This window comes from Caballeronia udeis (assembly GCF_001544555.2).
Lineage (GTDB): Bacteria > Pseudomonadota > Gammaproteobacteria > Burkholderiales > Burkholderiaceae > Caballeronia > Caballeronia udeis.
In genome coordinates this window covers 1-50,301 of the sequence record NZ_FCOK02000076.1, presented here as the reverse complement: position 1 = coordinate 50,301, position 50,301 = coordinate 1, and the positions used below count along the sequence as shown (strand labels likewise).

General features: G+C 60.9%; 41 protein-coding genes, 1 tRNA gene and 1 pseudogene. 24 read left to right on the top strand and 19 right to left on the bottom strand.

The annotated features are described in order from the left end of the window. The 4 genes and pseudogenes from AWB69_RS46350 to AWB69_RS36120 form a co-directional block, all read right to left on the bottom strand. Window positions 1–182, bottom strand: a pseudogene (locus AWB69_RS46350) (IS110 family transposase); the annotation flags it as partial. A 16-nt stretch (window positions 183–198) separates the two neighbouring features. Next, entirely contained in the window at window positions 199–1,278 is a 1,080-nt protein-coding gene (locus tag AWB69_RS36130; protein ID WP_062091580.1) for a PepSY-associated TM helix domain-containing protein, read from the bottom strand. A 62-nt stretch (window positions 1,279–1,340) separates the two neighbouring features. Then, on the bottom strand, window positions 1,341–3,746 hold the full coding sequence (locus tag AWB69_RS36125; protein WP_082913743.1) for a TonB-dependent receptor: 2,406 nt from the start codon (window positions 3,744–3,746) through the stop codon (window positions 1,341–1,343). 101 nt (window positions 3,747–3,847) lie between these two features. Further along, the gene (locus AWB69_RS36120; RefSeq protein WP_062091579.1) at window positions 3,848–4,270 is read right to left on the bottom strand and encodes a DUF2946 domain-containing protein; all 423 of its coding nucleotides are present in this window, start codon (window positions 4,268–4,270) and stop codon (window positions 3,848–3,850) included. A 407-nt stretch (window positions 4,271–4,677) separates the two neighbouring features. Between AWB69_RS36120 and AWB69_RS36115 the strand changes: the two genes are divergently transcribed. Further along, window positions 4,678–4,764, top strand: a tRNA-Leu gene (locus AWB69_RS36115). A gap of 84 nt (window positions 4,765–4,848) precedes the next feature. Here AWB69_RS36115 and clpP read toward each other — a convergent pair. Next, the gene (gene clpP, locus AWB69_RS36110; protein WP_062091578.1) at window positions 4,849–5,463 is read right to left on the bottom strand and encodes an ATP-dependent Clp endopeptidase proteolytic subunit ClpP; all 615 of its coding nucleotides are present in this window, start codon (window positions 5,461–5,463) and stop codon (window positions 4,849–4,851) included. 199 nt (window positions 5,464–5,662) lie between these two features. Between clpP and AWB69_RS36105 the strand changes: the two genes are divergently transcribed. The 4 genes from AWB69_RS36105 (at window position 5,663) to AWB69_RS36090 (ending at window position 9,602) form a co-directional block, all read left to right on the top strand. Then, window positions 5,663–6,484 carry a sigma-70 family RNA polymerase sigma factor gene (locus AWB69_RS36105; protein WP_062091577.1) on the top strand — a complete coding sequence of 274 codons (822 nt, stop codon included), beginning with the start codon at window positions 5,663–5,665 and terminating at the stop codon, window positions 6,482–6,484. 252 nt (window positions 6,485–6,736) lie between these two features. Continuing rightward, window positions 6,737–7,633: a transglutaminase family protein gene (locus AWB69_RS36100; protein WP_062091576.1), complete on the top strand. Its 897-nt coding sequence runs from the start codon at window positions 6,737–6,739 to the stop codon at window positions 7,631–7,633. Between the two features lie 28 nt (window positions 7,634–7,661). Beyond that, window positions 7,662–8,465, top strand: coding sequence for a transglutaminase-like domain-containing protein (locus AWB69_RS36095; RefSeq protein ID WP_062091575.1), 804 nt, complete (start codon window positions 7,662–7,664; stop codon window positions 8,463–8,465). 243 nt (window positions 8,466–8,708) lie between these two features. Beyond that, window positions 8,709–9,602, top strand: a complete 894-nt coding sequence (locus AWB69_RS36090) for a squalene/phytoene synthase family protein (RefSeq protein ID WP_197500394.1) — start codon at window positions 8,709–8,711, stop codon at window positions 9,600–9,602. 47 nt (window positions 9,603–9,649) lie between these two features. Here the strand turns inward: AWB69_RS36090 and AWB69_RS36085 are convergent, their stop codons facing one another. From AWB69_RS36085 to AWB69_RS36075, 3 genes are all read right to left on the bottom strand, one after another. Further along, on the bottom strand, window positions 9,650–10,867 hold the full coding sequence (locus tag AWB69_RS36085) for a DUF1501 domain-containing protein (RefSeq protein ID WP_062091574.1): 1,218 nt from the start codon (window positions 10,865–10,867) through the stop codon (window positions 9,650–9,652). Between the two features lie 8 nt (window positions 10,868–10,875). After that, the gene (locus tag AWB69_RS36080) at window positions 10,876–12,381 is read right to left on the bottom strand and encodes a DUF1800 domain-containing protein (RefSeq protein WP_156529082.1); all 1,506 of its coding nucleotides are present in this window, start codon (window positions 12,379–12,381) and stop codon (window positions 10,876–10,878) included. A 326-nt stretch (window positions 12,382–12,707) separates the two neighbouring features. Continuing rightward, window positions 12,708–13,241, bottom strand: a complete 534-nt coding sequence (locus AWB69_RS36075) for a hypothetical protein (protein WP_231937343.1) — start codon at window positions 13,239–13,241, stop codon at window positions 12,708–12,710. 204 nt (window positions 13,242–13,445) lie between these two features. Between AWB69_RS36075 and ompR the strand changes: the two genes are divergently transcribed. The 4 genes from ompR to AWB69_RS36055 all read left to right on the top strand — a co-directional run bounded on the left by ompR (window position 13,446) and on the right by AWB69_RS36055 (window position 16,989). Beyond that, entirely contained in the window at window positions 13,446–14,171 is a 726-nt protein-coding gene (gene ompR / locus AWB69_RS36070) for an osmolarity response regulator transcription factor OmpR (protein WP_031359745.1), read from the top strand. Between the two features lie 67 nt (window positions 14,172–14,238). Then, window positions 14,239–15,597, top strand: coding sequence for an ATP-binding protein (locus AWB69_RS36065; RefSeq protein ID WP_062091572.1), 1,359 nt, complete (start codon window positions 14,239–14,241; stop codon window positions 15,595–15,597). Between the two features lie 214 nt (window positions 15,598–15,811). Further along, complete coding sequence (locus tag AWB69_RS36060) at window positions 15,812–16,360, top strand: peroxiredoxin (RefSeq protein WP_062091571.1); 549 nt, start codon at window positions 15,812–15,814, stop codon at window positions 16,358–16,360. 104 nt (window positions 16,361–16,464) lie between these two features. Then, complete coding sequence (locus AWB69_RS36055; RefSeq protein WP_062091570.1) at window positions 16,465–16,989, top strand: carboxymuconolactone decarboxylase family protein; 525 nt, start codon at window positions 16,465–16,467, stop codon at window positions 16,987–16,989. Between the two features lie 75 nt (window positions 16,990–17,064). On the opposite strand, the gene ispF is transcribed toward AWB69_RS36055, so the two are convergent. Together ispF and ispD are read right to left on the bottom strand one after the other, a co-directional pair. Next, window positions 17,065–17,556, bottom strand: a complete 492-nt coding sequence (ispF, locus tag AWB69_RS36050; RefSeq protein ID WP_062091569.1) for a 2-C-methyl-D-erythritol 2,4-cyclodiphosphate synthase — start codon at window positions 17,554–17,556, stop codon at window positions 17,065–17,067. A gap of 50 nt (window positions 17,557–17,606) precedes the next feature. Beyond that, entirely contained in the window at window positions 17,607–18,320 is a 714-nt protein-coding gene (ispD, locus tag AWB69_RS36045; protein WP_062091568.1) for a 2-C-methyl-D-erythritol 4-phosphate cytidylyltransferase, read from the bottom strand. Between the two features lie 109 nt (window positions 18,321–18,429). Between ispD and mfd the strand changes: the two genes are divergently transcribed. The 3 genes from mfd to AWB69_RS36030 all read left to right on the top strand — a co-directional run bounded on the left by mfd (window position 18,430) and on the right by AWB69_RS36030 (window position 24,304). Continuing rightward, window positions 18,430–21,921, top strand: coding sequence for a transcription-repair coupling factor (gene mfd, locus AWB69_RS36040; protein ID WP_062091567.1), 3,492 nt, complete (start codon window positions 18,430–18,432; stop codon window positions 21,919–21,921). 103 nt (window positions 21,922–22,024) lie between these two features. Next, entirely contained in the window at window positions 22,025–23,251 is a 1,227-nt protein-coding gene (gene argE / locus AWB69_RS36035) for an acetylornithine deacetylase (protein ID WP_062091566.1), read from the top strand. 39 nt (window positions 23,252–23,290) lie between these two features. Beyond that, window positions 23,291–24,304 carry a threonine/serine dehydratase gene (locus AWB69_RS36030; protein WP_062091565.1) on the top strand — a complete coding sequence of 338 codons (1,014 nt, stop codon included), beginning with the start codon at window positions 23,291–23,293 and terminating at the stop codon, window positions 24,302–24,304. A 24-nt stretch (window positions 24,305–24,328) separates the two neighbouring features. Here AWB69_RS36030 and AWB69_RS36025 read toward each other — a convergent pair whose 3' ends face one another. The 4 genes from AWB69_RS36025 to AWB69_RS36010 form a co-directional block, all read right to left on the bottom strand. Next, window positions 24,329–25,150 (bottom strand): ABC transporter permease subunit, encoded by an 822-nt coding sequence (locus tag AWB69_RS36025; protein ID WP_404605217.1) that lies wholly within the window; start codon window positions 25,148–25,150, stop codon window positions 24,329–24,331. Beyond that, the gene (locus AWB69_RS36020) at window positions 25,147–26,061 is read right to left on the bottom strand and encodes an ABC transporter permease subunit (RefSeq protein ID WP_062091564.1); all 915 of its coding nucleotides are present in this window, start codon (window positions 26,059–26,061) and stop codon (window positions 25,147–25,149) included. The genes AWB69_RS36025 and AWB69_RS36020 overlap by 4 nt, the downstream gene beginning before the upstream one ends. Further along, window positions 26,058–27,266: an ABC transporter ATP-binding protein gene (locus AWB69_RS36015; RefSeq protein ID WP_082913744.1), complete on the bottom strand. Its 1,209-nt coding sequence runs from the start codon at window positions 27,264–27,266 to the stop codon at window positions 26,058–26,060. The genes AWB69_RS36020 and AWB69_RS36015 overlap by 4 nt, the downstream gene beginning before the upstream one ends. A 181-nt stretch (window positions 27,267–27,447) precedes the next feature. Then, on the bottom strand, window positions 27,448–28,527 hold the full coding sequence (locus tag AWB69_RS36010; protein WP_062091583.1) for a polyamine ABC transporter substrate-binding protein: 1,080 nt from the start codon (window positions 28,525–28,527) through the stop codon (window positions 27,448–27,450). Window positions 28,528–29,374: 847 nt separating this feature from the next. On the opposite strand from AWB69_RS36010, the gene AWB69_RS36005 reads away from it, so the two are divergent. Both AWB69_RS36005 and AWB69_RS36000 read left to right on the top strand, forming a co-directional pair. Continuing rightward, entirely contained in the window at window positions 29,375–30,589 is a 1,215-nt protein-coding gene (locus tag AWB69_RS36005; protein ID WP_231937342.1) for a phospholipase A, read from the top strand. 65 nt (window positions 30,590–30,654) lie between these two features. Beyond that, complete coding sequence (locus AWB69_RS36000) at window positions 30,655–30,858, top strand: DUF1289 domain-containing protein (protein WP_062091562.1); 204 nt, start codon at window positions 30,655–30,657, stop codon at window positions 30,856–30,858. Between the two features lie 146 nt (window positions 30,859–31,004). Here AWB69_RS36000 and AWB69_RS35995 read toward each other — a convergent pair whose 3' ends face one another. The 5 genes from AWB69_RS35995 to AWB69_RS35975 form a co-directional block, all read right to left on the bottom strand. Then, entirely contained in the window at window positions 31,005–32,162 is a 1,158-nt protein-coding gene (locus AWB69_RS35995; protein ID WP_062091561.1) for an NAD(P)H-dependent flavin oxidoreductase, read from the bottom strand. A 222-nt stretch (window positions 32,163–32,384) separates the two neighbouring features. Continuing rightward, entirely contained in the window at window positions 32,385–33,977 is a 1,593-nt protein-coding gene (locus tag AWB69_RS35990) for an ABC-F family ATPase (RefSeq protein ID WP_062091560.1), read from the bottom strand. A 210-nt stretch (window positions 33,978–34,187) separates the two neighbouring features. Further along, on the bottom strand, window positions 34,188–35,633 hold the full coding sequence (gene thrC / locus AWB69_RS35985) for a threonine synthase (protein WP_062091559.1): 1,446 nt from the start codon (window positions 35,631–35,633) through the stop codon (window positions 34,188–34,190). Between the two features lie 9 nt (window positions 35,634–35,642). Continuing rightward, complete coding sequence (locus AWB69_RS35980) at window positions 35,643–36,959, bottom strand: homoserine dehydrogenase (protein ID WP_062091558.1); 1,317 nt, start codon at window positions 36,957–36,959, stop codon at window positions 35,643–35,645. 45 nt (window positions 36,960–37,004) lie between these two features. Next, window positions 37,005–38,243 (bottom strand): pyridoxal phosphate-dependent aminotransferase, encoded by a 1,239-nt coding sequence (locus AWB69_RS35975; protein ID WP_197500393.1) that lies wholly within the window; start codon window positions 38,241–38,243, stop codon window positions 37,005–37,007. Window positions 38,244–38,806: 563 nt separating this feature from the next. On the opposite strand from AWB69_RS35975, the gene AWB69_RS35970 reads away from it, so the two are divergent. The 10 genes from AWB69_RS35970 to AWB69_RS35925 all read left to right on the top strand — a co-directional run bounded on the left by AWB69_RS35970 (window position 38,807) and on the right by AWB69_RS35925 (window position 50,283). After that, window positions 38,807–39,181, top strand: a complete 375-nt coding sequence (locus AWB69_RS35970; protein ID WP_062091556.1) for an Mth938-like domain-containing protein — start codon at window positions 38,807–38,809, stop codon at window positions 39,179–39,181. Between the two features lie 406 nt (window positions 39,182–39,587). Then, on the top strand, window positions 39,588–41,261 hold the full coding sequence (locus AWB69_RS35965; RefSeq protein ID WP_062091582.1) for a glycosyltransferase family 39 protein: 1,674 nt from the start codon (window positions 39,588–39,590) through the stop codon (window positions 41,259–41,261). A 116-nt stretch (window positions 41,262–41,377) separates the two neighbouring features. Further along, on the top strand, window positions 41,378–41,749 hold the full coding sequence (locus AWB69_RS35960) for an SMR family transporter (RefSeq protein WP_062091555.1): 372 nt from the start codon (window positions 41,378–41,380) through the stop codon (window positions 41,747–41,749). Between the two features lie 120 nt (window positions 41,750–41,869). Continuing rightward, window positions 41,870–43,033 carry a DegT/DnrJ/EryC1/StrS family aminotransferase gene (locus AWB69_RS35955; protein ID WP_062091554.1) on the top strand — a complete coding sequence of 388 codons (1,164 nt, stop codon included), beginning with the start codon at window positions 41,870–41,872 and terminating at the stop codon, window positions 43,031–43,033. A gap of 133 nt (window positions 43,034–43,166) precedes the next feature. Next, window positions 43,167–44,195, top strand: coding sequence for a glycosyltransferase (locus tag AWB69_RS35950; RefSeq protein ID WP_062091553.1), 1,029 nt, complete (start codon window positions 43,167–43,169; stop codon window positions 44,193–44,195). Window positions 44,196–44,202: 7 nt separating this feature from the next. Then, window positions 44,203–45,261, top strand: a complete 1,059-nt coding sequence (locus AWB69_RS35945) for a formyltransferase (protein WP_082913742.1) — start codon at window positions 44,203–44,205, stop codon at window positions 45,259–45,261. After that, window positions 45,258–46,307: a bifunctional UDP-4-keto-pentose/UDP-xylose synthase gene (locus AWB69_RS35940; RefSeq protein WP_062091552.1), complete on the top strand. Its 1,050-nt coding sequence runs from the start codon at window positions 45,258–45,260 to the stop codon at window positions 46,305–46,307. The genes AWB69_RS35945 and AWB69_RS35940 overlap by 4 nt, the downstream gene beginning before the upstream one ends. A gap of 9 nt (window positions 46,308–46,316) precedes the next feature. After that, the gene (locus tag AWB69_RS35935) at window positions 46,317–47,213 is read left to right on the top strand and encodes a polysaccharide deacetylase family protein (RefSeq protein ID WP_062091551.1); all 897 of its coding nucleotides are present in this window, start codon (window positions 46,317–46,319) and stop codon (window positions 47,211–47,213) included. A gap of 263 nt (window positions 47,214–47,476) precedes the next feature. Then, entirely contained in the window at window positions 47,477–47,938 is a 462-nt protein-coding gene (locus tag AWB69_RS35930; protein WP_062091550.1) for a peroxiredoxin, read from the top strand. A gap of 473 nt (window positions 47,939–48,411) precedes the next feature. Beyond that, window positions 48,412–50,283, top strand: coding sequence for a PhoH family protein (locus tag AWB69_RS35925; protein WP_062091549.1), 1,872 nt, complete (start codon window positions 48,412–48,414; stop codon window positions 50,281–50,283). Window positions 50,284–50,301: the final 18 nt, after the last annotated feature.

Sequence of the window (50,301 nt, the reverse complement as noted above, 5' to 3'; positions counted from 1 at the left end):
GCCCACCAGTGAGCACTTCCGCAAGCTTCGAGGGCTACTCGACCAGCAGGACGTTGGGCAAGAAACGCAATTAAATCGTCGCGTCCGAACCGGCGGTTGGCTATCTCGCCAGTTAGCGCGTCGACCCAGTACATCTGGAACACCCGCTTTGCAACATCCAGTCCATATGTCGTAGCATTCATTTAGGGCCTCCGTTCCTCAAGTGGTTGTGTCGCAACTCCACTTTGGCACATTGATGCCGTTCGGTTCTGGAGGCCCTCCATCAAGCCCACTTCCCCGAAGGGAGGGCGGTGTCCATTCCATCTCGGCGGTGGTCGGCAACACGATGTCATAGCCATTCCTGACGCCCGCCTGCGCCGCCAGCGCAACGACCTTGTCGAGGGCCATCGTGGCGTCGGCGGTGTGCGCGGAGCTGTGCGGAACGTACGTAGCGCCCACTGCCCACGGTGTCTGCGGCAACGGCAGATCGTCCATCTTCATGCCGGCCATCGATGGATCGGCCATGTTCATCGCAGGCTTCGCGGAATGCACATGCGCCTTCCCCCACGCTCCTTGCGGATAGCCAAGCTGCGCGGACGTCGCCAACGCCTTGAATTGCTTGCCCCACGTGCTCGACCATGGCAGCCCGCTCAGCACAAAAAACAATGCGCCAAGCGCGAGCCATGCACCGCCGACCGCGTGCAATTCACGCCACCAGACACGGCCTTTCGACGACGACAACCGTGGCACGAACCGGCCACCCTTCTGACGCGCCTTCGGCCACCACAATGCAATGCCTGTTCCGATCATCACCAGCGTCCAGCAGCCCGCCAGTTCCATCAGGATCTCGCCGGTCTTGCCCAGCATCAAGCCGCGATGCAAATTGCGAATCTGCTTCATCAACCGGTTCTCGACGCTCAGCCTGCCCAGCACCTCACCGGTGTAGGGATCGAGATAGACGCTTTCACTCGATCCGGGTTTCAGGCGGAACACGAATTCGGCGCTGCGACGCGGGTCGGTGTTGATGACCGCCGTGGTCGCCACGGCGTCGTGCGGTTCAGCGGCGGTCGCTTTCGCCAGCAAGACTTGCTGGCTCAGACGCGGCTCGGTACGGGCATCGACGATCATGCGGTCGTGACACAGCAGCGGTTCGATCTGCGGCTGGAAACAGTACAGCGTGCCGGTGATCGCGAGGACCAGCAGCAGCGGCATGACAAACAAGCCGGCATAGAAATGCCAGCGCCATAACAACCGATGCCGCGCCGCCAGGCGGGCGTCAGAAAGAGATGCGGATTGCATATGAGGTGTCCTTCTATAAGTTGACTGCGGACCCGGAAGACCCAAGAGCCCCGAAACGACCGTCAGATCCCGATCCGGCCTTCGACATAAACCGTCCGGCCCGCGTAAGGATGGAACACGTAATAACGGTGATCGAAAAGGTTATCCACGCCGATGCCGAGCTCGGTTCGCTTCGTAGGACGGAAGGTGAATTTGGCGTCGACGACCATGTACGTGCTCGTGCCGCCGTAGGTGTTCGGATTGGTATCGGTATTGGTGAGCGTGTTGTATTCGCGGCCCGAATAACGCGCGGCGATCGTGACGGCGCTCTGGCTGGTCGCGCGCCAGGTCGCGGCCACATTCGCGCGCCACAACGGGATGCGATAGAAGTACTTGCCCACCGACGCCGGATTGCCGCTGTTCGCGATGATCTTCGATTGCGTGTAGGCCAGCCCCGCTGTGAGGTCCAGGCCGCAAATCAGCACGTCCTGCCCTTCGTAGCTTGTCTCGATGCCGCGCGAACGTACCTTGTCGATGTTCTGAAAGTTCGTGATGTTCGGAATCACGGTGGTGTTCGTCTGGCTAAACAACGTGTTTTTCACATCGTCCTGAAACAGCGTGAATCGATATACGCCGTTACCGTGTTGCCACTCGGCTGTCAGTTCCTTCGAGAGATCGTCTTCCGGCTTCAGGTTGGGGTTGTTATTGACGATCGACAAACCCGTGATCTGCCCTTGAAACAATTCGCCGACGGTTGGGAAGCGATACGCCCGTCCTATCGATGCACGCAGCAACAGGTCTTGCGTGACATCGAAGGACAGCGAGGCCTTCGGCGACCAGTGGCTCTGGCTGACTTCAGCGTAGTTCAGCGAGGTAGATCCAACCGCCCGCGTGCCGTCATACGCGTTCCAGTTCTCGTAGCGCGCGCCGTAGGTGAATTTCCAGCGCGGCAGGAACCGCCATGCGTCCTGCGCGTACACGGCTTGCGTCTCCGTGCGTCCGCCGAATGCGTTGGCAAATGTTGTCCCGCCGCCGTCGCGCCAGGTGGGCGTGTTGTAGGTTTCGTTGTCGAGGAAATAGTTGTCGTAGTGATAGCCGAACGACAGCCAGTGCGCGCCCAGACCGGCGGCGGGCGTGGCCGGTGTCCAGGACGTGCGCAGGTCGAGTGTTTTCCAGCCGGTGCCGTCGCCGAATGCGATCGTTCCCGCGCCATTGCCCGGCGCCCCTGAATTCGCGGTGCGTGCAATGCTCTGCGTGATATCGAAATACGACGCTACAGCTTCCGCGTTCCAGCCGGATGCGTGGCGCGTTTTCAGTGACAACCCGTACAGGAAGTTTTCGCTGGCTCCCTGGCTCGGCGCAAACGTTGCAGCAGGTACGTTGTATTCGTAGCCGCCCATATTCACGAGGCCGCTATAGACCGGGTTGCCGGCAGCATCGCGGAGAAATGACTGGGTGTCGCTGTTGTACTTCTGATGCCAGTAACCGAGCGTGAAGCCGGCTTGCAAAGTGGGCGTGAGGTCGTACGCGAGCGTCAGCTTGAACTGGTCCTGGAAGATGCGCTCAATGCCTTCCGATGTCACGCCCAGCACCGCAGTGCGGTTGTTGTTCTGGTCGTTGTAGAAATACGCGCCGGTCACCGGACGATCGGTCGCCTTCGCCGGCATTGCCGACGCCGCCAGCGTCGCGAGTTGCAGCGGCTGGCCCGTGTTTTCCAGATGATCGACACCGATCAGCCAGGACAGGTCGCCGTTTTTATCGCCAATGGACGCCGACGAATTCGTGCCGTTGAAACTACGATTCACGCCGAACAGATTGAAGTGCTGGCTGAACGCCTGCACGTGGGCATCGGCTTCGAACTTCTCCGGCATGCGGGTGGTGATGGCCACCGTCGCGCCGATCGAGTTGCCGGGATACAGCGCCGAATACGGACCGTAGATCACGTCGGTGCGCTCGATGTCGTCGGCGAAAACCATCGACCAGCGGGGCGCGAACGTGAACGTATTGCCAAGGAAATTGCTGAGCAGCAATCCGTCGGCGTAAACCAGCCCGCGCGCCGTTTGCGAATTGCTCGTGCCGCGCACGGCAATGGGCGAATTCACATCGCCGATAAACCGCTTGCGCACCGCCATGTTCGGCACGTACTTCAGCACGTCTTCGGGTGTGACCACGTTCCAGTATTGCGCCTGCTCGGCGGTGACAGTTGCGGTCGTGGCGGGAAGGTTCGGATCGAGCGGCGAACGCACCGATGAACCCGCGGTGCTCGTGACAACAACCGGGGCGAGCTGGACGGCATCGGCGTCGCGACGATCGGGCGTACTTTCCGATGTTGCAACGGCGGGCGCGGCAAGCACAAAGACCGGCGCCATCAGGGAAAGCGGCAAGCAGGCATGGCGATGAAATGCCAAACGACGAAACGTGAACGCGCGCGAACGCACGGCGGCACGGCAGCCTGACGGCTGCCGTGCTCGCTTGAGGAGCTTGAGCATCGAAGAAATCCTGAATAAGTGGACGCAACCGTCCGGCCACGAGCGCTTAAACGGCGCGCGTAATCACGGCAAACAGCCAGAGCAGTCGATACGGACGAACTTCAGGAAACGACGGGCGGCGCGCGCGGAGACGCGGCATTGAACGACTTGACGTGAACGACTTGCGTAACCGGCACGGCGGCCAGGCGCGTGACGCGTTCGACCCGCAGCAGCGTGGCAGGCTGGGCGGACGCCAGCGGCATGTTGTGCGCAAGCAGGCCGCAATACGAACAGGCGTCGAACGAATCGGCGCCGGCCATGTGATTGCCCGCTGGCTCGTGGTTTTCCACCGCCGCATGCGGCGTGGAAGAAAGCGCGGATGGAACGATCTGCGCGAGGGCATCGGCGGAACAGATCGCCGTTTGCGGATCGACACCCTGCTGACGCGACGCCAGCGTCTGGCTAATCACCGGCGCGACAATAGCCAGCCACATGGCGGCCATGCCGAGCCATGCAACGAGGCGATTGCGCGAGGTGCGATTCATCGGGGTGACTTCAGCCGCGGATGGACAAACGAGAATGAGAGGCGATTGTAAGCACGTCGTTCGTGCCACGCAATGCGGTTCGGGGTATCAGGCGGAAGTTTCAGGTTGTATCGACGAATCGACTGATCGACAGCGGATGTTCGATGTTTTGGCTTCATCCGCATCCGGCCGGTTCTGCCTGCCATCCCGGCGAGTCCGTCCACGTGCATATTGCGCATGGAGACATTGGACATCGATTCGGTTAGAATGCCGGGCTTGGCGCGACGCACACCCCTGCGTCGCCGGGAAATCCGCTTTCCCGAAGTTGCAAAAGCGCGGTAGATGGTACGAGGGGTACGAGGTGGTTGGGCACGGATTGCATGTTTCCCCTCCCTTCCGAACCCGCTTTAAACTAGCCGCATAAACGCGCGTGAGTGGCGAAATTGGTAGACGCACCAGGTTTAGGTCCTGACGGCAGCAATGTCGTGTCGGTTCGAGTCCGACCTCACGCACCAAGCTGAAAACGAAGCCTCGCTGAAAACAGCGAGGCTTCGTCATTTGTGCGGCCGGTTTTTTGGCCGATGATGCCGCCGCCCGGTTCAAGCGGCTCGCTGCGTCAGCACTTCATCTATCAACCCATACTCCCGCGCCTGATCCGCCGACATGAAATTATCGCGGTCGGTGTCCGCAGCAATCTGCTCCACGCTCTTCCCCGTGCGCTCCGCCATGATCCCGTTCAGGCGCCGGCGCGAATACAGCACTTCTTCGGCCTGGATGGCGATATCGGCAGCCGTGCCCTGCGAGCCGCCCGAAGGCTGGTGGATCATGATGCGCGCGTTGGGTAACGCAAACCGCTTGCCCTTCGCACCCGCGGTCAGCAGGAACGTCCCCATGCTCGCGGCGAATCCGGTGCACAGCGTGGACACGTCCGGCCGGATGAACTGCATGGTGTCGAAGATCGCCATGCCGTCGTAGACCGAACCACCCGGCGAATTGATGTACAGCGCAATGTCCTTCTCGGGGTTGTCGGCTTCGAGAAACAGCAGTTGCGCGACAACCAGGCTCGCCGTCTGGTCCGTCACCGGTCCCACCAGGAAGATGATGCGTTCGCGCAGCAGCCGCGAATAGACGTCGTAGGCGCGTTCGCCGCGTCCGGTGTGTTCAATGACAGTTGGCACGAGGCCGAGGTTGTGGGGATTCGTGTGGGGACTCATTTCGCTGCGGTTCCTTTGTTTTTGCCGATATCGCTTGAGCGTGGAGGCGAAGATGCATGCCTCAGCCGATATGACGCACGAGGTCGTCCGTGCGTGACGCCCGTTCACGCGATATATTTTTGCCTGGGGCTGTCACATTCGCGTGGCGCCAGCCGTCAGGCCGTTACAGAGTGAAAGCACGTCATTGAGGGGACCTTGCATGACTGGTGATACGGGTATCGATCGCGACACGGCGCAACTCGCCCTCTTCGAGGCGTCGCGCGCACGGCTGTTTTCGCTGGCTTACCGGATCCTCGGTGCGCGCGCGGACGCCGAGGACGTCGTTCAGGACACGTTCGTGAAATGGCATCTGCATCAGCGCACAGCGGGTATCGCGGGAGACAATGCGCTGGACGCGCCCGCAGCCTGGCTTGCAATCGTCACAAAACGTACCGCTATCGACCGCTTGCGGCGTCTGAAACATGAAGCGCCTTTGCCCGGGGGGATCGACAATGTCGACGGGTTCAATGCCATCGATCACGCTCCATCGGCCCAGACGCTTGCGGAACAGGCATCGGATTTATCGTACGGAATGCGCCGCGTGCTCGACCGGCTGTCGGCGGAGGAACGGGCGGCGTTCCTGCTGCGCGAAGCGTTCGAGGCGGACTATGCGAGCATCGCGAAGATCCTTAACCGGAGCGCCGCGCATTGCCGGCAAATGGTTCATCGCGCGAAAGGCCGGGTGCGTGACGATCGGGAAAACAAGGACACAGCGCATACGGTCCATCGCGAGCACGCAATTGAGCCCGCAATCGAGTCATTACTCGATGCAATCGCGCGCCAGGATGTCAGCGCGCTGGTCGCGTTGACGCTTGCCACGGCGCCGGAGTTTGCTCCAGCCACTCCTGTAGCCGCGGCGGCAATCGCCGAGCAGCAGGCTGCCCGGCTGACACACGCATTGATCACGCGGCTGCGGATGGGCCGCATCGACTTGCGCCCGACCGTCATCGGCGAGCGCACGTCCTCCCTCGTGCTCGCCTGACGCGTTCGTGCAGACGCCGCGGTGCAGCGGCGGGGAAACGCCTGCACGGGGCCGCCGGCCAAGCCGCAAACGAATTCTTTCGCTCGAACCGTCTCGTGTATCCTGAAAACTGGTGCCTGGAGAGTCCAGCCACCTCGATCAAGGATCCACAATGGCTTTCAACCATCAGGCCGCGACAGTCGCGGTAAGGTCGCGGAGCAGGCTCACCAGCGGCCTCCTGCCTGTTGGTCTTCGCTCAAGCGGTGGCATCAGGTGAACGAGCCACAACGCTTTACCGTCCGGCACACAAGCGTCTACCGGTATTCAGAACCGGTGGATTTCGGCGAGCATCGAATGTTGTTCCGGCCGAGGTCCAGCCACGACCTGCGCCTCGTGACCATGCAACTGAAGATCACGCCGGAACCGGCGCGCCTGCGCTGGCTGCACGATATCTTCGACAACTCGGTGGCCGTCGCCACGTTCGATAGCCAGGCGACGGAGTTGACGTTCGAAAGCGAAGTCACGCTCGAGCATTTCGAAGCGCCGCACCCGGACTACGCGCTCGAGCGTTACGCCGCCACGTTTCCGTTTGCGTATACGAATGAGGAAGCGTCGGATCTGGTGAACGCGCGGAACCGGCCGGAACCGGATGGCGATGTCGATGCCTGGGCCAACCGTTTCGTCACGCCCGGCGAACCCATGGGTACGATGGCGCTGCTGCGCAAGATCAACCAGGCGATCAACGACGACTTCAAGTACGTCCGCCGCACGGAAAAAGGGGTGAATCGCCCCGCCGACACGTTGCGCCTGCGCACCGGCAGTTGCCGGGACTTCGCCGTGTTCATGATGGATGCGGTGCGCTCGCTCGGCCTGGCAGCGCGGTTCGTCAGCGGCTACATCTTCGTGCCTGAATTGGACACCCCGGTGGACACTCCGCTGGAAACCACGCGCGGCGGCGGCGCCACGCACGCGTGGCTGCAAATTTATCTTCCCGGCGCTGGCTGGGTCGATTTCGACCCGACCAACAGCCTGATTGGCAACCGTCATCTCATCCGCGTCGCGGTTGCATGGGACCACCATCAGGCCCTCCCGCTATGGGGAACCTGGAACGGCGAGCCCGGCTCGTTCCGCAGCCTCGATGTCGAGGTCAGCGTGACCGAAAACCGCTGATGTCCTCTTCCATAGAAAGGCCACTCCCATGAAACTCCGCGTTGGTTACGAGCTGGTCTACGAGTGTCTGCAGCCGACACCCATGCTTCTCATGCTGAACACGCATTTTTCGTTCGCGCCCCAGGTCCTGCTCGCCGACCTGCTGGTGGTCAACCCACCGGTGCCGATCTCGCAGTATCGCGATGGCTTCGGCAACCTGTGCAGCCGGATTGTCGCGCCCGAAGGCCAGATAGCGCTGTCGACGTCGGCGTTGCTCGAGGTGCCGGCGGAATATGAAAAACCCGGGCCGGATGGCGAACAGCATCCGGTCGAAAACCTGCCCAACGAATGCCTGGTGTTCTTGCTTGGCAGCCGATATTGCGAAACGGACCTGCTGTCGGACTTCGCGTGGAAAACGTTCGGCAACACACCGCTGGGACGCCCGCGAGTACAGGCTATCTGCGACTTCGTGCATAACCACATTGTGTTCAATTATGCGCACGCGCGGCCGACCAAGACCGCGTGGGAAGCCTATAACGAGCGTCAGGGCGTATGCCGCGACTTCGCGCACCTGGCCGTCACGCTGTGCCGCGCGATGAACATTCCGGCGCGCTATTGCACGGGGTATATCAGCGACGCCGGCATGCCGCCGCCTTATACCGCGATGGATTTCGCGGCGTGGTTCGAGGCTTTTATCGGCGGAAGCTGGCAGACCTTCGACGCGCGCAACAACGTCCCGCGAATGGGCCGCGTGTTGATGGCGCGAGGCCGCGATGCCGCCGATGTCGCAATCAGCAATACGTTCGGTCCCACCAAGCTGCTCAAATTCGATGTAATTTGCCAGGCGCAGTAACAAGCGCGTTTACTTCGGATATCAAACTGAGATCGCGCCGCACGGAACAGGCCCGCACCACCCTGTGGCGGCACCTGTTCCGCCCCGCCTTGCAGCACATTCCCATCCGGGGGATAATTCAGGCTGAACATCGCGTGTAGTGAGTCAGCGCAGTGAACCAGATTCGTGCTGCACCGAAAAGAAAACGCTGCATCCTCCCTTACCTGTCCAGTCTCCAGAACACGTGCGAGCCATTGAGTTTCAATGGCTTTTTTTCTGGCCTGGACTGATCGGCTTACGCCGTCATCACCTTCCATTGCCGTGAACTTCGACGACTACTGCCAGCAAAAAGCCGCGCCCGATGGCTCCAGCACGTACTACGCCCTGCGCCGTGCGCCCTCTGCCAGACAGCCGCTTCTGACAGCGTTCTACGCATTGCGCCGGGAGCTGGAAGACACCGTCAAGGAAACCAGCGACCCTACCATTGGCCGCACCAAACACGCCTGGTGGCAAAAGGAACTGGCCAGCCTGTTCGGTGGCGAACCCGCCCATCCGGTGACGAAGGCGATCGCCGCGCATCGGGCGAACACCCCGGTTCTCGACGAGCAAGGGCGGACGTCGATCGAAAACCTGGTCGACGGCTTCAGCATGGACCTCGATCAGGCGCGTTATCTTGACTGGACGGGTTTGCGGCGTTATCTGGACAACGTCGGCGGCGCGTTTGCCCTGATCGTCGCCCGCGCGAGCGCACGCCGTCCGGATGATGCACCGGGCTGGGCCAATTCGCTTGGCACGGCGTTGATGCTGGCGGAGCGTATAGCGGAAATCGGCGACGACGCGCGCCACGGCCGCATTTATATTCCTATCGATGAAATGCAGCGCTTCAATGTCACCGCTGCCGATCTCATCAACCGCAAATACAGCGATGCATTCACTGACCTCATGCGCTTCCAGACCGGCCGGGCACGCGAAGCGCTCAAGCAGTCACTGGACGCTATCCCCCCGGACGAACGCGCGACCCAGCGTGTGTTGCGGACGCAAGCGGCTTTATCGCTGGCCTTGCTCGACGAAATAGAACGCGAAAACTTCCAGGTGCTTCATCAGCGGATTACGCTGACACCTATCCGCAAACTGTGGATCAGTTGGCGCGTCCGATAAGTCCGGGGAGTCCGGTTGGGTGGCCCCGCTTCCTGACGCGCCGAGCCTCAAGCCCGCAGCAAAGGCAGCGTCTCGAACTTCTGCCCGAGGACCGCGGTGGAATTCATTCCCCACCAGGGCCCAAGCACGGTCGCGTACATCTGCCTGAAGTCCACGCCCACCGGCAAATTGCCGTTCCCGTCCAGCCTTGCCAATTCCGGCGCCACACCATGAAGGCCGCCATTCACACGGCCGCCCATCACGAAATGCGGCGCGACCGTGCCGTGATCCGTGCCGTTACTCTGGTTCTCGCGGGGCCGCCGGCCAAACTCGGCATAGGTCATGATGAGCGTCTCGTTCCATCGGCCCAGTTCGACCAGCGCCGAGCGCATCGCAACCATTCCGTCCGATAGCTGCTTGAGCAACGCCGCCTGCTGACCCGGCTGGTTCTGATGGGTATCGAAACCATTGAGCGTCAGCCGGATCACCGCGACGCCCTGCCCCGTCTGCGGCACGCCAGCAGGGGTATCGGTCGCGGCAAGCACTTGCATGGCCGTCTTGATCGAGGTGCCGAATGCACCGCCCGGAAATTGCGTCTTGAGCGCGAACTGGCCGGCACGCGGACGCAACCGGTCGGCCGCCTTCACGATCTCGTTTTCCACATCCAGGATATGCGCGAGCGCGGGGTTGCGTTCCTTCAGCGATATCGGCGTCGCAAGCCGCGCCTGTTTCTCGAACTGCGCGGGATTCACGAGTGCGACGGCACGAGCGCCGTTCGCAAGCGGCCCCATTTCAGCGCTACCGATCACCACGGCGTCGGCAGCGAATCCTGCCGGCACGGGCTGCGCGCGGAACGTGCGCGTGAGCCAGCCTTCGTGCAGATATTGATCCGAGCGCGAGCCGGTATCCCAGATCTCGATGGACCGGAAATGCGAGAGATTCGGTTGCGGATAACTGACGCCCTGCACGATCGCGAGTTGCCGGTCTTTCCAGAGTGGCATCAATGGCTGCATGGCGGGATGAAGACCCGTGCGCTGGTCGAGCTGGATGACCTGTTCGCGCTTGATACCAATCCCTGGGCGCAACGTGGCGTATGCGGGGTCGGAGAACGGAATCACCGTGTTCAGGCCGTCGTTGCCGCCCTTTAGTTCGACCAGGATCAGGACGTTGCCGTACCCGCTCGAACGCATCTCGACCGGGTGCGGGCTTGCTGCCGCAAATGCCGAGGGCGCAAGCGCGAAGGCGCCGGCTGCACCGGTCATCGAAAGGAAGTCGCGTCGGTTCATGGGGCCGCCTATTTCAACTGGTACGCAGGGTCCATCAGCAAGGCCCGCAGATAGGCGCTGCTGGTAACGTCGGGTTCGATGGCGTCGGCGGGAGAGACCGCCAGCACCGCGCGCTGCAATTGCAATTGCATCGACAGATTGGGACGGGCGTCCGGCGTCGTGTTGTATTGCGCGAGCCATGCATCGAGATCGAAGCGCAAGCCCGCATGCGGCCGCTGCATCGCTGCAGGTTTCATGGCGGCAGCTGTCATCATGTTCGGCGTTGGACCTGACATCGAGCCTGACATAGCGCTCGTCTTCGGATTGGCCGCCGCGGGACGCATGCCATGCGCTTCGGTCGCGCGGAACAACTGTTCGATGAACTGCTTGCGCGCGAGCAGCGTGGTGCTGTTGATCCAGTTTTCACCGCCCGGCCAGCCCTTCACGTTCGGCGGATAAAAGAGATTTTCGCCGAAATTGCGCACCTGGACGGCGAGCGCTGTTGTGTCCTGATCGCCATAACCCAGATCGAATCCGCGCACGGCACCAACCACGAATTCCGCGGGTGACTTGACCAGCACGCCACGGTTGCGCTCATCCCAGAACGCCTCCGATAAAAACAGGCCCCGCAACGCTGTCTTGATGCCGTAATGAGACTCGCGAAAACGCTCGGCGATCGGCGCTATCTGAGCCGGGTCCGGCGTATCGGAGATGAACTCGCGCCATAGTTCGGTCGTGATGAAGGTCGCCGTTTCCGGTTGAGCCAGGAGGATGTCGAGAACCTGGTCGCCATCAAAATTGCCCATCTTGCCGAGGACGGTCTTATCGCCGTCATCGTGGATCTTCGGATTGAATTGATAAGCCAGCGTTTCCGGATCCAGCGTCCAGCCGGTGTAGGCCCGCGCGGCTTCGGTTACGTCACGCTGTGAGTAATGTCCCTCGCCCAGCGTGAACAGCTCCATGACCTCGCGTGCGAAGTTCTCGTTCGGCCGGCCTTTGCGGCTGCCGGCGCCATCGAGGTATTGCAGCATGGCCGGATCTTTCGAGACCGCGTGGAGCAAGTCGCCGAAATTGCCGAGCGCGTCGCGGCGCAGCAGCGCGTTCTGCCGGAACATGAGCTGCGGATAGTGAGTCTTGTCTTCGCCGGACGGAAAATGATCGTGCCAGAAGAGCGTCATGCGCTCGGTGAGCGGCGAGCGCGTGGTCACCATTTCCCGTACCCACCAGCCGCGCAACTCTTCGTAGCGACGGCTTTGTTCGCGCTGGTCGTCACGGCGCTCGTCCTGCGTCCACGCACGGCGCACTTCAACCGATGGGATCGGCTCCGTGACCCACGCGGGAGGCGGGGTGGCGGCTTCAGTTCGGGCACCTGCAAGCAATGCATCAACAGCCTGCTCGCGTGTCATGCCAATGTACGGGGCGACCTCGCTCGCGTTTGCTTCGAAGCCGGTGCGGGTTAGCAGGAAGCGGGCGTCGGTAGCATCGAGCGGATCGGCATCGACCGCCGCCGCTTCCATTGGATGCAGGTTGCGCATCCGGCGCGGGGTGTTGGTTTGCGCTGCCTGAGCTGTCAGCGCGCTGGTTAGCATCAAACATAACGCGACGAACAACGTGGCAATACTCACACCGCGCCCGCGCCGATCCAGCGAACCGGGAGCAACGTGAAAGTCAGGAAACCTGGAGGGTTGCATTGAGGAGCGAATCCGGTGGCCGCGCTATGTCATTCAACGGCGCGCTACCGGGGCCCGTTGACCGCCGTTATCACTTCGGCATCCGGTTAGCGCCGGAAGGCCGCTGGCCTTGGCCGGAAGTTTGGCCGCATACGGGCGATGCGCTTACGCCAAGCCGCAGACGCCGAACCTCAGCGCTTATAAAGGTCCCTGACCGCTTCCTCGATATGCTGGCGCAGCAGCCGCCGCTCATCTGCGGTCATCACGCCGTGCCGCGGAGGCCGCTCGGGCGGTTGCGGATCGCTTTGCGGCGCGGGCATGGCCGGCATGGCTTGCTGCAGTTCACGATTGCCGTTGAGCGGCTTTTGCATGCGATGCTGAGCGCGCATGAACCCGCCATCGAAGTGCTTCTTTGGCCGTTGCGAGTTGAAATCGGAACTGGCGCCCTCTGGACTCGAATACCGGGACGCAGAGGATGAAGACGGAGATGAAGACAACGAGGAATCGGGACGATCGAACGCCGACGAACTGCGATTGGAGGATTGTGATGGTTGCGCAAGAGCGGTGCGCGCGGCAAACACGGCGTAAAACGCGCTAGCGATCAGCGTTAGTCGGATGATGCGCTTGGTGCGCACAGGTATGCGCCGCCGCGCTCCCTTCATGTTGTTCCCTTCGTTGCTCGACAACCGGACAGTCTCAGGCTCTTTGGCGTGTTTGCGTGTCATGCCAGAATCGACGGTTAATGCCGCCATGATACTGACGCGCAATCATTGTACTAATGGAGTATCCACCGAATGACGGGCTTAGGTAAAGGAGTGTACGCATAGAACCTTTATGTCGTGCCACACTCGCCGTAAATTTTGTAACTATCTGTTACCTTAGAAATCAGTCAAACTCGCACGTCTTTCTAATCGCGCTAAGATGCCGTCATGGAAACCAAAAATCCCTCAAAAATACTCGTAGTCGACGACGACCCCCGTTTGCGCGATCTTTTGCGACGTTATCTCGGCGAACAGGGCTTCAACGTCTATGTCGCTGAAAATGCGCCGTCGATGAACAAGCTCTGGGTTCGAGAACGTTTCGACCTGCTCGTGCTCGACCTGATGTTGCCGGGGGAAGACGGACTGTCGATCTGCCGCCGTCTGCGTGGCAGCAACGACCGTACGCCCATCATCATGCTCACCGCGAAAGGCGAGGACGTCGACCGTATCGTGGGCCTGGAAATGGGCGCGGACGACTATTTGCCAAAGCCGTTCAACCCTCGCGAACTCGTCGCGCGGATTCATGCGGTGCTGCGTCGCCAGTCACCGTCCGAACTGCCCGGAGCGCCGTCCGAAACCACCGAAGTCTTCGAATTCGGCGAATTCGCGCTGAATCTCGCCACCCGCACGCTCACCAAGAACGGCCAGGAAATCCCGCTGACCACCGGCGAATTCTCGGTGCTGAAAGTATTCGCGCGGCATCCGCGTGCACCGCTGTCGCGTGAAAAGCTGATGGAACTGGCGCGCGGCCGTGAATATGAAGTCTTCGACCGCAGTCTCGATGTGCAGATCTCAAGATTGCGCAAGCTGATCGAGCCGGACCCAAGCAGCCCGCGCTTCATCCAGACGGTGTGGGGTCTGGGGTACGTCTTCATCCCCGACGGCGCAGCCTGATTGAGTCCTGATCGAGTTCTGGCAAGCGCGCCCCGTGCGCGCCACAAGAGAAGAGCATCAACGAACCATGCGGATTGACAGGCGGCTACTGACGCTCGCGTTCGGCGGCCTGTTCTGGCGGACCTTCGCCTTGATCGCGTTGCTGATTGCGGTCAGCATCGCCGCGTGGTTTCAGAGCTTCCGGGTGATCGAACGCGAACCGCGCGCGCAGCGCGTGGCGCTGCAGCTCGTCGCGGTCGTCAAGCTCACGCGTACCGCCCTCCTTTATTCTGATCCGGATCTTCGCCGCGCTCTGCTGCAGGATCTGGAGAGCAATGAAGGGGTGCGCGTATACCCGCGCGAAACTACCGATAAATATCGCCTACAGCCCGACGAGTCGCTGAACCGGCTGATCGAGCACGACGTGCGCGGCCGGCTTGGCAACGACACGGTAATCGCGCAATCCGTCAACGATATCCCGGGCGTCTGGATCAGCTTCAAGATTGACGATGACGATTACTGGGTGGCGCTCGACCGCGATCAACTCGATAACGTCACGGGCCTCCAATGGGCCGGCTGGGGCGTCTTTGCGCTCGCGCTGTCGCTATTCGGCGCGGCGTTCATCACCAGTCTCGTGAACCGGCCGTTCGCGCGGCTGGCGCTGGCGGCCCGCAGGGTTGGCTCAGGACAATCGCCCGAACCCTTGCCCGAGCGCGGCATGGGCGTGGCCGCCGAAACCAATCGCAGTTTCAACCAGATGGTGCAGGACCTCGAACAGCTCGACGCCGACCGGGCGTTGATGCTGGCCGGCATCTCGCACGACCTGCGCACGCCGCTCGCGCGTTTGCGGCTCGAAACCGAAATGAGCCCTTCCGACGAAGCGACGAAACTTGCGATGGTCGATGACATCGAACAGATGGACATGATCATCGGGCGCTTCCTCGACTACGCCCGGCCGATGCAACGGATGGCCGAAGCCGTCGATCTCTCGCTGATCGGCGGCGAAATGGCCTCGCGTTTCTACGCGGAAGACGGCGTGCTGATGAAAACCGACCTGGCCCAGGGCGCGATCATTGAAGGAGATCCGACCGACGTTCGGCGGGTGATCGGCAACCTGCTCGAGAACGCGCGCAAATACGGGCGCAGCGCAATGGACGATATCGCCCGCATCACGCTGCAAACGCGGGTCAGTCACGGGCGCGTGGAGTTGTCGGTGATGGATGAAGGGCGCGGCATTCCCGAAGATCAGGTCGCGTTGATTACGCGGCCGTTCTACCGCGTTGATACGGCGCGCACGCAGGCCAACGGCACCGGGCTCGGCATGGCAATCGTGCAACGGCTCGTCACCCGGCAGCGCGGCACGCTGCGCCTGCGCAACCGCCATCCGCATGCGGGGTTTGAGGTGACCATCGACTTCCCGGCGATGGAAAAACGCACCTTCCGCTAAGCCGATCGTTTCAAAAAAAAGCTATCGGTCCATTCGTTAAAAGCTATCCGGACCGTTAGTCAAAATCTATTGAAGTCGATAATTAATAGAGTTATGATAAGGGTCGTTCAACGCAAGCATCAGCTTCTCACGTGAGTTTGATGTTGCGTCATGTGAGCGTTACAGCGATCAGCTAGTCTTGATTTTCTCTTCCAACGAACACAGGAGTATCCATATGAAGACCGTGGGCGATAAAGTTGAAGCGTTTACCGTTACTGCTGCAAAGCCGGGTTTCAACCATCACGAAGAAAATGGCGTGTCGGCGTTTGAAGACATCACCGAACAGTCGTTCCCTGGCAAGTGGAAGATCCTGTACTTCTACCCGAAGGATTTCACGTTCGTCTGCCCGACGGAAATCGTCGAATTCGCCAAGCTGAACAGCGATTTCGCCGATCGCGACGCCGTGTTGCTCGGCGGCAGCGTGGACAACGAATTCGTGAAGCTGGCATGGCGCCGGGAACACAAGGACCTGAACAAGCTGAACCACTATGCGTTCGGCGACGTGAAGGGCGAGCTGATCGACCAGCTCGGCATCCGCGACAAGGAAGCAGGCGTGGCGCTGCGCGCAACGTTTGTTATCGACCCGGACAACGTGATTCAACACGTCTCGGTGAACAACCTGAACGTGGGCCGTAATCCGGAAGAAATCCTGCGTATTCTCGACGGCCTGCAAACGGACGAACTGTGCCCGTGCAATCGTGCTGTCGGCGGTTCGACGCTGTAAGTCATATCGGCGAGGCCTTCTTGGCTTGCGCCTCAGCCCGTCAGCTTTCCGAGTCAAACTCGAGCCGGCGGGCTTTTTTATCGCTGATCAGATAGGAGAAATTTATGGAATTCCTCGCATCGATTAAAGAACTCATTCCCGATTACGCAAAAGACATTCGCCTGAACGTGGACGGCACGATTGCGCGTTCATCGCTGGAAGGCAATGACGCGGTAGGCGTGGCATTGGCCGCTGCTTATGCCGCAAAGGCTACGAAGATTGTCGCGCTGATCCGCGCGGCGGGCGTTTTGTCAGCCGAGGAAACGAATGGCGCGTTGACCGCTGCCGCGTTGATGGGCATGAACAACGTCTGGTATCCGTACCTGGAAATGGCCGATAACGCCGACCTGAAGACGCAGCCCGCTGCGTTGCGGATGAATGCGTATGCGACCCACGGCGGGGTCGACAAGCGGCGCTTCGAGATGTATGCGCTGGCCGCATCGATTGTGGGGAAATGCCACTTTTGCGTGAAGTCGCACTATGAGAACCTCGTTGGCGAGGGAATGAGCACGACGCAATTGCGGGATGTGGGACGAATTGCCGCAGTGATCAACGCCGCTCAACTGGCGATTACCGCCGAAGGGAATTAAGCCGGTTCAGGTTCAAGCTTGCAAAAACGCCACGTTTAAAACGTGGCGTTTTCATGTGCGTCTTTATGCGTGCGTTCAGGCGTCGATACCCGTGCGCATCAGCAGCACGGCAGCCTGCGCCTCGATACCCTCTTTACGCCCCAGATACCCCAGTTTCTCATTCGTCTTGGCTTTCACATTCACGCGAGTCAGCGGTAATTCGAGATCCTCGGCAATATTCGCCCGGATCGCTTCAATGAACGGCGCAAGCTTCGGCGCCTGCGCAATCACCGTCGAATCGACATTCATGATCGCGAAGCCGGCTTCCGAGACTCTTGAAAAAGCCTCGCGCAACAGTACCCGGCTATCCGCCCCGGCAAAGTCCGCATCGGTATCCGGGAAATGCCGGCCGATATCGCCCATGGCCGCGGCGCCGAACAGCGCATCCGTAATCGCGTGCAGCAACACGTCGGCATCCGAATGCCCGAGCAGCCCGCGCTCGTAGGGAATGCTCACCCCGCCAATAATCAGCGGCCGGCCTTCGACCAGTTGGTGAACGTCGTAGCCTTGTCCGATTCTGAAATCCATCGATAGTCCTAGATTAGTGAGCGAGTGGGCAACTGCATCAAACCGCTGAATCAAACACCGCCGAGCATAGCCGACGCAAGTGCGAAATCTTCCGGATACGTGACCTTGAAATTGCGCAGACTACCCTGAATCAGCCGCGGTGCATGGCCTAGCCACTCCATGGCGCTGGCTTCATCGGTGAGATCGTGACCGTCCTGTTGCGCCCGCGTGATCGCGTCACGCAACATGCCCAACCGGAACATCTGCGGCGTCTGCGCCTGCCACAAGCCGTTACGCGACTCCGTGCGGGCAATGCGCCCTTCCACATGCGCCGTGCCTTCAGCCTCGATGCGCTTGAGCGTGTCAGCCACCGGTAGCGCCAGGATGCCCCCCACAGGATCGTTCTTCAACTCAGCCACCAGCCTGCGGATCATCTCCGGCGTGAGCCCGGGGCGCGCCGCGTCATGCACGAGCACCCAGTCGTCGTCGCGCGCACCAAAACCGGTCAGCGCGGCAAGGCCATTAAACACCGACGCTTGCCGCGTCGTGCCGCCGCAGCGTTGCACGGCGAAGCGCAAGCCCGCGAAACGGCGGTCATCGAAATGATGATCACCCGGCGCCAGCACGACCAGCGTCTGGGCAAATTCGGAACAGGCGTCAAAAGCGGCGAGCGAATAACGCAGCATCGGATGGCGGCCGACAGTCTGGTATTGCTTCGGCATGGGTGCACCGGAACGGCTGCCGGAACCGGCGCACGGGATAAGGGCGAACAGGCGGGAGGTCACGAGTTGAAAACGCCCAAGTCAAAGTGAAGCCCGGATTTTATAATAGGTCCATCGCGACCATGCCGGTCCCGCGTGCACTTTCGCACGCGAACGGTTCCCCGCACACTTTATGCCTTCAAAAGCCGTCAGTTTGCAGTCAACGTCCCCTATCGCACTTGTCAAAGCCGGTCAGCGCTTTGCCTTCGATGGCGCCACCGGTTCCTCCGACGCCCTCGCCCTGGCACGCTACCACCTGGCTTTTCGCGAAAAAGTCCCGTTATTGGTCGTGATGTGCGCGAGCGCGGTCGATTCGCAACGCCTCGCCGTCGAAATTCCGTTTTTCGCGCCGGACGCCCGCGTGAGGCTCCTGCCCGACTGGGAAACGCTGCCCTACGACACGTTTTCTCCGCACCAGGACCTGGTTTCGGCACGGCTGGCAACGCTGCACGACCTGGGCGAAGGCCGCTGCGACATCCTGCTCGTGCCCGCGACCACCGCGCTGTATCGAATGCCGCCGGCATCGTTTCTCGCCGCGTATACGTTTTCGTTCACGCAGGGCGAGCGGCTAAACGAGGCAAAACTGAAGGGCCAGTTGACGCTCGCGGGCTACGAGCATGTGAGTCAGGTAGTGCGCCCCGGCGAATATTGCGTGCGTGGTTCGCTCCTCGACCTGTACCCGATGGGCTCGCCGCTGCCGTACCGGATCGATTTGTTCGACGACCAGGTCGATTCCATCCGCGCCTTCGATCCCGACACGCAGCGCAGCCTCTACCCGGTCCGCGACGTGCGCCTGCTGCCGGGCCGCGAATTTCCCTTCGATGAACCCGCGCGCACCGCTTTCCGCAGCCGCTGGCGCGAAGTGTTCGAGGGCGATCCAAGCCGTTCATCGATTTACAAGGACATCGGCAATGGCGTGCCGGCAGCGGGCATTGAGTATTACCTGCCGCTGTTCTTCGACGAAACCGCCACGCTGTTCCATTACCTGCCGCAAGACGCGCAACTGGCGTTCGTCGGCGACATGGACGCAGCCATCAAGCGCTTCACTAACGACACGCGGCAGCGCTACAACTTCTTGTCGCATGACCGCGAGCGGCCGCTGCTCGAACCGCAGCGCCTGTTTCTCAGCGACGACGACTTTTTCTCGTTCGCCAAGCCGTTCGCGCAAATCAAGTTCCCGGCCGCGCCCGAGGGCGGCTGGGCAGTGCCGTTGCCGGGTCTTGCCATCGACCGCCATGCCGAAGAGCCGTTGCTCGCGTTGCGCCACTATCTGGAGCAGACGCCGAATCGCGTGTTGTTCGCAACCGAATCCGCCGGCCGCCGCGAGACGATCCAGCAACTGCTCTCCGATAACGGCCTGCGCGCGTCGCTGGACGATACCTTCCAGCAATGGCTCACCGGCGACGCGAAATTCTCGCTCGGCGTAGCACCGCTCGCGAACGGCTTTGCGCTGCCCGGCGAAGGCATCTCGATCATCACGGAGACTGAGCTGTACGGACAGCTCACGCGTCGCGCCGGACGGCGTCGCCAAGAGCAGGCGAGCAACGTCGATTCGATGGTGCGCGACCTCTCAGAGCTTAAGATCGGCGATCCGGTCGTGCATACGCAGCATGGGATCGGGCGCTATATGGGCCTGGTATCGATGGATCTGGGCGAAGGCGAAACCGAGTTCCTGCATCTCGAATACCAGAACGAAAGCAAGCTGTACGTTCCGGTCGCCCAGTTGCACGTGATCTCGCGCTACAGCGGCGCGGACCCGGAAAGCGCGCCGTTGCACGCGCTCGGTTCCGGCCAGTGGGACAAAGCGAAGCGCAAGGCTGCACAGCAAATCCGCGATACCGCAGCCGAGCTGCTCAATCTGTACGCACGTCGCGCGCTGCGCCAGGGCCATGCGTTCCCGCTTGAACCGCGCGACTATGCGAAGTTTGCGGAAAGCTTCGGCTTCGAGGAAACGCCCGACCAGGCCGCGGCAATTACCGCTGTCATCGGCGACATGACCAGCGGCAAGCCGATGGACCGGCTGGTTTGCGGCGATGTGGGTTTCGGCAAGACGGAAGTGGCGTTGCGGGCGGCGTTTATCGCGGTGCTGGGTGGCAAACAGGTTGCGATTCTTTCCCCGACCACCCTGCTCGCTGAACAACACACGAACACCTTCACCGACCGTTTCGCCGACTGGCCCGTGAAGATCGCCGAATTGTCGCGCTTCAAGAGCACGAAGGAAGTGGCGGCATCGATTGCGGCGATCAATGAAGGCACGATCGATATCGTCATCGGTACGCACAAGCTGCTCTCCACCGACGTCGTGTTCAAGCGGCTCGGGCTGGTGATCATCGACGAGGAGCATCGTTTCGGCGTGCGTCAGAAGGAAGCGTTGAAGGCGCTGCGCGCGGAAGTCGATGTGCTCACGCTCACCGCCACGCCAATCCCGCGCACGCTCGGCATGGCGCTGGAAGGGTTGCGTGACTTCTCGATCATCGCCACCGCGCCGCAAAAGCGCCTCGCGATCAAGACCTTCGTTCGACGCGAAGAAGACGGCGTGATCCGCGAGGCGATGCTGCGGGAACTGAAGCGCGGCGGACAGGTTTATTTCCTGCACAACGAAGTCGAGACGATCGACAACCGGCGCGCCATGCTCGAAGCACTGGTGCCCGAAGCGCGCATTGCGGTCGCGCACGGGCAAATGCATGAGCGCGAACTCGAACGGGTGATGCGCGATTTCGTCGGCCAGCGCGCGAATGTGCTGCTGTGCACGACGATTATCGAAACGGGGATCGACGTGCCGAGCGCAAACACGATCCTGATTCATCGCTCCGATAAATTCGGCCTCGCGCAATTGCATCAGTTGCGTGGACGCGTCGGGCGTTCGCACCATCAGGCCTACGCGTATTTGCTGGTTCACGATCCGGCCGCGCTTACGAAGCAGGCGCAGCGGCGGCTGGAAGCGATCCAGCAAATGGAAGAGCTCGGCTCGGGCTTCTATCTCGCGATGCACGATCTGGAGATTCGCGGCACAGGCGAAGTACTTGGCGACAAACAATCGGGCGAAATCCACGAGATCGGCTTCCAGCTGTACACCGACATGCTCAACGACGCCGTGAGGGCGCTGAAGGAAGGCCGCGAGCCCGATCTGAACGCACCGCTTGCCGCCACCACCGAGATCAATCTGCACGCACCGGCCATCCTTCCCGCCGATTATTGCGGCGACGTGCAGGAACGTTTGTCGCTGTATAAGCGCATGGCGAACTGCGAGACGAGTGATGCCATCGACAGCATCCTGGAAGAGCTGATCGACCGTTTCGGCAAGCTGCCGCCCCAGGCGAGCGCGCTGGTCGAAACGCATAAGCTGCGCCTTGCGGCCAAACCGCTGGGCATCATGAAGATCGACGCGGCCGAGCATGCGATCGCCTTGCAGTTCATCCCGAACCCGCCTGTCGATGCCATGAAGATCATCGAGATGGTGCAGAAGAACAAGCACATCAAGCTCGCGGGGCAGGACAAGCTGCGCATAGAAGTGCGCAGTCCGGATCTCGCCGTGCGGATTTCGACGGTCAAGGACACGCTGCGTGCGCTTGGCGCACCGGTACGGCAGCAGAAACCCGCTGTCGCGCCCGTGCCTTCGCGTTAAATAGAGGGACGACCAGATGCACAACCCGCGCATTGCCTTGTCCGGCGGTGCACGGCCGGTTTTTTCGGTATTATCGAAAGTGAAAAATTCCAAGGAGAGATTCATGTCGCAGATCGCTGAATCGACGGCTTCCGTCGCGCAAACACCCTCTTCCGAGCCAGCGTCGCTGCCGTGGATCAAGAAGCTCGTCTCCTTCGACACCGTCAGCCGCAACCCGAACATGGGCCTGATCGAGACCGTGCGCGACGAATTGCGCGCAGCCGGTATCGACAGCACGCTCACCACGGATCCTTCAGGCAAATGGGCCAACCTGTTCGCGACCGTGCCCGCGCACAATGGCGCGACGGACGGCGGAATCGTGCTCTCGGGACATACGGACGTGGTGCCGGTCGACGGCCAGAAATGGGACAGCGATCCGTTCAAGCCGGAGATCCGCGATGGCCTGTTGTACGGTCGCGGCACGTGCGACATGAAGGGGTTTATCGGTGCATCGCTGAGCTTGTTGCCGAAGATGCAGGCCACGAAACTCGCGCGACCGATCCACTTCGCCCTCTCCTTCGACGAAGAAGTCGGCTGCGCCGGCGCGCCGCTGATGATCACCGACCTGCAAAAGCGCGGATTGCGTCTTGATGGCTGCATTGTGGGCGAGCCGACCAGCATGCGGCCGGTCATCGCGCATAAGGGTATCAATGCTTACCACTGCTGCGTGCGCGGGTTTGCCGCGCATTCATCGCTGACGCCGAAGGGCTTGAACGCGATTGAATATGCCGCGCGCCTGATCTGCTTCATCCGCGACGTCGCCGATGAATTCCGCGCGCAAGGCCCGTTCGACGAACAGTACGACGTGCCCTTCACGACCGCGCAAACCAGCACGATCAATGGCGGCAACGCGATCAATACGGTGCCGGCCGAATGCAATTTTGCGTTCGAATTCCGCAATTTGCCGACGCTCGATCCAGAGCCGATTTACCAGCGCATCGAGAAATACGCGCGGGAAGAGTTATTGCCGAAGATGCAGAAGGAACATGCGAACGCGGCGATCGAGTTCTCGAAGATTGCTGCAGCGCCGGGGCTCGATGCGTCCGAGCAAGCGGCGATCACGCAACTGGTGCGCGCGCTGACCGCGAATCAGGAAAAGCGCAAGGTGGCCTACGGGACGGAAGCGGGATTATTCCAGCTCGCGGGCGTGCCGAGTATTGTGTGCGGACCGGGGAATATCGAGCAGGCGCACAAGGCGAACGAATACGTGCCGCTGGAACAACTCGCGGCGTGCGAGGCGTTTTTGGGCAAGTTTATTCACAGCATGTCGGTCGAGGCGCAAGTGCGTTGATGTCCGTTGAAATTGCTCGTTGAGGTCACAAGGGAATTCATGTCCACCGCCCATCACTCCGACAACACCATCGACGGCACGCCGATTCCCACACTCGACGATATCGCCGCCCAGCACATGACGCTCTCGCCGTGGGTCGCGCGCACGCCGACCTTCGAGCGTCACGACTTCCCCACCCTGGAAGGCACGCCGATCAACTTCAAGTTCGAATTGCTGCAGGTCGGCGGCACGTTCAAGGCACGCGGCGCGTTTTCGCATCTGCTTGCGCTCACCGAAGGCGAACGCGACGCGGGCGTGACCTGCGTATCGGCGGGCAACCACGCCGTGGCCGTCGCGTATACCGCGATGCGGCTCGGGATCAGCGCAAAGGTCGTGATGCTCAAGACCGCCAGTTCGGCGCGGTTGGCCTTGTGCCGCCGTTTCGGTGCGGAGATCGTGATGGCGGAAAACGGCGCCGAAGCGTTCGAAATCGTTCGCCGTATAGAAGCCGAGGAAGGCCGCTATTTCGTGCATCCGTTCAACAGCTACCGGACGATCATGGGCACGGCGACGCTCGGATACGAATGGACCTCGCAAGCGCCCGACCTGGATGCGGTGATCCTGCCGATTGGCGGCGGCGGATTGGCCGCGGGGGTATCTCTGGCGTTCCGGCTCGCGAATCCATCGATACATGTGTACGGCGTGGAACCCAAGGGCGCCGACGCCATGGGGCAGAGTTTCGCCGCGAATCACACCGTGAAGATGGGCGCGATGCACAGCATTGCGGATTCGTTGATGGCGCCGCACACCGAGGACTACAGCTACGAATTGTGCCGTCGGCATATCGACGGCCTGGTAACTGTATCGGACACCGAGCTGCGCCACGCCATGCTGCATTTGTTCAACGAACTGAAGCTGGCGGTTGAACCGGCATGCGCCGCCGCAACCGCCGCGTTACTTGGGCCGTTGCACGAAACCTTGCAGGGCAAGCGCGTCGGCGTACTGCTGTGCGGCACGAACACGGACGCGGCCACACTCGGCAAACATCTCGCGATGGCGGCTCAAGACGACTGAGCCCGGCTCGCCCGCCCACCGCATCTACAAAACATTCGTCAGCCGTTTGCGCTCGCTCCTTTGCATGAAGTAGTTCGCGGCGATCACGCCAACTGTCACAAACGCAATGAACAGCGTGGCGAGCGCGTTCATCTCCGGATTCAAGCCGAGCCGCACGCGAGAAAATACGACGAGCGGCAAGGTCGTCGATCCCGGTCCCGACAAGAACGCGGATAACACGAGGTCATCGATCGACAGCGTGAACGACAGCAGCCACCCCGCCACCAGCGCCTGCGATATCAGCGGCAGCGTGATCGAGAAAAACACCCGCAATGGCGTCGCGCCCAGATCGAGCGCGGCTTCTTCAATCGATGGATTCAATTCCCTGACCCGCGATTCCACGATGATCGCGACATAGGAAATACACAGCATCACGTGACCGATCCAGATCGTGAATAGCCCTCGCCCCGCGGGCCAGCCGAATACTTTCGCCATTTCCACAAACAGCAACAGCAGCGAAATCCCCTGGATCACTTCGGGAATCACGAGCGGCGCGTTGATCATGCCGGCATAGAGCGTAAAACCGCGAAACCGCCCCATGCGCGCGAGCACATATCCCGCCCATGTCCCGATCACCACCGACGCGCACGCCGTGAATACCGCGATTCGAATCGATAACCACGCGGCGTTGATCAGTTCATCGTCGTGCAATAACGCCGCATACCACTTCAGCGAGAATTGCGTCCACACGGTCACGAGCTGCGACTCGTTGAACGAATACACCACCAGGCTCACGATCGGAATATAGAGAAACAGGAATCCGAAACCGAGGAACGTGAACCGGAGCGAGCGACTGGGTTCAATCATCGCTTGTCCTCCAGTTGCTTCGCCTGATAATGCTGGAACAGCGCCATGGGAACGAGCAACAGCAACACCATGGCGCAGGTAACGGCGGAAGCCATCGGCCAGTCGGCGTTATCGAAGAACTCATTCCACATCACGCGGCCGATCATCAGCGTATCCGCGCCGCCCAGTAATTCCGGGATCACGTATTCGCCCACCGCCGGAATAAACACCAGCAGGCAGCCCGCAATAATTCCGTTCTTCGACAACGGCAGCGTGATCTGCAAAAACGCTTTCCACGGTTTCGCGCCGAGATCGTAAGCGGCTTCAAGCAAGGTGAGATCCATCTTCACGAGATGGGCGTAAAGCGGCATCACGAGAAACGGCAGATACGAATACACCATGCCGATATAAACCGCGATATTCGTGTGATACAGCTCGATAGGCGAATGAATAATCCCCGTCCACATCAGGAAGTTGTTCAGCAAGCCGTTGTTCTTCAGGATCCCGATCCACGCATACACGCGAATCAGGAACGACGTCCAGAACGGCAGCATCACGGCCATCATCAGCAGATTGCGGGTCGCAGGATTCGAACGCGCGATGTAATACGCCATCGGATAACCGATCAGCAGGCACAGCAGCGTCGATACCCCGGCGACCAGCAGCGAGTTCATGTAGGTCGCGAAGTACAGGCTGTCCGTCACGAGAAACGCGTAGTGCGAAAAATCGAGCGCGATACTCAGCACGCCGTCTTTCATCGCCGTCAATTCCGTATAAGGCGGAATGCCGAGACGCGAATCGGAGAAACTGATTTTGACGACCAGCAGGAACGGCACGAGGAACAGCAGCACGAGCCATAGATATGGCCCGAAGATGACCGCCGTCCTGCCGGTCAGGCCGAAGCGTTGCTTGATTAAATGCAGCGTTTTCATACTGTGAGCACCACGCCTGCCGACGCTGTCCAGCGCACGAAAACTTCATCGCCCCAGGTGGGCGAATCCATCTGGCCGAGCGCGAGGCTCGACAAATTCGCCACGACCACTTTGCCGCTGTCCAGCTTCACGTGGTACAGCGTGTAGCCGCCCATGTACGCAATGTTCGCCACGGTGCCGTGGCCCCAGTTGTATGAACCGTCGGGCGGCTTGCGTGTCAGCGCAATGCGCTCTGGCCGGACCGAGATGGTGACCGGCATGCCGAGCGGGCCCGTGATGCCGTGGTTCACATACAGCCGCGACGGCAGCTCCGGGCATTCAACGAACACATGATCCGGTTCGTCTTCCACCACGATGCCGTCGAACAGGTTCGTCGAGCCGATGAATTCGGCGGTGAACCGGCTGTTCGGATATTCGTAGACCTCGTGCGGCGTGCCGATCTGTACGATCTCGCCCTCGCTCATGACCGCGATCCGGCCGGCCATGGTCATCGCTTCCTCCTGATCGTGCGTGACCATGATGCAGGTCACGCCGACCTTGTCGAGAATATTCACCAGCTCGATCTGCGTGCGCTGGCGAATCTGTTTGTCGAGCGCAGACATGGGCTCGTCAAGCAACAGCAGCTTCGGACGCTTGACCAGGCTGCGGGCCAGCGCCACGCGCTGCTGCTGGCCGCCCGACAACTGATGCGGCTTGCGCTGCGCGTATTTCGCCATCTGCACGAGATCGAGTGTCGTGTGCACGCGTTCCTTGAGCTCGGCGCCGCGCACGCCCTCCTGCTTGAGTCCGAACGCCACATTCGACTCGACCGTCATGTGCGGAAACAGCGCATATGACTGGAACATCATGTTCACCGGTCTGCGATACGGCGGCATGCTCGCGAGATCCTCGCCGTCGATCACGATCTGGCCTGCGGTGACCGACTCCAGCCCCGCGAGCATGCGCAGCAGGGTGGACTTGCCGCAGCCGGAGCTGCCGAGCAGCGCAAACAGCTCGCCCTTCTTCACCGACAGGTTCACCCCTTTCACCGCAATGGTTTCGTCGAATTTCTTGACGATATCCACAATCCGCACGAAGTTGTCCGCCGCCCATTCCGGGTCCCGCAAGCCCGGCTCCGGCCTGCGGCCGATGGAGGTTGACTGGCCAGACTGCCCGCCTTGATTGCCCGGTCCGGCGGGCACTGCACTCGACTGCTGGTCACTCATGATCTGCTGCCCGGCTCCTGCGCTATGCGCGTTCGTGCTGCTTTTTCCAGCAGCACTTTTTAACTTTATTCTTTCGACGCGGCCGCCGACAAAATCGCCGGCCACGAACAAAGCCCCCGGGGCGACCAGGGGCTTCGCGTTTATCGACTGCCTAGTGCAACCTTGGCAACCTTGGCAAGGTTCAGCGTCCGGACTTCAGTTCCGTCCAGAGCCGCGTTTGCAAGCGCTGGATTTCCGGCGGCAACGGCTTGAGCAGGAACAGCGTCTTGATCACGTCTTGCGGCGGGTACACGGCCGGGTCGTCGGCAACATCCTTCGATACGTATTTCCGCGCTTCCGTGTTCGCACTCGGGTAATACACCTCGTTCGTGATCGCGGCGTGAACTTGCGGGGTCTCGATGTAGTTGATCCACTCGAGCGCGGCTTCCTTGTTCTTCGCGTCCTTCGGAATCGCCATCACGTCAAACCAGACCGGCGCGCCGCCCTTCGGGATGTAGTACTCGACCTTGTACGCCTTCTTCGCCTCTTCCGCACGATGCTTGGCGATCACCACGTCGCCCGACCAGCCGTAGGCGAAGCAGACGTCGCCGCCGACCAGGTCGTTGATATACCCCGACGAGTTGAACTGCGTGATGTACGGACGGATCTTCTTGAGCATTGCCAGCGCGGCGCGGTAGTCCGCCGGGTTCGTGCTCATCGGATCCTTGCCGATGTAATGCAGCGCGGCGGCGAACATCTGGTCGGGGGCGTCGAGTACCGAGACGCCGCAGGCCTTGAGCTTCGAGATGTTTTCCGGCTTGAACAGGATGTCCCAGTTATCCAGCGGCACGTTCTTGCCGAGGATCTGCTGGACCTTCGTGACGTTGTAGCCAAGGCCCGTTGTGCCGTATGCCCACGGTACCGTGTACTGGTTACCCGGATCCGCGCCCGCGATCAGCTTCATCAGGTCGGAGTCGAGGTATTTGAGGTTGGGGAGTTTGGATTTGTCGAGCGGGGTGAAGATTCCCGCGGTGATCTGCTTGCCGGCGTAGTTGCTGGTGGGCACGACGATGTCGTAACCCGAATTGCCGGTGAGCAGCTTGGCTTGCAGCGTGTCGTCGCTGTCGTAGTTGTCGTACTTGACCTTGATGCCGGTCTGCTTCTCGAAGTTCGGAATCGTGTCTTTCGCGATGTAGTCCGACCAGTTGTACACGTTGAGCTGAGTGTCTTTCGCCGATGCCGCCAGCGGTGCCGTCAACGCCGCCGCACCCGCCACAGCCATGGTGATAGAGAGTACGCACGCCGGCACCCGTGCAATCGCGCCCGATACACCCGAACGCTTCGACAACCGGTCCGCCATTTTTTCTGTCATTTCAGTTTCTCCGTCCATTCGACTTGCCGACCGTTGATTTCCATGTCTCAAACTGCCCTTCTCCCCTGCCCAGTCGAGACGCTTCCAAAAAAACGAAAACTATCATCAAAAGGTTGCATCGCAAAAAACAATTGGCGAATTTTGTCGCGTGAAGTGTACAAGGAGCACGTTTGGCTGGAGCGGCATAACCATGTCCGCGCCGGCCATCGCTCAGCCGGGATTTATCGCCGGCATCCAACGCACGTTCTTCAGCGGAACCGTCATTGCTCAGGGGCTTCGTGAAACCCCTCAGCGACTCAGGCGATGCGCCAAGCCTTGTCCCGTTCTTGTCTCGTCCTTGCTCCGCCTTGTCCTGTCCTTGGCTCATTAAGGCTAGCTCGTGTTGTGCTGCTTACGTCTTTTTTCCAGCTGCTTGGCACTATCCCGGCTTCAGGCTCATCAACAAACGAGTGGTACCGATACAAGCCGGGATCGATTTTTGCTGAACCTGCCCGTTCCGCTCCGACGTTACAGATGCTTCCTCTCAAGCTTACAATTCACCGTTTCGTGAATGCCTCCCCGGGGTGGTTCGGAGGTCAACCGGCGAACCAGCGGGTCGCAATCGGGACGACCAGGGACGCCGCTCCCCGTCGCCTCGCCCGACGCTACTCAACGCAACAAGGACGATCGTTTAATGGCCCGAGGCTCTTTGCCGCTCCCTACCCGCTCCCTCATGCCCTTGCGGCCCCGCAAGGTGGCGACGGCATACCGCTTCGCGATGCTAGCCTCCGCTATCAGCCTTGGGCTGACCAGCGCCGCCTACGCAACCGTGTCCGTGCTCCAGCCCGTGCGCGAAGCCGCCTCTGAACAGCCGCTCGAACTGACACTGCTTTATAGCGATGACGACAAGCAGCCGCTCACCATCGATGTGCCAAAAGCGCTCAACGTCACGCTGACCAATGGCGACCTGCCACCGCAACCGCTGGCGCTGCAACGCGAATCCGGCGTCCCCGACACGCTGTCGCTGAACCCCGGCCAATATCGAAAGGTTCGCTATGCCGCCCCTTGGCCCGAGTCCGCGCGTGGCGTGATGAAGGTCGATCCGGTGGGCTTCGATTCGTCGCCCATGCTGATCACGCTCAATCGCGGCAAATCGCAGGCCCAAGTGGTGGCGGCGGAAACCGCCGAGACGAAGGCCCGGACACCGCAGCAACTGGCAAGCGCCGAGGCCGCGGCGAATACATCGGCCATACCCACGACTACCAGCGACCGGATGTTGAGCGGCCGGTTGTCAACCTTCGAACCCATGTATTTCGCTGACGGGCAGAACGGCGATAACCTCGCGAAATTCCAGTTCAGCTTCAAGTATCGGCTGCTGTTGCCCGACGATCCCCGCTCGCGCAGCTTCCTCGACAACCTGTATTTCGCCTACACGCAAACATCGATCTGGGACCTGTCGGCTGAATCCGCGCCCTTCCGCGACACGAGCTACGAACCGCAATTGTTCTACTACCTGGAGAACACGGGTTGGAAAAGCTCACTGTTTTCGCGCATGGGCGTAACAGCCGGTATTGGACATGAGTCGAACGGCAAGGCCGGCGCGGACTCGCGCGGCATCAACATCGCTTTCGTGCGCCCGACCTGGGATTTCGGCGATATCAATTCGAACCACCTGACGATCTCCCCGAAGATCTACTACTACATCACGAAGAGCGGCAACGAGGACATCCAGGACTATCGGGGTTACGTCGATCTGCTCGTGAAGTACGGCAGCCCAGACGGCTGGCAACTCGCCACCACGCTGCGCAAGGGCACCAAAGCGGGATACGGTAGCGTGGACGCCCAATTCACTTACCCGCTCGCCAAGCTGATCGGCAGCGCGTGGGGCGGGTATTTGTGGGTGGGGTATTTCAACGGCTACGGCGAAGACATTCTCGATTACAACCAGCGTAACCACTGGATCGCGCGGATCGGCTACAGCATCGCGCGTTAAACTTACGTCTTTTGCATGGGCGCTGCGTTTTTTCACTGCATGCCGCGCCCGACTACAGGCGTTTTATGGCATCGAACCTTCATGATTTGCCCGACAGCCCGTGCATCGGCGTCTGCTCGACCCTCTTTGACGACGTCTGCAAAGGCTGCGGCCGCATGGCTGGCGAAGTCTCCAACTGGGTGTTTCTCAGCGATGCCGAGAAGGTCGCTATCTGGGAACGCATTACCCGCGAAGGCACCGCCATGCGCTTCACCCGCGACAAGGTTTGATCACGGGTTGGTTGCGGCTTTGTCGCCAGATGCGGACACGTAGCGATGTATGGCTGCGCCCGTTCGTTACGCCGATTCCGGTTTGATTCCCGAGGCTGGTCACGACGAGCGCGACCGCATGGCGCGGGTTCATACGCCCGCGCCGTTCAAGCCGCTGCCGTAGGCCGGATATCTGCGATCAGCAAGTCGAGCAATTCACGCACGCTGCGAATTGCCGAGCCGAACGGCAGCGCCTCGCGCCCCCGGAAGAACAGTCCGTTCGCACGATCTCCACGCAGGGCCGCGGCCAGACGGGTGTCGATACAAAAGTGCCCGAACTTTTCGATACCGTCGCGCAAACCGCACGCCGCCAGGCAATGGAGGCCCGTGGGGCACTTTTGCTCGCGCGAGCCGATCTTGTCGCGAATCCGTTGCTCATTGCGCAGATATCGATCGAGCCACGGCGTTTTCACCGCGCGAGCCGGCAGGCCCGTCACACTCACGAATTCGACGATGTCTTCCGGCGTTGCGTCGGCGAGAATGCGCTTGAACTCGGGATGTGCATCCCCCTCTTTGGTCACCGCGAACGCCGTGCCAAGTTGCACGCCGGACGCACCCGCGGCCAGCCAGCGACGCACCGCCGCGTGCCCGTCGATACCGCCCGCCACGATCAGCGGAATCCGGGTCCGTTCGATACCGAGGGTATCGAAGGTCAGCATGGTTTCCTCAATCACGCGAGCGAAGTCAAAACGCTCGCTCGGAATATCCGCAACGCTCGCCACGCCGAGATGGCCGCCGGCATGGCCCGGATGTTCGATCACGATGGCATCAGGCAAACGATTCTTCTTGAGCCACTTCTTCAGCACTAACGCGATGCCGCGGCTATCCGACAAGATCGGGATCAGCGCGATATCAACCCCTTGCGTCAGGTCCGGCAGATCCAGCGGCAACCCCGCCCCCATGACGATAGCGTCGGCGCCGCTCTCACACGCCGTCTGAACTGCTGCAGCATAGGACGAGACAGCGCGCATGATGTTCACGGCAACCATGCCGTGCCCTTCACTCAGTGCCTTCGCTGCAATGATCTCGCGCCGCAACGCCGTCTGGTTGGCGGCCTCCAGCGTCGCCTGGTCCGGGTTCTGTTTGCACATCTCAAGCAGGTCAGGATGGTGATGCCGCAAGTCGATGCTCGAAATAGTGCCCATCGCACCCTCCCGGGCTACGGCGCCGGCCAGCCGGTGCGCGGACACACCCACACCCATGCCTCCCTGCACAATAGTAAGCAACGTGCGGCCGCGAATGGTCAGGGGGGAAAGAGGGGTCATGAAAGGATCATCTCCAGAGCCAAAGTTTTGAGCTTGCAGGAGGTTGGACAAACACACGTTGCTTTTTATCAAGCAAGTTCGACTGTGCTGTATTTCAATTTCCTGAACATGCCCACGCCCTGGAAAAGCAAACGGCCCGCTTCTTACGAAGCGGGCCGTTTGCTTTGAAGCTTGTTTCGGTTAGCAGAGTACAGCGTTGCGCGGGATGTAATCCGTGCCGTGTTACTGAATACCCTGGCTCGTCAGGAATTCCTCGTACGTGCCGCCGAAGTCGCGCAGTGTGCCGTCGTTCTTCACCTCGATGATCCGGTTCGCCAGTCCATTCACGAACTCCCGGTCATGGGACACGAAGATCAGCGTGCCTTCGTACTTCTCCAACGCGATCTGCAAGGACTCGATCGATTCCATGTCCATGTGATTCGTCGGCTCGTCCATCAGCAACACGTTCGGGCGCCCGAGCATCAGCTTGCCCCAGATCATCCGGCCTTTTTCACCGCCCGACAGCACCTTCACCGATTTCTTGATGTCGTCGGCGTTGAACAGCAAACGGCCCAGCGTGCCACGGACCATCTGGTCGTCGTCGCCGTCCTGACGATACTGGTCGACCCAGTCGGTCAGCGTCTCGTCCTTCGGAAACTCTTCGTACGTGTCCTGCGGCATATATCCGACCAGCGCGTTTTCGGCCCACTTGACCGTACCGCCGTCCAGTTCGATTGCGCCCTTCAACGCGCGCAGCAACGTGGTCTTGCCCGCACCGTTCTCGCCGATGATCGCAATCCGCTCGCCCGGCTGAACGCTCAGGCTGAAGTGATTGAAGATCGTCCGGTCGTATTTCTTGGTGATGTTGGTCGCCACCACCGCAATGTTGTGCAGTTTTTTCTCGAATTCAAAGCGAATGAACGGATTCTGCCGCGACGACGGCTTGAATTCCTCGATCTTGATCTTTTCGATCTGTTTCGCACGGCTGGTCGCCTGACGCGCCTTCGACTTGTTGGCCGAGAACCGGCGCACGAAGTCCTGCAGGTCGGCTACTTTGTCTTTCGCCTTCTGGTTCGCATTCGCCTGACGCTCGCGCGCCTGGGCTGACGCCAGCATGTAGTCGTCGTAGTTACCCGGGTACACCTTCAACGTGCCGTAATCCATGTCCGCCATGTGCGTGCAGACCTGGTTCAGGAAGTGTCGATCATGGGAAATGATCACCATGGTCGAGTTGTACTGGTTCAGTATGTCCTCGAGCCAGCGAATGGAGGTGATGTCCAGGTTGTTGGTCGGTTCGTCCAGCAGCAACACATCCGGCTTCGAAAACAGCGCCTGTGCAAGCAACACGCGCAGCTTCCAGCCCGGAGCGACGTTGCTCATCGGGCCGGTATGGTCTTCGATCGCAATGCCAATGCCCAGCAGCAACTCTCCGGCGCGTGCTTCGGCCGTATAGCCGCCGTATTCGGCGAACTTCGCTTCGAGTTCGGCGGCGTGCATGTAGTCGTCGTCGGTGGCGTCGGGATTCGCGTAAATAGCGTCGCGTTCGGACATCGCGTTCCACATTTCCGTGTGACCCATCATCACGACGTCGAGCACGCGCATGTCTTCATACGCAAACTGATCCTGACGCAGCTTGCCCAGACGCACGTTCGGCTCGAGCATCACGTTGCCGGAGCTCGGCTCCAGGTCACTGCCCAGAATCTTCATGAACGTGGATTTGCCGCAGCCGTTCGCCCCGATCAGGCCGTAGCGATTTCCTTCCCCGAACTTGACCGAAATGTTCTCGAAGAGGGGCTTCGGCCCGAATTGCATGGTGATGTTGGCAGTAGACAGCACAGCGCGTCCTTTTGAATGGTGTACGGCGAAAAACCTGCAATTTTAGCAGTTTTCGGGGCGAGTTGCGGCATTGCAGCGCAAAGCTGCGCGCGTGAGGGCGCCGGCCGCACGTCCAGCGGCCTGCGCATGACACCGCAAATGACGCCACGACGGGTGTTCAGGGTTGCCCCGTGTCGCCCGCCGATATCGCCCAGCGCCGCCACCCCGAGCCTAGATGCGCTCCGCGATATACGCCTTCACCAGCGCGGCGTCGGCCGCCACGATATCGAATTTCTGTGGCAATTCTTCGATACCGATAAACGCCGCCGGCCGCTCCGGTTCACGCTCGAGCGCCTCGCGGATGGTCTCGCCGAACTTGATCGGCTGGGCGGTTTCCAGCACGATCATTGGCACGCCCGGGCTCAGGTGCTCGCGCGCGACCTTCAGGCCGTCGGCTGTGTGGGTATCGATCATGGTGCCGTAACGCTTGAACGCGTCGCGAATGGTGTCCACCCGATCTGCATGGCTGCTGCGTCCTGATACAAATCCAAATTCCTTCACGCGCCCAAAGTCACCGCTGGCGGCGAGGTCGAATCCACCTTTTTCTTCCACGTCGCGGAAAAGCTGCAGCACGCGCGCCGGATCGCGTCCGAGCAGATCGAACACGAAACGCTCGAAATTCGATGCTTTCGAGATATCCATGCTCGGGCTGGTCGTGTGGTACGTCTCTGCTGCCGTGCGCACGCGATACACCCCGGTGCGGAAGAACTCGTCGAGCACGTCGTTTTCATTGGTGGCCACGACCAGTTGCTCGATCGGCAAACCCATCATCCGAGCGATATGCCCGGCGCAGACGTTGCCGAAATTGCCCGACGGCACCGTGAACGACACCCGCTCGGCGTTCGACTTCGTCGCAGCGAAATAGCCCTTGAAGTAATAGACGACCTGCGCCACCACGCGCGCCCAGTTGATCGAATTGACCGTGCCGATCTTGTTGGCCGCTTTGAACGCGTGATCGTTCGACACCGCTTTGACGATGTCCTGGCAATTGTCGAAGTTGCCGATCACCGCCAGGTTGAAGATGTTCGGGTCCTGCAGCGAAAACATCTGCGCCGTCTGAAACGCGCTCATCTTCTGATGCGGTGACAGCATGAAAACGCGCACGCCTTGCTTGCCGCGCATTGCGTATTCCGCCGCGCTGCCCGTGTCGCCTGAGGTTGCGCCAAGAATGTTCAGCGTCTGCCCTTGCTTGGCGAGCGTGTACTCGAACAGGTTGCCGAGCAACTGCATGGCCATGTCCTTGAACGCGAGCGTCGGTCCGTTCGACAACTCCAGCAATGACAGGGTTGTGCCGCCCTCATCGCCCAACGTTTTCAGCGGCGTGATCTGCACCGCGCTTTCGGAATCGCGAACATTGCTGTAGACGCCGGCCGTATAAGTGCGGCGTGTGAGCGAGCGCAGGTCCTCGGCGGGAATGTCGTCGCTGAATTTGCGCAGGATTTCGTAGGCCAGATCCGCGTAGGAAAGCGACCGCCAGGCGGTCAGTTCATCCGCCGTGACGCGCGGATATTCCGCGGGCAAATACAGGCCGCCGTCCTTCGCGAGACCGCCGAGCAGGATGTCGGAGAAAGTATGGCGCTCGCCGGTACCGGCGCCGCGCGTGGAGATGTAGTTCATTTGAGAGCCCTAGTTCAACGCTTCCATGCGCAGCTTCGTTACCTTTGACACAACCGTGGAGAGCGCTTCGATCTGCTCGATCGCCGCGTTGACCTGCTTTTCCACCGTCACATGCGTGATCAGGATGATGTCGGTCTCGCCCTTGTCCTCGCCGTCCACGTGCTCCGATTCCTTCTGCAGCAACGCGTCGATGGAAATGGCCTTGTCGGCGAGAATGCGCGTGATGTTGGCCAGCACGCCGGTCACGTCCGCCACGCGCAGGCGCAGGTAATAACCGCTCGTCACCTCTTCGATCGGCAGGATCGGCGTGTTGGCGAGGCTGTCCGGCTGGAACGCCAGATGCGGCACGCGGTGCTCGGGGTCGGCCGTATGCAGGCGCGTGACGTCCACGAGATCGGCGACCACGGCCGACGCGGTCGGCTCGGCGCCCGCGCCCTTGCCGTAATAAAGCGTGGTGCCCACGGCGTCGCCGTGCACGACCACCGCGTTCATCGCGCCTTCCACGTTCGCCAGCAAGCGTTTTTCCGGGATCAGCGTGGGATGCGTACGCAATTCGATGCCCTTCTCCGTGCGGCGCGCAATGCCCAGCAGCTTGATCCGGTAGCCGAGATCTTCCGCATAGCGGATATCGATGGCGTCGAGCTTGCTGATCCCTTCCACGTAAGCCCGGTCGAATTGCACGGGCACGCCGAACGCGATCGCGCTCATGATCGTGACCTTGTGTGCAGCGTCCACGCCTTCAATGTCGAAGGTGGGATCGGCTTCGGCATAACCCAGTTCCTGGGCCGCTTTCAGCGCGGTCGCGAAGTCGAGCCCGCGGTCGCGCATCTCCGAGAGAATGTAGTTCGTCGTCCCGTTGATGATGCCCGCGATGTACTGGATGCGGTTCGCCGTCAGCCCTTCGCGCAGCGCCTTGATGATCGGAATACCGCCCGCGACCGCCGCTTCGAACGCCACCATCACGCCCTTCTTGCTGGCCGCTTCAAAAATCTCGCTACCGTGTACAGCCAGGAGCGCCTTGTTCGCCGTCACCACGTGCTTGCCGTTGGCGATGGCGCGCAGCACCAGTTCACGCGCGACGCCCGTGCCGCCGATCATCTCGGCCACGATGTCGATGGAAGGGTCGTCGACGACCGCGTTGAAGTCGGTCGTGACGTCAATGCCCGCCGCGCCCTGCACCTTCGATGGCGTGCGCACCGCGATGCGCGTAATTTCGATGCCCCGTCCGGCGCGCCGTTTGATTTCTTCCTGATTGCGGCGCAGCACCGTGAAGGTGCCGCTGCCGACGGTGCCGAAGCCCAGCAGGCCAACTTTGATCGGTTCCATTGCAGCGTGAGTCTTATAAGAGAGGTTTAGACAGAGAAGAGAGGTTTAGACAGAGTGACGTTTTCGATAACCATCGAGAAAGCGCGCGATACGGTTGATCGAGTCGGCGAGATCATCCACGTTCGGCAGGAACACCACGCGGAAATGATCGGGCGTCGGCCAGTTGAAGCCGGTGCCCTGCACAAGCAGCGTGCGTTCTTCGAGCAACAGATCCGTAATGAACTGCTGGTCGTCGACAATCGGATACATCTTCGGGTCGAGCTTCGGGAACATGTACAGCGCCGCCTGCGGCTTCACGCAACTCACGCCGGGAATCGCAGTCAGCATGTCGTAAGCAAGTTCCCGCTGCTTGAACAGGCGGCCGCCCGGCACGATCAGGTCGTTGATGCTCTGGTAACCGCCGAGCGCCGTCTGGATGGCATATTGCCCCGGCACGTTCGCGCACAGGCGCATGGAGGCCAGGATGCCGAGCCCTTCCATATAGTCATGGGCGATGCGGCGGTTTTCACCCGTCAGCCCGGAGATGAACATCCAGCCCGCGCGATACCCGCAGGCCCGGTAACTTTTCGACAAGCTGTTGAACGTGACCGTCAGCACGTCTTCGGACAATGCCGCGACCGCCGTGTGCTTGCGGCCGTCGTAGACGATCTTGTCGTAGACCTCGTCGGCGAAAATGATCAGGCCGTGCTTGCGCGCGATCTCGATCATGTCCTTTAGCAACTCGTCCGAATACAGCGCGCCGGTCGGGTTGTTCGGGTTGATGATGACCAGCGCCTTCGTATTCGACGTGATCTTCGAGCGCAAGTCGTCCAGATCGGGCATCCAGCCGGCCGATTCGTCACACAGATAATGCACCGGCGTGCCGGCCGACAAGCTTACCGCGGCTGTCCACAGCGGGTAGTCCGGCGCAGGCAGCAGCACTTCGTCGCCGTCGTTAAGCAGGCCTTGCATGGCCATCACGATCAGCTCGGACGCGCCGTTGCCAATATAGATGTCGTCCAGTTCCACGCCTGCCACGCCTTTTTGCTGGCTGTAATGCATGATCGCCTTGCGTGCGGCGAACACGCCCTTCGAGTCCGAATACCCCGACGACGTGGGCAGGTTGCGGATCATGTCCTGGATGATCTCGTCCGGCGCGTCAAAGCCGAACGACGCAAGGTTGCCGATATTGAGCTTGATGATCCGGTGGCCCTCGTCCTCCAGCCGCTTCGCGTGCTCGAGCACGGGTCCGCGAATGTCGTAACAGACATTCTGCAATTTATTGGATTTTAGAATCGGTTTCACGGCGGGAAAGCTCACTGGGTTACTGGGAATCAGGCTCTGGACCAGGAAAAATCGGCAAATAAAGTTAACAAGTCAGATCCGCTGACTCGGCGCACCGCAGGCCACGCCGGTGTTTTCGCCCGGCGTTCAAGACGCAGAGCGCAAAACGAGTCGAACCGAGACGTCAAACGGACCGGACACCGCGCAGAAACGTTAAGTAGCGACGCGGAACAGGCAGTCTAGCGAAAATGCGCCGGATAGAGGCAGGTTTGGGCGGAATCGTGTGAGCTTATGGCCATCAGGCCAAGGCAAAACGCCGCGTTTTGCGTGTCGAGAAGCAGCTTGTGGCAGCACGCGATGCAATGCGCCGCCCCGGGCTCGCAACCCGCCGGCGGCTGAAAAGTTATAATTTAGCGGATTATCCGTGACTTTCGCAATGCGCCACCGGTAGCCGCGTGCACATTGGCTTCATCCAGGTGCTCGCGCGAGCCCGTGAAAGCTGCATTGCGCGCCAGGGCGTCCCGTTGTCACAGGCCCCTCGCGCAGTCACCTCTCGCCATCAACCCGCCTGTCGGAATATCGATTTGAAATTACATCAGGAAGCCAGCGGCGCGCTCAACACCATCACGAGTTACGGCGCCGATTACGTCGCGATCAATCTGCAACGCCACGAAGGCAGCATCATTGTGATGCCGGAAACGCCGGTGATCGCGTGGCCCGTGTCGTCGTTCGACGCGCTGACGCCGGAAGATTTCGACGCGCTCATCGCGATCGCACCTGAAGTCGTCGTGTTCGGCAGCGGCGCGCGCCTGCGTTTTCCGCATCCGCGACTCATCGCGAAGCTCTCCCGGCAACGCATTGGGGTGGAAACAATGGATTTCGGCGCCGCATGCCGTACTTACAACATTCTCATGTCGGAAGGCCGCTGGGTCGCGGCTGCGCTGCTGATCGAGGCGTAATGGAGACGTAGCCGAGGCGTGCCGGCGGAAGTCAAGCGCATGCCGGCGCAAACGCCGCGGCAACGCGCGAGAGCGGATTCGGCGCGCCAGTGCGATAAACTGCCGCCCGGCGTCGATGCCGGTACGGGTATCGGCACTGGTAACGCCTGTTTTCTGTGCACCGCCCGATGACGCTCACGCCCGCAATCGTGCGCCGGTCGGCGAAGCGCACAATGACTGGCCGTTTGGCTGGCTTGCGCGCCCGGTCGTTGCAGAGGAACCTGCATGGGCTGGCCGGACACCGGGTACGCGGCGAGTTTGCCGCAAGCGTGTCTGTTAAGCCGCCCTTAAGCCCCAATGCGCCAAACTCGAGCCCCCCATGAATTTTGCTAGCGCCGCGAAAGCGGCATCGGACAGGTCGACACTCATGAACGATACGCCTTACCGGCTACCGCTCACCCGCCTCTCGCTTTTATTGCTGATCGCGGCACTCGCCGTGATCTGGTTCGCCCCGCTGGGCTTGCGCCATCTCGTCCCGAGCGACGAAGGCCGTTACGCGGAAATGGCGCGCGAAATGTTCGTGACCGGCGACTGGATCACGCCGCGTTACAACGGCTACAAGTATTTCGAAAAACCCCCGCTGCAAACCTGGGCGAACGCACTGACGTTCGCGTGGTTCGGTATCGGCGAGTGGCAAGCGCGCCTTTATACGGCGTTGACCGGCTTTGCCGGCGTGCTGCTGATCGGCTACACCGGGGCGCGGGTGTTCAATGGCGTGACCGGGTTCTGCGCGGCCGTCGTGCTCGCGACGTCGCCGTACTGGAACCTGATGGGCCATTTCGACACACTCGACATGGGCCTGTCGTTCTGGATGCAACTCACGCTCTGCAGCTTGCTGCTGGCGCAGCGTCCGAACCTGCCGGCGCGCGAGGTCCGGATCTGGATGTGGCTGTGCTGGACCGGGATGGCGCTCGCGCTGTTGTCGAAGGGGCTGATCGGCCTGATCCTGCCAGGTGCGGTGCTGGTGCTCTATACGCTGATCGCGCGTGACTGGGCCCTCTGGCGGCGCCTTTACATCGGCAGCGGGCTGATCCTGTTCCTCGTGATCGCCACGCCGTGGTTCGTGCTGGTCCAGATGAAGAATCCGGAGTTCCTGAACTTCTTTTTCATCGTGCAGCAATTCCAGCGCTATCTGACCCCCGAACAGAACCGTCCGGGTGCGTTTTATTACTTCGTGCCCGTGCTGATTGTCGGATTCCTGCCCTGGCTCTCCGTGGTGTTCCAGAGCGTGCGGCATGCGCTGAAGGTGCCGCGCCAGCCGAACGGCTTTGCACCGGTCATGCTGCTCGTGGTCTGGTCGGTGTTCATCTTCCTGTTCTTCAGCGCGTCGCATTCGAAGCTGCTGTCGTACACCCTGCCAATCGCGCCCGCCATTGCATTGCTGATCGCGATCTACCTGCCCTTGCTCACGCGCGCGCAGTGGCACCGGCATTTGACCGGATACGCGGTATTTCTCGTGGTGGCGGCATTTGGCGCGATCTTCCTCGGCCGGATGGGCGGCGGTAACACGCCCAACGCGCTGTACAGGGAATTCCAGGTCTGGGTGTACGCCGCGCTCGGCGTGGCCTTCGTGGTGACGCTTGCCGCCATCTGGCTCAACCGGCGCAGTTCGATCGGCGGCGTGGTGTTGCTGGGAACCGCCTGGCTGCTGATGGGCACGATCGCCGGCACCGGCCACGAGGTGTTCGGCCGCGAAAGTTCGGGCGTGCAACTGGTGCCTGCGGTGAAAGCCGCCATGGCCAGATTACCTGCCGACACGCCGTTCTATTCGGTCGCCAAACTCGATCACACCATGCCGTTCTATCTCGGCCACACCATGATCATGGTCCAGGAACCTGACGAGCTGAAATTTGGGGTCACAACGGAACCCCAAAAGTGGGTGCCGACCATTGATGAGTGGATTCAGCGCTGGGATGCGCAACCCTACGGCCTTGCGCTGATACCGCCCGGCCGGTATGACGAATTGCTGGCGAAGCACGTGCCCATGCAGGTGATTGCTCGGGACGCCCGAAGGGTGATTGTCGAAAAACCGCAGCCTTGAAACAATGGCGCCGCCCGTTGACCGGATCACCGGGCGCCAGCGGATATAGAAGCCGGAGACGCTACGAAGCCTTGCGCCTCGCGGCGCTCCGCTAAAAAACCCTATTACGGCCGACGATGAACCCGATATCCTTTATTTGCATCATCACCGGCGTCATGCTGAACGCCGGTGCGCAGTTGCTGCTCAAAGCAGGCGTGAACGCCGTGGGCCATTTCGAGTTCACGCCGGGGAACATCGTACCGATCGGTTTCAAGATCGCGACGCAGTGGCCGATCATCGGCGGACTGACCTGCTACGTGTTCAGTGTGGTGGTGTGGATTGTGGGATTGTCACGGGTCGACGTCTCTATCGCCTACCCCATGCTCTCGCTCGGATACGTGGTGAACGCGTTCGCGGCGTGGTATTTATTCGGCGAAGTCCTGACATTGCAGCGACTGGTCGGTATCGGCATTATCCTGATCGGCGTCGTGATCCTGACGCGCGGTTGAGGGTTCCGGGCGTACCTGAGCGTACCTGGGTGCGCCTGAACGAAGCTGAACCCGGCTGACACCGTGATTCAAAGACTGTGTTTCAAAGATCTCACCGTTCCTTTCCTTCGCAGAGCTTCCATGACCCAGAACGTGCCTTCTAAAACGCTTCCCTTTCTGCCTTTCGTACGCGCCGAGATTGACGAAGAGACGATTCAGGGCGTCGTCGACGTTCTGCGTTCCGGCTGGATCACGACCGGCCCGCAAAACCAGCAGTTCGAAGCCGAACTGTCCGCCTACTGCGGCGGCCGCCCGGTGCGCACGTTCAATTCCGGCACGGCGACCATGGAAGTCGGGTTGCGTATAGCCGGCGTGGGCGAAGGCGACGAAGTCATCACCACACCCATGACCTGGGTCTCGACCAGCAATGTGATCATTGAAACAGGCGCTACACCGGTGTTCGCGGATATCGACCCGGTCACGCGCAATATCGACCTGGACCTGCTCGAGAAGGCCATTACGCCCCGTACCAAGGCAATCCTGCCGGTGTATCTGTCCGGTTTGCCCGTGGACATGGACCGGCTGTACGGCATTGCACGCGAGCATGGCCTGCGCGTGATCGAAGACGCGGCGCAGGCGTTTGGAGCATCGTGGCGCGGTCAGAAGATCGGCGCATTCGGCGACATTGTCTCGTTCAGCTTTCACGCAAACAAGAACGTCACGTCGATCGAAGGCGGCGCGCTCGTCCTGAATAACGAGGAAGAAGCCGTGCTTGCGCAGAAGTACCGGCTGCAAGGCATCACACGCACCGGCTTTGACGGCATGGACTGCGATCTCCTCGGTGGCAAATATAATCTCACCGACGTCGCCGCCCGCGTTGGCCTGGGTCAGCTCAAGCACGTGGAGCGTTTCACGGAACAACGCCGGGAACTGGCGCGCGCATACTTTGAGAGTTTCGCGAACGGCGCGGCCGTGCGCATGGGCGTGCAATTGCCGGTGGCGAATTTCACCGACAGCAACTGGCACATGTTCCAGATCGCGCTGCCGCTAGAGCGCCTGTCGCTTACGCGCTCGGCGTTCATGGGACTGATGAAGGAACGCGGCATTGGCACGGGCGTGCATTACCCGGCGCTGCACCTGTTCACGCTGTATCGCGGACGTGGGTTCCACGAAGGCATGTTCCCGCACGCCGAAAAATACGGCGCGTCAACGGTCACGCTGCCGCTCTTCACCCAGATGAACCAGGACGACGTGAAACGCGTCGTGCATGCAGTCGATGAAATCTGCGCGGCGCACGCCATTTAAGGCATGCGAGTCACGTAGGCAATACGGCACGCCCAGCACGCTAAAGTATGCAAGTCATGCAACGTACGCGGATCGCACGGCAAAACAAGAACCACATTTTTCACCACGGACATCTAGCGGAACCATCGTCAACATGAGTCAAACGGATTTTCTGCCGACCGGCCCGGAATTAACGGTCGTGGTCCCGGTGTACAACGAAGAAGAAGGCCTCGCGGCACTCTTCTCCCGCCTGTATCCGGCGCTTGATGCACTCGGCGCGACGTATGAAGTGATCTTCATCAACGACGGCAGCCGCGACAAGTCGGCGGCATTGCTCGGCCAGCAGTTTCGCGCGCGGCCGGACACGACCCGCGTGATCCTGCTGAACGGCAACTATGGCCAGCACATGGCCATTCTCGCGGGCTTCGAACAATCGCGCGGGGAATGCGTCATTACGCTCGACGCCGACCTGCAGAACCCCCCCGAGGAAATCGCCAAGCTGCTCGAGAAGATGCGCGAGGGTTACGACTACGTCGGCACGATTCGCCAGCAACGCCAGGACAGCTTCTGGCGCAAGAAGGCCTCGCGGCTGATGAACCGGCTGCGCGAACGCATCACGCGCATCAGGATGACCGACCAGGGCTGCATGCTGCGTGGTTACAGCCGGCACATCATTGACACCATCAACCGCTGCGGTGAAATCAACACCTTCATTCCGGCGCTGGCCTATACCTTCGCGCAGAACCCGATTGAAATCGACGTCGCGCACGAAGAGCGCTTCGCCGGGGAATCCAAGTACTCGCTGTACAGCCTGATCCGCCTCAACTTTGATCTGGTGACCGGTTTCTCCGTCGTGCCGCTGCAGTGGTTGTCGTTCATCGGCGTGATCCTGTCGGTCGGGTCCGCGGGCCTGTTCCTGCTGCTGTTGGTTCGACGCTTCATGTTCGGCGCGGAAGTCGAAGGGGTGTTCACCCTGTTCGCTATCACCTTCTTCATGCTCGGCGTGATCATCTTCGCGCTTGGGCTGCTGGGCGAATATATCGGCCGGATCTATCAGCAAGTGCGCGCGCGGCCGCGTTACCTGGTGCAGACCATCCTGGAAGAGCGCGACGGCAAGCCGGCGCGGACCATGCCACGCCAGGAAGCGGTAGCAGCAATCAGCCGCGAGGTCGATCCTCTATGAGGTCGCTATGAACCCGGCGGTTAATTCCACAAGCACTACAAACGCTGCAAACCCTGCAAGCCCTGCAAACGCTCCACGCGCGAAGCCTCGCGCGGTGGTGTTCGCGTATCACAACGTTGGCGTGCGCTGCCTGCAGGTCCTGCTCGCGCGCGGCGTGGAAGTCGCGCTGGTCGTCACGCACGAAGACAATCCTGACGAGAACATCTGGTTCGGCAGCGTGAAATCGGTGGCGGCGGATCATGGCATCGCGGTCATCACGCCCGCCGATCCCAAGTCGCCCGAACTGCGTGAGGCAATCAGCGAACTCGCGCCGGATTTCATCTTCTCGTTCTACTACCGGCACATGCTGCCGGTCGGGCTGCTCGCGCTTGCGGCGCGCGGCGCGTACAACATGCACGGTTCGCTGTTGCCGAAGTATCGCGGGCGCGTGCCCACCAATTGGGCCGTGCTGAACGGAGAAACAGAAACGGGTGCGACGCTGCACGAGATGGCGGCCAAACCGGACGCCGGAGCCATCCTCGGCCAAACGCCCGTGCCCATTCTCCCTGACGACACCGCGGCGCAAGTCTTCGACAAAACCACCGTCGCCGCCGAGCAAACCTTGTGGCGCGTCTTGCCGGTCTTGATCGCAGGCGAAGCGCCGCATTTGCCGAACGACCTCACCAAGGGCAGCTACTTCGGCGGCCGGAAGCCGGAAGATGGCCGCATCGACTGGTCGCAAACGGCGCAGCAGGTCTACAACCTGATTCGCGCCGTCGCGCCGCCGTATCCGGGGGCTTTTACGGACATCGGCCAGCAGCGCTTTATTGTCGCGCGGGCCCGTCTCGCGCCCGAAAACGGCCTGCCGGACGTCGCGGCCGAAACCCTGCGTGAGGTCTCGAATTTGCCCCCTGGCCTGCACGTGAAGGATAATGCGCTGTTTGGCGTATGCGGGGACGGCCGCGTCGTCGCCATCCGTGAATTGCGGCAACCATTCGTGGACGAAAACCAGACTCCCGCCGGCGGCGAACGCGTCGTCAGTCCCGCCGAATTCGGCCGACTCACTCAATCACTTCCTCATTCATGAAAAAAGTCCTGATCCTGGGTGTCAACGGCTTCATTGGCCACCACCTCTCCAAGCGCATTCTCGAGACGACCGACTGGGAAGTCTTCGGCATGGACATGCAACGCGACCGTCTCGGCGACCTCGCCAATCACGAGCGCATGCATTTCTTCGAAGGCGACATCACGATCAACAAGGAATGGGTCGAATATCACATCAAGAAGTGCGATGTGATCCTGCCGCTGGTCGCTATCGCCACGCCGGCCACCTACGTCAAGCAGCCGCTGCGCGTGTTCGAACTCGACTTCGAAGCGAACCTGCCCATCGTTCGTTCAGCCGTGAAATACGGCAAGCACCTGGTGTTTCCATCCACGTCCGAGGTGTACGGCATGTGCACCGACGAGCAATTCGATCCCGAAGAATCGCTGTTGAGCTATGGCCCGATCAACAAACCGCGCTGGATCTACGCGTGTTCGAAGCAGTTGATGGACCGCGTGATCTGGGGTTACGGCATGGAAGGCCTGAACTTCACGCTGTTCCGTCCGTTCAACTGGATCGGCCCGGGCCTCGACTCGATCTACACGCCGAAGGAAGGCAGCTCGCGCGTGGTCACGCAATTCCTGGGTCACATCGTGCGCGGTGAAAACATCAGCCTCGTCGACGGCGGCGCGCAAAAACGTGCGTTCACGGATATTGACGACGGCATCGGCGCGTTGATGAAGATCATCGAAAACAAGAACGGCGTGGCGACGGGCAAGATCTATAACATCGGTAATCCGAGCAACAACTTCTCGGTCCGTGAACTCGCCAACAAGATGCTGAAGCTCGCGAACGAGATCCCCGAATACGCTGAAAGCGCAAAGACGGTCCAGCTCGTGGAGACGTCGTCAGGCGACTACTACGGCGCGGGTTATCAGGACGTGCAGAACCGCGTGCCGAAGATCGACAACACGATCCAGGAACTCGGCTGGAAGCCGGTCGCGACCATGGACGACGCGTTGCGCAAGATTTTCGAAGCGTATCGCGGCGACGTGGGCACGGCGCGGCGCCTTGTCGAAGACCAGTCCTAAGGACGGCGCGTGGCTCGCATTGTTCTGAAAATCGACGTCGATACCCTGCGCGGCACGCGCGAAGGCGTGCCGAATCTCGCGCGCCTGCTCGACAAATACCACGCCCGCGCGACCTTCCTGTTCAGCCTCGGACCCGATCACACTGGCTGGGCATTGCGCCGCGTGTTTCGTCCGGGGTTTCTCAAGAAGGTGTCGCGGACGTCGGTGGTCGAGCATTACGGCATCAAGACGCTCATGTATGGCGTGCTTCTGCCGGGGCCGGATATCGGCCGCCGTGCGGTTGCCGAAATGCGCGCGATTCATGAAGCTGGGTTCGAGTGCGGCATCCACACGTGGGATCACGTGTACTGGCAGGACAATGTCCGTGCCGGCAATCGTGAGTGGACAGCCAGCCAGATGCAGCGCAGCCACGCGCGTTTCGTCGAGATCTTCGGCACGCCGCCTGTCACGCACGGCGCAGCGGGCTGGCAGATGAACGGCTACGCGTTCGAACAGATCGATGCCTGGGGCATGAAATACGCCTCCGATGGTCGTGGCCACACGCCCTACATTCCCGTACTCGACGGCCGAACGCTGAATCACGTCCAGATGCCCACCACGCTGCCTACGCTGGATGAAATCCTCGGTGTGGATGGTGTGGACGTGAGCAATGTGGCTGCGCATTTGCTTGGCCTCACGTCGAAGCAGGCTCACGACCAGGTCTTCACGCTGCACGCCGAACTGGAAGGACAAAAGCTGGCCACGGTATTCGAGCAATTGCTGGCCGGCTGGAGCGCGCAAGGTCATGGTTTCTGCACGATGGGCGACTATCATGCGACGCTGGACCGCGCGACGCTGCCCACGTACCCTGTCGCGTGGGGCGAGATTCCAGGCCGCGCGGGCGAGTTGATACTGCAGCCAGACTGACGCGCTGCCGGCCTGTTTTCGCGCCTGGTATCTGTCGCGGGCTCGGCCGGACGGGTACAGCCCTTCGCGGATCTGCACTACCGTTCCAACGTGCTCGCTCTCCAGAAATTGGCGCCCGAGCCACGCGTCTACCGATAACAGCAACCATGTTGCATGGGACCGGAGTAAGCGCTAAAGCGCCAACTCCGGTCGACCGCAAACACTTTGCATGGGACCGGAGTAAGCGCTAAAGCGCCAACTCCGGTCGACATAGGAGAAACTTCGTGCCGATCGCCGTCGATCAACCCGTTCCCGATTTCACCGCGCCCGCAACCGGCGGCGACTTTACGCTGTCGTCCTTGCGAGGCAAGAAAGTCGTGCTGTTTTTTTATCCGAAAGACAATACGCCGGGCTGTACAACGGAAAGCCTGCAGTTCCGTGATCTCTATGCGCAATTCAAGAAGGCGGGTGCTGAAGTGATCGGTATCTCGCGTGACAGCGTGAAATCGCACGACAACTTCAAGGCCAAGCTGGAACTGCCATACACGCTGGTATCCGATTCCGACGAGGCTATCTGCACGCTCTTCGGTGTCATCAAAATGAAGAAAATGTATGGCAAGGAAGTGCGCGGAATCGAGCGTTCGACCTTCCTGCTGGACGCGAAAGGGGTGCTGCGCCGGGAGTTCCGTGGCGTAAAGGTTCCAGGCCACGTGGAGCAGATTGTAGAAGCTGTACAAGCGCTTTGAGGCACGTTATATTGATTCGCAATGAGCGCTTGCCCTTCCCTCCATTTCTCTTTGCGTAGCGTCCGGTGTTTCGCGGTTTTCCCCGCGACCGGCACGGGTACCCGCTACACGCCACGCCTGGAATCCAGGGGCGTGGTGGAAGTTGAAAGGCGCTTTGAAGCAGGCGCTGTCGAGCCGCTGGTCCCATCGTCCGGGACAGCGGCTTTTTTGTTTGCGGACGCTCCCTTACCTCCAGCGTGTGCGCCCTGGGCGTCCCGCGCCGTCCGTGCGTTTCATCCCCGTTTTCTTCAGGACGCAACTTCCAAGGAGCCGATCGAAATCTAGGCGAACCGGCGTTTTCGAAACCGAAGCGCGTCTCCGGACGCAAACTGCATCGACGTCCAGCCTTCTGGCCTGAAGACCTGACCGTTGGCATAACGCAGGATGCGACAGGCGACGCACGACATACGATCCGAATCCTATCGAGGAAAACCATGCCTTTGCCTACCGCACCCGTCAAGCTCGGCAACCTCCTGCCGTCTGAAGAATACAAAGCCAAAGCCCGGCCTGCCCGATCATCAAAAAAGCAGGCAAGCGATGGCGATCTGGTTGAAACCGAAACCGAATTTGGCGCGAGCGTCGGCGCTTCGCGGCCTGCTGCCGCGAACACCGCCAATACCTTGCGCGCCATAGCAAGCGAGACGCTTGCGAACGCATCCAAAGGCTCAGCGGTAGAAGCCTCTGACGCAGCGCCCGCCGCGCGCACCCGCCGCACGAAACAAACTGCGGCGTTGCTGCAACCCGCCGCTGCGCCGGCCGAACAGGTCGAAACCACGCCGGCAGTCGCACGCACGCCGGTCGAGGCGCGTGAACGCGCGCCTTCGCGCTCCGAGGCACCGGCCGCGCCCGTGGCTAACGGCGTTCAGCCGCGTGGCCAACAGAAGCGCCGCACGCGTGGCCAGCCGGACAACGAGATCGGCAAGCTGTTCGTGCTCGACACGAACGTGCTGATGCACGATCCGTCATCGCTGTTCCGGTTCGAGGAACACGACGTCTATCTGCCAATGATGACGCTCGAGGAACTCGACAACCACAAGAAGGGCATGTCGGAAGTGGCGCGCAATGCGCGTCAGGTGAGCCGCACGCTGGATGCGCTGGTGGCGCACGTCGGCGAGATGGCCGCCGGGTTGCCGTTGTCCGCGCTGGGCAATCGCGATGCAACCGGCCGCCTGTACTTCCAGACCACGCTGACCGACATTGAACCGGTCGAAGGCCTGCCGGTCGGCAAGGCCGACAACCAGATTCTCGGTGTGGTTCGCGCGCTGCAGAAGGAACGCACGGATCGGCAGGTCGTGCTGGTGTCGAAAGACATCAACATGCGCATCAAGGCCCATGCGCTCGGCCTGCCCGCTGAAGATTATTTCAACGACCAGGTGCTGGAAGACAAGGACCTGCTCTATTCCGGCGTACGTGCGTTGCCTTCGGACTTCTGGACGAAACACGCGAAGGGCATGGAAAGCTGGCAGGACACCAAGACGGGCACGACGTATTACCGCGTGACCGGTCCGCAGTGCGCGTCCATGCTGGTGAACGAGTTCGTCTATTTCGAGCCGCAGAACGGTGAACCGTCGTTCTACGGCATCGTGCGCGAGCTGAACGGCAAGACGGCGCTGCTGCAAACGTTGCGCGATTACAGCCATCACAAGAACAACGTGTGGGGCATTACGTCGCGCAATCGCGAGCAGAATTTTGCGTTGAACCTGCTGATGAACCCGGACGTGGATTTCGTCACGCTACTGGGTCAGGCCGGTACCGGCAAGACCTTGATGGCATTGGCCGCCGGCCTCGCGCAAGTGCTCGACGACAAGCGTTATAACGAGATCATCGTGACGCGTGCAACGGTTCCGGTTGGCGAAGACATCGGCTTCCTGCCGGGTACGGAAGAGGAAAAAATGCAGCCGTGGATGGGCGCATTCGACGACAACCTCGAAGTCCTGCAAAAGACCGACGACGCCGCCGGTGAATGGGGTCGCGCCGCCACGCAGGAACTGATCCGGTCGCGCCTGAAGGTGAAGAGCATGAACTTCATGCGCGGGCGGACCTTCGTGGACAAATACGTGATCATCGACGAAGCGCAGAACCTGACGCCCAAGCAGATGAAAACGCTCGTCACGCGCGCCGGTCCGGGCACGAAGATCGTGTGTCTGGGCAATATCGCCCAGATCGACACGCCGTATCTGACGGAAGGCAGTTCGGGCCTGACGTACGTAGTCGACCGCTTCAAAGGCTGGACGCATAGCGGTCACGTCACGCTTGCACGTGGCGAACGGTCGCGATTGGCAGATTACGCGTCCGAGATTCTTTAACTATCGGCACGATTTGAA

What these genes read in the sequence shown, in the direction of transcription:
- AWB69_RS36130 (WP_062091580.1), bottom strand. Translation starts at nt 1,278, where the DNA reads ATGCAATCCGCATCTCTTTCTGACGCCCGCCTGGCGGCGCGGCATCGG.
- AWB69_RS36125 (WP_082913743.1), bottom strand. Translation starts at nt 3,746, where the DNA reads ATGCTCAAGCTCCTCAAGCGAGCACGGCAGCCGTCAGGCTGCCGTGCC.
- AWB69_RS36120 (WP_062091579.1), bottom strand. Translation starts at nt 4,270, where the DNA reads ATGAATCGCACCTCGCGCAATCGCCTCGTTGCATGGCTCGGCATGGCC.
- clpP (WP_062091578.1), bottom strand. Translation starts at nt 5,463, where the DNA reads ATGAGTCCCCACACGAATCCCCACAACCTCGGCCTCGTGCCAACTGTC.
- AWB69_RS36105 (WP_062091577.1), top strand. Translation starts at nt 5,663, where the DNA reads ATGACTGGTGATACGGGTATCGATCGCGACACGGCGCAACTCGCCCTC.
- AWB69_RS36095 (WP_062091575.1), top strand. Translation starts at nt 7,662, where the DNA reads ATGAAACTCCGCGTTGGTTACGAGCTGGTCTACGAGTGTCTGCAGCCG.
- AWB69_RS36090 (WP_197500394.1), top strand. Translation starts at nt 8,709, where the DNA reads ATGGCTTTTTTTCTGGCCTGGACTGATCGGCTTACGCCGTCATCACCT.
- AWB69_RS36085 (WP_062091574.1), bottom strand. Translation starts at nt 10,867, where the DNA reads ATGAACCGACGCGACTTCCTTTCGATGACCGGTGCAGCCGGCGCCTTC.
- AWB69_RS36080 (WP_156529082.1), bottom strand. Translation starts at nt 12,381, where the DNA reads ATGCGCAACCTGCATCCAATGGAAGCGGCGGCGGTCGATGCCGATCCG.
- AWB69_RS36075 (WP_231937343.1), bottom strand. Translation starts at nt 13,241, where the DNA reads ATGACACGCAAACACGCCAAAGAGCCTGAGACTGTCCGGTTGTCGAGC.
- ompR (WP_031359745.1), top strand. Translation starts at nt 13,446, where the DNA reads ATGGAAACCAAAAATCCCTCAAAAATACTCGTAGTCGACGACGACCCC.
- AWB69_RS36065 (WP_062091572.1), top strand. Translation starts at nt 14,239, where the DNA reads ATGCGGATTGACAGGCGGCTACTGACGCTCGCGTTCGGCGGCCTGTTC.
- AWB69_RS36060 (WP_062091571.1), top strand. Translation starts at nt 15,812, where the DNA reads ATGAAGACCGTGGGCGATAAAGTTGAAGCGTTTACCGTTACTGCTGCA.
- AWB69_RS36055 (WP_062091570.1), top strand. Translation starts at nt 16,465, where the DNA reads ATGGAATTCCTCGCATCGATTAAAGAACTCATTCCCGATTACGCAAAA.
- ispF (WP_062091569.1), bottom strand. Translation starts at nt 17,556, where the DNA reads ATGGATTTCAGAATCGGACAAGGCTACGACGTTCACCAACTGGTCGAA.
- mfd (WP_062091567.1), top strand. Translation starts at nt 18,430, where the DNA reads ATGCCTTCAAAAGCCGTCAGTTTGCAGTCAACGTCCCCTATCGCACTT.
- argE (WP_062091566.1), top strand. Translation starts at nt 22,025, where the DNA reads ATGTCGCAGATCGCTGAATCGACGGCTTCCGTCGCGCAAACACCCTCT.
- AWB69_RS36030 (WP_062091565.1), top strand. Translation starts at nt 23,291, where the DNA reads ATGTCCACCGCCCATCACTCCGACAACACCATCGACGGCACGCCGATT.
- AWB69_RS36025 (WP_404605217.1), bottom strand. Translation starts at nt 25,150, where the DNA reads ATGATTGAACCCAGTCGCTCGCTCCGGTTCACGTTCCTCGGTTTCGGA.
- AWB69_RS36020 (WP_062091564.1), bottom strand. Translation starts at nt 26,061, where the DNA reads ATGAAAACGCTGCATTTAATCAAGCAACGCTTCGGCCTGACCGGCAGG.
- AWB69_RS36015 (WP_082913744.1), bottom strand. Translation starts at nt 27,266, where the DNA reads ATGAGTGACCAGCAGTCGAGTGCAGTGCCCGCCGGACCGGGCAATCAA.
- AWB69_RS36010 (WP_062091583.1), bottom strand. Translation starts at nt 28,527, where the DNA reads ATGGCTGTGGCGGGTGCGGCGGCGTTGACGGCACCGCTGGCGGCATCG.
- AWB69_RS36005 (WP_231937342.1), top strand. Translation starts at nt 29,375, where the DNA reads ATGCTAGCCTCCGCTATCAGCCTTGGGCTGACCAGCGCCGCCTACGCA.
- AWB69_RS36000 (WP_062091562.1), top strand. Translation starts at nt 30,655, where the DNA reads ATGGCATCGAACCTTCATGATTTGCCCGACAGCCCGTGCATCGGCGTC.
- AWB69_RS35995 (WP_062091561.1), bottom strand. Translation starts at nt 32,162, where the DNA reads ATGACCCCTCTTTCCCCCCTGACCATTCGCGGCCGCACGTTGCTTACT.
- thrC (WP_062091559.1), bottom strand. Translation starts at nt 35,633, where the DNA reads ATGAACTACATCTCCACGCGCGGCGCCGGTACCGGCGAGCGCCATACT.
- AWB69_RS35980 (WP_062091558.1), bottom strand. Translation starts at nt 36,959, where the DNA reads ATGGAACCGATCAAAGTTGGCCTGCTGGGCTTCGGCACCGTCGGCAGC.
- AWB69_RS35965 (WP_062091582.1), top strand. Translation starts at nt 39,588, where the DNA reads ATGAACGATACGCCTTACCGGCTACCGCTCACCCGCCTCTCGCTTTTA.
- AWB69_RS35960 (WP_062091555.1), top strand. Translation starts at nt 41,378, where the DNA reads ATGAACCCGATATCCTTTATTTGCATCATCACCGGCGTCATGCTGAAC.
- AWB69_RS35955 (WP_062091554.1), top strand. Translation starts at nt 41,870, where the DNA reads ATGACCCAGAACGTGCCTTCTAAAACGCTTCCCTTTCTGCCTTTCGTA.
- AWB69_RS35950 (WP_062091553.1), top strand. Translation starts at nt 43,167, where the DNA reads ATGAGTCAAACGGATTTTCTGCCGACCGGCCCGGAATTAACGGTCGTG.
- AWB69_RS35945 (WP_082913742.1), top strand. Translation starts at nt 44,203, where the DNA reads ATGAACCCGGCGGTTAATTCCACAAGCACTACAAACGCTGCAAACCCT.
- AWB69_RS35940 (WP_062091552.1), top strand. Translation starts at nt 45,258, where the DNA reads ATGAAAAAAGTCCTGATCCTGGGTGTCAACGGCTTCATTGGCCACCAC.
- AWB69_RS35925 (WP_062091549.1), top strand. Translation starts at nt 48,412, where the DNA reads ATGCCTTTGCCTACCGCACCCGTCAAGCTCGGCAACCTCCTGCCGTCT.